54 protein-coding genes and 2 tRNA genes (1 of these 56 cut by a window edge) are annotated in these 55153 nt (G+C 69.2%); 24 read left to right on the forward strand and 32 right to left on the reverse strand.

Annotated elements, in window-relative coordinates; translation table 11 throughout:
* The 3 genes from VJ693_RS02635 to VJ693_RS02645 all read right to left on the reverse strand — a co-directional run.
* The coding region (locus VJ693_RS02635) for an ABC transporter substrate-binding protein (protein WP_324151914.1) at positions 1-210 on the reverse strand (210 nt) is incomplete at its 3' end.
* Positions 211-350: 140 nt separating this feature from the next.
* Positions 351-785 carry a DNA polymerase III subunit chi gene (locus VJ693_RS02640; protein WP_324151915.1) on the reverse strand — a complete coding sequence of 145 codons (435 nt, stop codon included), beginning with the start codon at positions 783-785 and terminating at the stop codon, positions 351-353.
* Between the two features lie 25 nt (positions 786-810).
* Positions 811-2277: a leucyl aminopeptidase gene (locus VJ693_RS02645; protein WP_324151916.1), complete on the reverse strand. Its 1467-nt coding sequence runs from the start codon at positions 2275-2277 to the stop codon at positions 811-813.
* 29 nt (positions 2278-2306) lie between these two features.
* Between VJ693_RS02645 and lptF the strand changes: the two genes are divergently transcribed.
* The 5 genes from lptF to VJ693_RS02670 are packed head-to-tail and all read left to right on the forward strand — an operon-like array spanning position 2307 to position 7025.
* Entirely contained in the window at positions 2307-3422 is a 1116-nt protein-coding gene (gene lptF, locus VJ693_RS02650) for an LPS export ABC transporter permease LptF (RefSeq protein ID WP_324151917.1), read from the forward strand.
* Positions 3419-4531, forward strand: coding sequence for an LPS export ABC transporter permease LptG (gene lptG / locus VJ693_RS02655; protein WP_324151918.1), 1113 nt, complete (start codon positions 3419-3421; stop codon positions 4529-4531). The genes lptF and lptG overlap by 4 nt, the downstream gene beginning before the upstream one ends.
* Before the next feature lie 4 nt (positions 4532-4535).
* Positions 4536-4922, forward strand: a complete 387-nt coding sequence (locus tag VJ693_RS02660; protein WP_324151919.1) for a CbiX/SirB N-terminal domain-containing protein — start codon at positions 4536-4538, stop codon at positions 4920-4922.
* A complete protein-coding gene (locus VJ693_RS02665; RefSeq protein ID WP_324151920.1) occupies positions 4919-5863 on the forward strand; it encodes a CysB family HTH-type transcriptional regulator in 945 nt (314 codons plus the stop codon). The genes VJ693_RS02660 and VJ693_RS02665 overlap by 4 nt, the downstream gene beginning before the upstream one ends.
* Positions 5853-7025 carry a pyridoxal phosphate-dependent aminotransferase gene (locus tag VJ693_RS02670; protein ID WP_324151921.1) on the forward strand — a complete coding sequence of 391 codons (1173 nt, stop codon included), beginning with the start codon at positions 5853-5855 and terminating at the stop codon, positions 7023-7025. Before VJ693_RS02665 ends, VJ693_RS02670 begins: the two co-directional genes overlap by 11 nt.
* A gap of 10 nt (positions 7026-7035) precedes the next feature.
* On the opposite strand, the gene VJ693_RS02675 is transcribed toward VJ693_RS02670, so the two are convergent.
* On the reverse strand, positions 7036-8682 hold the full coding sequence (locus VJ693_RS02675; RefSeq protein ID WP_324151922.1) for a hypothetical protein: 1647 nt from the start codon (positions 8680-8682) through the stop codon (positions 7036-7038).
* A 301-nt stretch (positions 8683-8983) separates the two neighbouring features.
* Here VJ693_RS02675 and VJ693_RS02680 point away from each other — a divergent pair, with 301 nt between their 5' ends.
* A complete protein-coding gene (locus VJ693_RS02680) occupies positions 8984-9763 on the forward strand; it encodes an oxepin-CoA hydrolase, alternative type (protein WP_324151923.1) in 780 nt (259 codons plus the stop codon).
* Between the two features lie 6 nt (positions 9764-9769).
* Here the strand turns inward: VJ693_RS02680 and VJ693_RS02685 are convergent, their stop codons facing one another.
* Complete coding sequence (locus tag VJ693_RS02685; RefSeq protein ID WP_324151924.1) at positions 9770-10534, reverse strand: class II aldolase/adducin family protein; 765 nt, start codon at positions 10532-10534, stop codon at positions 9770-9772.
* Positions 10535-10614: 80 nt separating this feature from the next.
* Between VJ693_RS02685 and VJ693_RS02690 the strand changes: the two genes are divergently transcribed.
* The 3 genes from VJ693_RS02690 to VJ693_RS02700 are packed head-to-tail and all read left to right on the forward strand — an operon-like array spanning position 10615 to position 13690.
* Positions 10615-11319, forward strand: coding sequence for a Crp/Fnr family transcriptional regulator (locus VJ693_RS02690; protein ID WP_324151925.1), 705 nt, complete (start codon positions 10615-10617; stop codon positions 11317-11319).
* A gap of 36 nt (positions 11320-11355) precedes the next feature.
* On the forward strand, positions 11356-12432 hold the full coding sequence (locus VJ693_RS02695; protein WP_324151926.1) for a phosphotransferase: 1077 nt from the start codon (positions 11356-11358) through the stop codon (positions 12430-12432).
* A gap of 34 nt (positions 12433-12466) precedes the next feature.
* Positions 12467-13690: an acyl-CoA dehydrogenase family protein gene (locus VJ693_RS02700; RefSeq protein WP_324151927.1), complete on the forward strand. Its 1224-nt coding sequence runs from the start codon at positions 12467-12469 to the stop codon at positions 13688-13690.
* A 13-nt stretch (positions 13691-13703) separates the two neighbouring features.
* Here the strand turns inward: VJ693_RS02700 and VJ693_RS02705 are convergent, their stop codons facing one another.
* Complete coding sequence (locus VJ693_RS02705; RefSeq protein WP_324151928.1) at positions 13704-14381, reverse strand: hypothetical protein; 678 nt, start codon at positions 14379-14381, stop codon at positions 13704-13706.
* Positions 14382-14431: 50 nt separating this feature from the next.
* Here VJ693_RS02705 and VJ693_RS02710 point away from each other — a divergent pair, with 50 nt between their 5' ends.
* Together VJ693_RS02710 and VJ693_RS02715 are read left to right on the forward strand one after the other, a co-directional pair.
* Entirely contained in the window at positions 14432-15124 is a 693-nt protein-coding gene (locus VJ693_RS02710) for a glutathione S-transferase C-terminal domain-containing protein (RefSeq protein ID WP_324151929.1), read from the forward strand.
* A gap of 38 nt (positions 15125-15162) precedes the next feature.
* Positions 15163-15239: transfer RNA gene (locus VJ693_RS02715), tRNA-Arg, on the forward strand.
* 12 nt (positions 15240-15251) lie between these two features.
* Here the strand turns inward: VJ693_RS02715 and VJ693_RS02720 are convergent.
* The 7 genes from VJ693_RS02720 to VJ693_RS02750 all read right to left on the reverse strand — a co-directional run bounded on the left by VJ693_RS02720 (position 15252) and on the right by VJ693_RS02750 (position 20043).
* The gene (locus VJ693_RS02720; RefSeq protein WP_324151930.1) at positions 15252-16151 is read right to left on the reverse strand and encodes a hypothetical protein; all 900 of its coding nucleotides are present in this window, start codon (positions 16149-16151) and stop codon (positions 15252-15254) included.
* Positions 16152-16357: 206 nt separating this feature from the next.
* The gene (locus tag VJ693_RS02725; protein ID WP_324151931.1) at positions 16358-17239 is read right to left on the reverse strand and encodes a cupin domain-containing protein; all 882 of its coding nucleotides are present in this window, start codon (positions 17237-17239) and stop codon (positions 16358-16360) included.
* Between the two features lie 29 nt (positions 17240-17268).
* A complete protein-coding gene (locus VJ693_RS02730; RefSeq protein ID WP_324151932.1) occupies positions 17269-17919 on the reverse strand; it encodes an RNA polymerase sigma factor in 651 nt (216 codons plus the stop codon).
* Positions 17920-18022: 103 nt separating this feature from the next.
* Positions 18023-18862 (reverse strand): alpha/beta hydrolase, encoded by an 840-nt coding sequence (locus VJ693_RS02735; protein WP_324151979.1) that lies wholly within the window; start codon positions 18860-18862, stop codon positions 18023-18025.
* 84 nt (positions 18863-18946) lie between these two features.
* Positions 18947-19023 (reverse strand) — tRNA-Pro (locus tag VJ693_RS02740).
* A gap of 27 nt (positions 19024-19050) precedes the next feature.
* On the reverse strand, positions 19051-19551 hold the full coding sequence (gene rraA, locus VJ693_RS02745; RefSeq protein ID WP_324151933.1) for a ribonuclease E activity regulator RraA: 501 nt from the start codon (positions 19549-19551) through the stop codon (positions 19051-19053).
* Between the two features lie 24 nt (positions 19552-19575).
* Positions 19576-20043: an Lrp/AsnC family transcriptional regulator gene (locus tag VJ693_RS02750; protein ID WP_324151934.1), complete on the reverse strand. Its 468-nt coding sequence runs from the start codon at positions 20041-20043 to the stop codon at positions 19576-19578.
* 105 nt (positions 20044-20148) lie between these two features.
* Between VJ693_RS02750 and yedA the strand changes: the two genes are divergently transcribed.
* Complete coding sequence (yedA, locus tag VJ693_RS02755) at positions 20149-21042, forward strand: drug/metabolite exporter YedA (RefSeq protein WP_324151935.1); 894 nt, start codon at positions 20149-20151, stop codon at positions 21040-21042.
* Between the two features lies 1 nt (position 21043).
* Here yedA and VJ693_RS02760 read toward each other — a convergent pair whose 3' ends face one another.
* Both VJ693_RS02760 and VJ693_RS02765 read right to left on the reverse strand, forming a co-directional pair.
* On the reverse strand, positions 21044-22762 hold the full coding sequence (locus VJ693_RS02760) for a thiamine pyrophosphate-binding protein (RefSeq protein WP_324151936.1): 1719 nt from the start codon (positions 22760-22762) through the stop codon (positions 21044-21046).
* Positions 22763-22787: 25 nt separating this feature from the next.
* On the reverse strand, positions 22788-24035 hold the full coding sequence (locus VJ693_RS02765; RefSeq protein ID WP_324151937.1) for an MFS transporter: 1248 nt from the start codon (positions 24033-24035) through the stop codon (positions 22788-22790).
* 64 nt (positions 24036-24099) lie between these two features.
* Here VJ693_RS02765 and VJ693_RS02770 point away from each other — a divergent pair, with 64 nt between their 5' ends.
* From VJ693_RS02770 to VJ693_RS02785, 4 genes are all read left to right on the forward strand, one after another.
* Positions 24100-24948 (forward strand): helix-turn-helix transcriptional regulator, encoded by an 849-nt coding sequence (locus VJ693_RS02770; RefSeq protein WP_324151938.1) that lies wholly within the window; start codon positions 24100-24102, stop codon positions 24946-24948.
* A gap of 44 nt (positions 24949-24992) precedes the next feature.
* A complete protein-coding gene (gene nadA / locus VJ693_RS02775; protein ID WP_324151939.1) occupies positions 24993-26105 on the forward strand; it encodes a quinolinate synthase NadA in 1113 nt (370 codons plus the stop codon).
* A 10-nt stretch (positions 26106-26115) separates the two neighbouring features.
* Positions 26116-26985, forward strand: coding sequence for a carboxylating nicotinate-nucleotide diphosphorylase (gene nadC / locus VJ693_RS02780; RefSeq protein WP_324151940.1), 870 nt, complete (start codon positions 26116-26118; stop codon positions 26983-26985).
* Positions 26986-27064: 79 nt separating this feature from the next.
* A complete protein-coding gene (locus VJ693_RS02785) occupies positions 27065-27349 on the forward strand; it encodes a late competence development ComFB family protein (protein ID WP_324151941.1) in 285 nt (94 codons plus the stop codon).
* Positions 27350-27359: 10 nt separating this feature from the next.
* Here VJ693_RS02785 and VJ693_RS02790 read toward each other — a convergent pair whose 3' ends face one another.
* The 11 genes from VJ693_RS02790 to VJ693_RS02840 all read right to left on the reverse strand — a co-directional run bounded on the left by VJ693_RS02790 (position 27360) and on the right by VJ693_RS02840 (position 41363).
* On the reverse strand, positions 27360-28526 hold the full coding sequence (locus VJ693_RS02790; RefSeq protein ID WP_324151942.1) for an HD-GYP domain-containing protein: 1167 nt from the start codon (positions 28524-28526) through the stop codon (positions 27360-27362).
* 72 nt (positions 28527-28598) lie between these two features.
* On the reverse strand, positions 28599-30257 hold the full coding sequence (gene nadB / locus VJ693_RS02795; RefSeq protein WP_324151943.1) for an L-aspartate oxidase: 1659 nt from the start codon (positions 30255-30257) through the stop codon (positions 28599-28601).
* Positions 30258-30733: 476 nt separating this feature from the next.
* On the reverse strand, positions 30734-33325 hold the full coding sequence (clpB, locus tag VJ693_RS02800) for an ATP-dependent chaperone ClpB (protein WP_324151944.1): 2592 nt from the start codon (positions 33323-33325) through the stop codon (positions 30734-30736).
* A 112-nt stretch (positions 33326-33437) separates the two neighbouring features.
* Positions 33438-34697: an acyl-CoA dehydrogenase family protein gene (locus VJ693_RS02805; RefSeq protein WP_324151945.1), complete on the reverse strand. Its 1260-nt coding sequence runs from the start codon at positions 34695-34697 to the stop codon at positions 33438-33440.
* Between the two features lie 28 nt (positions 34698-34725).
* Positions 34726-35211 carry a flavin reductase family protein gene (locus tag VJ693_RS02810; protein WP_324151946.1) on the reverse strand — a complete coding sequence of 162 codons (486 nt, stop codon included), beginning with the start codon at positions 35209-35211 and terminating at the stop codon, positions 34726-34728.
* Positions 35212-35265: 54 nt separating this feature from the next.
* The gene (locus tag VJ693_RS02815) at positions 35266-35760 is read right to left on the reverse strand and encodes a molybdenum cofactor biosynthesis protein MoaE (RefSeq protein WP_324151947.1); all 495 of its coding nucleotides are present in this window, start codon (positions 35758-35760) and stop codon (positions 35266-35268) included.
* 7 nt (positions 35761-35767) lie between these two features.
* Positions 35768-36019, reverse strand: coding sequence for a MoaD/ThiS family protein (locus tag VJ693_RS02820; protein ID WP_324151980.1), 252 nt, complete (start codon positions 36017-36019; stop codon positions 35768-35770).
* Positions 36020-36039: 20 nt separating this feature from the next.
* Positions 36040-37299 carry a gephyrin-like molybdotransferase Glp gene (gene glp / locus VJ693_RS02825; protein WP_324151981.1) on the reverse strand — a complete coding sequence of 420 codons (1260 nt, stop codon included), beginning with the start codon at positions 37297-37299 and terminating at the stop codon, positions 36040-36042.
* A gap of 36 nt (positions 37300-37335) precedes the next feature.
* On the reverse strand, positions 37336-38757 hold the full coding sequence (thrC, locus tag VJ693_RS02830) for a threonine synthase (protein WP_324151948.1): 1422 nt from the start codon (positions 38755-38757) through the stop codon (positions 37336-37338).
* A gap of 5 nt (positions 38758-38762) precedes the next feature.
* Positions 38763-40130, reverse strand: a complete 1368-nt coding sequence (locus tag VJ693_RS02835; protein WP_324151949.1) for a homoserine dehydrogenase — start codon at positions 40128-40130, stop codon at positions 38763-38765.
* 9 nt (positions 40131-40139) lie between these two features.
* Positions 40140-41363 carry a pyridoxal phosphate-dependent aminotransferase gene (locus VJ693_RS02840; protein ID WP_324151950.1) on the reverse strand — a complete coding sequence of 408 codons (1224 nt, stop codon included), beginning with the start codon at positions 41361-41363 and terminating at the stop codon, positions 40140-40142.
* A gap of 148 nt (positions 41364-41511) precedes the next feature.
* Between VJ693_RS02840 and VJ693_RS02845 the strand changes: the two genes are divergently transcribed.
* The 3 genes from VJ693_RS02845 (at position 41512) to VJ693_RS02855 (ending at position 44271) form a co-directional block, all read left to right on the forward strand.
* Positions 41512-41904, forward strand: coding sequence for an Mth938-like domain-containing protein (locus VJ693_RS02845; protein ID WP_324151951.1), 393 nt, complete (start codon positions 41512-41514; stop codon positions 41902-41904).
* A gap of 97 nt (positions 41905-42001) precedes the next feature.
* A complete protein-coding gene (locus VJ693_RS02850; RefSeq protein WP_324151952.1) occupies positions 42002-42478 on the forward strand; it encodes a peroxiredoxin in 477 nt (158 codons plus the stop codon).
* A gap of 137 nt (positions 42479-42615) precedes the next feature.
* Positions 42616-44271 (forward strand): PhoH family protein, encoded by a 1656-nt coding sequence (locus tag VJ693_RS02855; protein ID WP_324151953.1) that lies wholly within the window; start codon positions 42616-42618, stop codon positions 44269-44271.
* A gap of 23 nt (positions 44272-44294) precedes the next feature.
* On the opposite strand, the gene VJ693_RS02860 is transcribed toward VJ693_RS02855, so the two are convergent.
* Complete coding sequence (locus VJ693_RS02860; RefSeq protein ID WP_324151954.1) at positions 44295-46280, reverse strand: M3 family metallopeptidase; 1986 nt, start codon at positions 46278-46280, stop codon at positions 44295-44297.
* A 376-nt stretch (positions 46281-46656) separates the two neighbouring features.
* On the opposite strand from VJ693_RS02860, the gene VJ693_RS02865 reads away from it, so the two are divergent.
* Together VJ693_RS02865 and moaA are read left to right on the forward strand one after the other, a co-directional pair.
* Complete coding sequence (locus VJ693_RS02865; RefSeq protein ID WP_324151955.1) at positions 46657-47169, forward strand: C40 family peptidase; 513 nt, start codon at positions 46657-46659, stop codon at positions 47167-47169.
* 84 nt (positions 47170-47253) lie between these two features.
* Positions 47254-48369: a GTP 3',8-cyclase MoaA gene (gene moaA / locus VJ693_RS02870; protein ID WP_324151956.1), complete on the forward strand. Its 1116-nt coding sequence runs from the start codon at positions 47254-47256 to the stop codon at positions 48367-48369.
* A 21-nt stretch (positions 48370-48390) separates the two neighbouring features.
* Here the strand turns inward: moaA and rnhA are convergent, their stop codons facing one another.
* The gene (gene rnhA / locus VJ693_RS02875; RefSeq protein WP_414652217.1) at positions 48391-48840 is read right to left on the reverse strand and encodes a ribonuclease HI; all 450 of its coding nucleotides are present in this window, start codon (positions 48838-48840) and stop codon (positions 48391-48393) included.
* A gap of 5 nt (positions 48841-48845) precedes the next feature.
* The gene (locus VJ693_RS02880) at positions 48846-49694 is read right to left on the reverse strand and encodes a class I SAM-dependent methyltransferase (RefSeq protein WP_324151958.1); all 849 of its coding nucleotides are present in this window, start codon (positions 49692-49694) and stop codon (positions 48846-48848) included.
* Between VJ693_RS02880 and gloB the strand changes: the two genes are divergently transcribed.
* Together gloB and VJ693_RS02890 are read left to right on the forward strand one after the other, a co-directional pair.
* On the forward strand, positions 49693-50463 hold the full coding sequence (gene gloB, locus VJ693_RS02885) for a hydroxyacylglutathione hydrolase (protein ID WP_324151959.1): 771 nt from the start codon (positions 49693-49695) through the stop codon (positions 50461-50463). The two genes, VJ693_RS02880 and gloB, sit on opposite strands and share 2 nt — an antisense overlap.
* Positions 50460-52064 (forward strand): transglycosylase SLT domain-containing protein, encoded by a 1605-nt coding sequence (locus tag VJ693_RS02890; protein ID WP_324151960.1) that lies wholly within the window; start codon positions 50460-50462, stop codon positions 52062-52064. The genes gloB and VJ693_RS02890 overlap by 4 nt, the downstream gene beginning before the upstream one ends.
* 29 nt (positions 52065-52093) lie before the next feature.
* On the opposite strand, the gene recR is transcribed toward VJ693_RS02890, so the two are convergent.
* The 3 genes from recR to dnaX are packed head-to-tail and all read right to left on the reverse strand — an operon-like array spanning position 52094 to position 54970.
* A complete protein-coding gene (gene recR / locus VJ693_RS02895; RefSeq protein ID WP_324151961.1) occupies positions 52094-52681 on the reverse strand; it encodes a recombination mediator RecR in 588 nt (195 codons plus the stop codon).
* A gap of 10 nt (positions 52682-52691) precedes the next feature.
* Positions 52692-53018 carry a YbaB/EbfC family nucleoid-associated protein gene (locus tag VJ693_RS02900; RefSeq protein WP_324151962.1) on the reverse strand — a complete coding sequence of 109 codons (327 nt, stop codon included), beginning with the start codon at positions 53016-53018 and terminating at the stop codon, positions 52692-52694.
* Positions 53019-53053: 35 nt separating this feature from the next.
* Positions 53054-54970, reverse strand: coding sequence for a DNA polymerase III subunit gamma/tau (gene dnaX, locus VJ693_RS02905; protein ID WP_324151963.1), 1917 nt, complete (start codon positions 54968-54970; stop codon positions 53054-53056).
* Between the two features lie 70 nt (positions 54971-55040).
* Here dnaX and VJ693_RS02910 point away from each other — a divergent pair, with 70 nt between their 5' ends.
* On the forward strand, positions 55041-55153 hold the beginning of the coding sequence (locus VJ693_RS02910) for an AIR synthase-related protein (protein ID WP_324151964.1). The gene runs 1009 nt beyond the window's last position; the window shows 113 of its 1122 coding nt (coding positions 1-113); the start codon lies at positions 55041-55043; its stop codon lies off the right edge, out of view.

Below are 55153 nucleotides of genomic sequence, written 5' to 3' on the forward strand. Positions count from 1 at the left end.
CTTGGCCTTCTTGCCGCCGATGGTCACGCCCTTGGCGTTGAGCTCGTCGATGGCCATGCGCGCGCCGTTCTCGTTGTCCTTGCCCAGGTGCGCGATCGCGCCGCTGGTCGGGCCGACGTGGCCGATCTTGACGACCAGCTCCTGCGCATGCAGCGAGCCGGCCAACAAGGCAGCCGCAGCCGCAACGACCACATTCAGTTTGACTTGCATAGGTAAGAACCTCCGGTTGGGATATGTTGAGAAAACGTGGGTTGAAGTGCTCTCAACGGGCGAGCCACGATACTCCAAAAAAACGCGCGTCCCAATCGCCTGGAAACTCGGGAATACCCCGTCGGCGCACCGCGCTGGCGCTATGTTTGCGGCCGATGCACCAGCGTGTGGCCCTGCGCTTCGTAGCGCTTCCAGCGGGCCCGCCCGGCACTGACTTCGGCCGGGTCTTGCGACACGATTTCGGCCACGCGATCGTGGGCGCGGGCCAGCTCGAGCCCCTCGGCGCCAAGGTTGACACCCGAGTCGCAGCGCAGCGCCGGCAGGGGCTGCGGCAGCAGCCAAAGCAGCGTGCGTTCGATTACCGCGGCCGCCGGCAGCGGCGCCGCCTGCCGCAGCAGCACGTGTGGCGTGAACTCGAGCGGCTCGGCGACCCACAGCGCCTGGTCCAGCCGCTGCAGCACAGCCGGCGGCCCGTAGACCGCCACGCGTGCTGCCTCACGCTGCTTCTTGCGCAGCAGCCGGCCGGCGAAGTCGATCACGTCGACCACGCCGGTGAGGAAAACCACCTCGGCCACGGGCAGATCGGTTAGCGCCCCGACCTCAGGCCTGGCGCCCCGCCCGCGACAGCACGAAGTGCGTCAACAGGCCGACCGGTCGACCGGTCGCGCCCTTGTTGGCGCCGCCCTTGTACGCCACGCCGGCCACGTCCAGGTGGGCCCACGGGTAGGCCTTGGTGAAGCGTTGCAGGAACTTGGCCGCGGTGATCGAGCCGCCGGCACGCGAGCCCACGTTGGCCATGTCGGCGAAGTTGCTCTTCAGCGCTTCGTCGTACTCCTCATCCAGCGGCATGCGCCAGGCCGGGTCTTCGGCGCTGCGCGAGGCTTCGAGCAATTCGCCCGCCAGCGCGTCGTCAGGCGAGAACAGGCCCGCATGGTGGTGGCCCAGCGCGATCACGCAGGCGCCGGTCAACGTGGCGATGTCAACCACCGCCGCGGGCTTGAAGCGCTCGGCGTAGGTCAGCGCATCGCACAGGATCAGCCGGCCTTCGGCGTCGGTGTTGAGGATCTCGATCGTCTGGCCGGACATGCTGGTGACCACGTCGCCCGGCTTGGTCGCGATGCCGCTGGGCATGTTCTCGCAGGTCGGGATCAGGCCCACGACGTTGACCTTGGGCTTGAGCTCGCCGATGGCGCGCATCGTGCCCAGCACGCTGGCGGCGCCGCCCATGTCGAATTTCATCTCGTCCATCTCGGCGGCAGGCTTGAGCGAAATGCCACCGGTGTCGAAGGTGATGCCCTTGCCGACCAGCACGATCGGCGCGTCCTTCTTGGCCGCGCCGTGGTATTGCATGACGATGAAGCGCAGCGGCTCCTCGGAGCCCCGCGCCACTGACAGGAAGGAACCCATGCCCAGCTTCTCGACCGCCTTGCGGTCCAGCACCTGCACGTCCAGGCGGAATTCCTTGCCGATGCGCTTGGCCTCTTCGCCCAGGAAGGTGGGCGTGCAGAAGTTGGCCGGCCGGTTGGCGCACTCGCGCGCCAGCGCCACGCCGGCGCCGATCGCCTGCCCCTGCACCAACCCCTGCTTGACCTCGGCGAGCTCCGCCTTGTCGGTCACCAGGCTCACCTTGGCGGGCATCGGGATGGCCTCGGCGCTGGGCTTGGTGTGCTGGTAGACGTAGCCGGCCTGCTCGGCCACGATGGCCAGCGCTTCGGCATGCGCGGCAGTCACGCCATTGCCGGCCAGCGCCACGGCGAGGTGACGCACCGAACGCCCCTTCAGCGCCGCAATGCCCTGCGCCACAGCCGTGCGAAAGGCCTTGGCCGATGCATCGCGAGCTCCGCTCAGCAGCACGCGACCGCTCTTCACGCCCTCTGCGCTGTGCAGGTAGAGCGTGCGGCCGGCCTTGCGCTCGAAGTCGCCGGCCTTGGTGGCCGCGGCGATCGCCGCATCCAGCGCCTTGTCTCCGGTGCCCGCCTTGCCGTCGGCGGGAAGCACCACGATCAGTGCGTCCGCCGCCACGGTGCCGAGCCCGCCAGCCGGGGTCGCAAGAGCTTGAAAGTTCATAATCCGTCTCGTATGAAAGCGATCTTTTGATGTTATTCGATTCGACTGTTCGCAAGGAACTGGCGCGCAGTTTCGGGGCGACGCTGGTCGTCATCCTCACCATCGTGCTGACGATGATGTTGATTCGCACGCTGGGTCTGGCGGCCAATGGCGCGGTGGCGCCGCAGGACGTGGTGCTGCTGCTCGGCTACACCGCGCTCGGCCAGTTGCCCATGATGCTGGCGCTGTCACTGTTCGTCGCGACCGTGATCAGCCTGGGGCGCATGTACCGCGACAGCGAGATGGCGATCTGGTTCAGCAGTGGGGTCGGCCTGGCGCGCTTCGTGCGGCCCGTGCTGCGCACCGGCACGCCGGTGCTGCTGGTGGTGGGGTTGCTGGCGCTTCTGGTCTGGCCCTGGGGCAACCAGCAGACCAACGAGCTGCGGGTGCGCTACGAGCAGCGCTCCGACCTCGCCCGCGTCGCTCCGGGCAGCTTCCAATCCTCGGCCGACGGCAGCCGCGTCTTCTTCATCGAGCGCGAAGGTGACGCCGCCGGCGTCGGGCGCAACGTCTTCCTGCTCGGCCGCAGCGCAGCCCGCGAGAGCGTGACCACCGCCCGCGCCGGCCGCATCGAGGCCGAAGGCGACGACCGCGTGCTGATGCTCGATTCGGGCCACCGCAGCGAGCAGAACAACCAGACTGGCGAGCATGCGCGCCTGAGCTTCGAGCACCTGCGGGTGCTGGTCGATCCGGGTCGTGCCCGTACGGCGGACAACGTGCCGCCGAAGGCCCTGTCGACGCTGGCCTTGCTGCGCGATTCGCAGCCGAAGAACCACGCCGAGCTCACCTGGCGCCTGGGCCTGCTGTTCGGCGCCGCCAACCTCGTGCTGCTCGGCATCGGCCTGGCCGCCAGCAACCCGCGCCGCGCGAGCAACTGGAACCTGTTGTTCGCTCTGCTGGCCTTCGTCGTGTACTACAACCTGATCAACCTGAGCCAGGCCTGGGTCGCGGCCGGCCGGGTCGGCATGGGCGCGGCCCTGGTGGGCCTGCACGCGCTGGCCTTCGCCGCGGCGCTGGGCCTGATCTGGTGGCGCGATCACGCGACCGTGCTGCACCTGTGGCCTGCCGCGCGCGCTGCACGGGCAGGCGCCGGGGCGAGCGCATGAAGACCGTTCGCCGCCTCCTGTACCGCGATGTGGTCTGGTCGGTCGTCTTCGTGGCGATCGCCTTCCTGTCACTGTTCTTCTTCATCGATTTTCTCGAGGAGCTCGAGGGCGTGGGCCGCCAGGGCTACACCGTCTGGCATGCGGCGCTGGCCGCGCTGTTCGAGTTGCCGGGCCGCTTCTACGAACTGTTCCCGATCGCGGTGTTGATCGGCACGATCTACGCCATGGCGCGGCTCGCCCAATCGTCGGAGTTCACGATCCTGCGAACCGGCGGCCTCGGGCCCGGGCGGGCCCTCAGCCTGCTCTTGACCCTCGGCGTCGTGATGGGGGTACTGACCTTCGTGATGGGCGAGTACGTGGCGCCGCTGGGCGAGCAGCAGGCGGCGGCGCTGAAGACGCGCTTGCGGGGTGGCCAGGCGCTCGGCCGCACCGGGGCCTGGCTGAAGGAGCGACGAGGCAGCGGCGACGAAGAGCGCAGCATCTCGATCAACGTGCAAGGCACCAGCACCGACGGGCAGATGCGCGGCATCCGCATCTTCGAGCACGATGGCGCCGGCGAGTTGCTGCGGCGCCTGCAGGCGGCCACGGGCCGGGCCGAGCGGGCCCAGGGCCAGTCGGTGTGGCGGCTGCAGGATGTGCAGCTGACCGAATGGCCCCGAGGGGACCAGGGCCTGGTCACCAACCGCCGCCTGGATCAGCTGGATTGGCCGACGACGCTGGAAGAGAACGTGGTCGCTGCGGCCATCTCGCCGATCCGCAGCATGTCCACCATCGACCTGTGGCGCTACAGCCGGCACCTGCAGCACCAGGAGCAGGCCGCGCAGCGCTACGAGCTGCAGTTCTGGCGCCGCGCGTTCTACCCGCTGGCCTGCATCGTGATGGTGGCGCTGGCCCTGCCCTTCGCCTACCTGCATGCACGCGCCGGCGGCATCAGCCTGAAGGTCTTCGGCGGCATCATGCTGGGCATCAGCTTCGTGCTGCTGAACAACGTGGTCGGCCACCTGGGGCTTCTGCGCGACTGGACACCGTGGCTCGCCTCGGCGCTGCCCAGCCTGCTGTACCTGCTGATGTCGATGGCGGCGTTCACCTGGCTGGTGCGGTACCGTTGAGCCCATGCAAGGTCTGATCCTTTTTGCCCACGGCGCCCGCGACCCGCGCTGGGCCGAGCCCTTCCAGCAGGTCGCCGAGCGGGTGCGGGCCCTGCAGCCCGATCTGGCCGTGTCGGTCGCCTTCCTGGAGTTTCTGGAGCCCGACCTGGCCACCGCCGGGCAGGCCCTGGTGCAGGCCGGCTGCAGCGAGGTGGCGGTGCTGCCCTTGTTCCTCGGCGCCGGCGGCCATGTGCGCAAGGACCTGCCCGAGCGCCTGGAGCGGCTGCGCCGCGCCCACCCGACCGTGCAGTGGACACTGCGCCCGGCGGTGGGCGAATCGGGTCGCCTGGTCGAGGCGCTCGCGCAGATCGCTGTCGAGCCAATCGCCGCCGGCGGCCAGGAGAATGCATGAACCTGCACCAGTTCCGCTTCGTGCAGGAGGCCGTCCGCCGCAACCTCAACCTCACCGAAACCGCCAAGGCGCTGTTCACCTCGCAGCCGGGCATTTCCAAGGCCATTCTCGAGCTCGAGGAAGAGCTCGGCGTCGACATCTTCGTGCGCCACGGCAAGCGGCTGAAGCGGGTGACCGAGCCGGGGCAGCAGGTGCTGAAATCGGTCGAGTTGATCCTGCGCGAGGTCGCCAACCTCAAGCGCATCGGCGAGGAGTTCTCCAAGCAGGACAGCGGGCGCCTGTCGATCGCCACCACCCACACCCAGGCCCGCTATGTGCTGCCCGAGCCGGTGGCGATGCTGCGCAAGCGCTACCCGAAGGTGCAGGTGAGTCTGCACCAGGGCACCCCCGAGCAGGTGGCGCAGATGCTGCTGGAGGACACGGCCGACATCGGCCTGGCGACCGAATCCCTGGCCGACTACGATGATCTGGTCACCCTGCCCTGCTACGAGTGGCAGCACGTGATCGTCGTGCCGACCGACCATCCGCTGGCCGCCGTCGAACGGCCCACGCTCGAGCAACTCGCCGGGGAGGCGCTGATCTCCTACCAGCCGGCCTTCGCCGGCCGCAAGCGAATCGACCAGGCCTTTGCCCTGCGGCACCTGAAGCCGAACATCGCGCTCGAGGCGATCGACTCCGACGTGATCAAGACCTATGTGCGCAGCGGACTGGGCGTGGGCATCATTGCCGAGATGGCGATGAAGGCCGAGCCGGCCGACAGCGGGCTGGTCTGGAAGCCGGCGGGCCACCTGTTCGGCCGCAACACCGCCCGCGTTGCGTTCCGTCGCGGCGCCTACCTGCGCAGCTTCGTGTTGAACTTTGCCGAGTTGCTGTCCGACCGTTTGTCGCGCGCGTTGATCGAGCGCGCCATGGGCAGCGCCGGGGACGCTTATGAACTCTGAACTCGCCACGCCGCGCACGCCGGTGCTCGCCAGCCGCTTGCCCGAGGTGGGCACGACAATCTTCAGCGTGATGTCGGCGCTCGCCCAGAAGCACGGCGCGGTCAACCTCGGCCAGGGCTTCCCGGATTTCGATTGCGACCCCGGGCTGGTCGACGCCGTCACCGCCGCGATGCGCGCCGGCCACAACCAGTATCCACCGATGCCCGGTGTGCCGGCGCTGCGGCAGGCCCTGTCCGCCAAGATCGAGCGCCAGTACGGCCACCGCTACGACCCGGACACCGAGGTCACCATCACCGCCGGCGCCACCCAGGGCATTCTCACCGCCGTGCTCGCGTTCGTGCATCCCGGCGACGACGTGATCGTGCTCGAGCCCTGCTACGACAGCTACGGCCCTGCGATCACGCTGGCCGGTGGCCGCGTCGTGCGGGTGCCGCTGGATCCGGCGAGCTTTCGCATCGACTTCGACCGCCTCGCCGCGGCACTGTCGCCGCGCACGCGGGCGATCATCGTCAACACGCCGCACAACCCGACCGGCACCGCCTGGCCGGCCGATGACCGGCGCCGGCTCGCCGAATTGCTGCGGCCGACCGACGTGCTGGTGCTGTCGGACGAGGTCTACGAGCACATGGTCTTCGACGGTGCGCCGCACGCCAGCGTCAGCGGAGATGCCGAGCTTGCTGCGCGCAGCCTGGTGATCTCGAGCTTCGGCAAGACCTACCACGTGACCGGCTGGAAGGTCGGCCACGTGGCCGCGCCGGCGCCGCTGATGGCCGAATTCCGCAAGGTGCACCAGTTCAACGTGTTCACGGTCAACACGCCGATGCAGCACGGCCTGGCCGCCTGGCTGGCCGAGCCCGCCCGCTACCTGGAGCTGCCGGCCTTCTACCAGCGCAAGCGCGACCGCTTTCGCGCCGGCCTGGCCGCCATGCGTTTCGACTTGCTGCCCTGTGCCGGCAGCTACTTCCAGTGTGTGGACTACAGCCGCATCAGCGACCTGCCTGACCAGGCCTTCTGCGAGTGGCTGACGGCGGAAGTGGGCGTGGCAGCGATTCCGCTGTCGGCCTTCTACGCGCAAGCGCCGCAGCGCCCGCTGGTGCGCTTCTGCTTCGCGAAGACCGACGCGACGCTGGACGAAGCGCTGCGCCGCCTGGCGCGCCTGTAGCAACCGCCGATCAGGCCGCTTCTTCGCCCAGCGGCAGCAGCACATCGATGGCTGGCTGGCGGCCGCCGCCTTGCTGCCACAGGTCGCGCGCGATGGCGTACAGCAGCAGCACGTCCTTGTAGGCCGGCAGGTCGAACAGCTCGTGGGCCTCGTCCTTGCGGAACAGCATGGCCTCGAGCATCGCCATCGCATCCAGCGGCTGCGGCCACAGTGCCTGGAGGTGCTGCACGACCTGCGCATAGTCTTCGAGCGCCCGGCCGCTCAGCGGGCCGGCGTCCCAGTCGGGCGCATAGGCGTTGAAGCGCCGGTTGAAGCGCGCGCGGATCCGCTCGTAGGCCTCGCGGTCGCCCTGCCGGCGGTAGATCTCGAGCAGCTTCGTATAGGGCAAGGGGCTCAGGCCGCCGGTGCTGCGCAGGTGCGACATCAGCAGGTCGATCGCCGCATCCTCCTGGCCCAGCGCGATGAAGAAGTCGGCCTGCTGCTCCAGATCCAGCAGCTCTTCGACCGAGACCTCGCGCGACATCGCCAGTTCGGCGGCGCCCGTATCCATCACCGCGAATGGTGCCGGGCCGGCCAGCGCCGTGGTGCGCTCATACGGCGGCTCGGGCGAGCGTGGCGCGGGCAGCAGATCGCGCTCGAGGGACAGCGTCACCGGCATCGGCGCGGTGGGGGTCGCCTCGGTCAGGGGGGGCATCTCGCGCGGCAGCGGCAGATCGAGCGGTCCGAGTTCGGCCGGTTCGGCCATTCCGGCGGCGGGTTCCGGCTCGGCGGCTTCGGGCGTCCACCAATGCGGCGCGCCGACGGCGGCCGCGTCCTGCTGCCGCCGCAGGCGCAACGTGAGCCATGCCGCCACGCCGAGCGCCAGCAACAGCAGGCTGGCCAACCAGGGCACCGCGCGGCTGCGGTATTCGGCCTCGGCCAGGCGCACCTGGAGTGCGCCGGTCGTCTCTCGCTCAGCTTGCGATTCGCGGCGCAGGTCGGCCACTGCCTTCTCGAGCACGCGCACGCGCTCGGCCCCGGACGCTGGCTCCGCCACGGCCGCTGCGCTCGCTGCCGGTTCACCTGAAGCGGACGCGGACGCGGACAGCAGCGGGTCCTCCATGTCCAGTTTCAGGCGCGGGCCGGCCGCGTCGAGCAGCAGGCGAGCACCACCCGCGGGGGCAGGTGCTCGCGCGGCCGCCGTGGCCGCGTTGCGGCGCCCTGCCGCGCGCACCCTGGACGGCGCAGACGCGGTGTCGGCGGCGGGCGCGGTGGCGCGGGCATGGCGCCGGTCGGCCGCAGGCGCCGGCACGCGCGCCGCCGGTGCAGACGGGGCCGATCTGTCTGTGTCGGCAGCCGCGAGCGGCGTCACGCCGGTGGCGGCCGGCGCGGGTAGGTTCAGGGGCGTCTGCGCCGTCATTGACGGTGGATCGGCAAGCGCGACGAAGCGGCGCGAGAAGCGGCGGTCGCAGCCCACGGTCAATACGATCTCGATCACCGGCTCGTCGACCACATGGCTGGTGATCACGCGGGCCACCCAGTCGGCATCCGCGGCGCCGCCGCCGGCTGCCGGCTCGAGCCGCACGCGGACCTTGTCGCGCGCGAGATGGGTCTCGCCGAAGCTCACTTCGGCCGACACGCATTCGGGGCCGATGTGTTCGCCCGGTTCCAGGTGCACGGGCACTGGCAGATTGAGCGCCTGCCCGAGAACCGCAGCGGTCGTGACATGCCCGAATCCGATGGCCTGGGCTTCGAGGGCCACTGCTGATGCAGCACAGGCAAGGATCAGCGCGGTCGCTCGTGGGGGCATGCCTAGGGGCATTGTTGGTTCGGATTGAAAATTCACTCTATCACGAATGCTTACGCATTCAGCCTCCGACACGCGAGGTCGTTGTCCTCTGTGCAGCCTCCACATCGGGGTGCAAGAATCGCCCCCGGCCTCACTGTGCGGGCCGCCCCGCGATCAACGCCGCCCCCCCATGCCTTCCGAGCTGCTCACTGCCCAAGAAGACCGCACGCTGATCCTGACCCTGTCGGACCCGGCCACGCGCAACTCGCTGTCGCCGCAGGCCGTCACCGCGGCGATCGAGGCATTGAACCAGGCCGACCAGAACCCCGAGGTACGCGCTGTCATCGTGCGGGGCGATGGGGCGCACTTCTGCGCGGGCGGCGACCTGAACCGCATCGGCGGCGCACGCGAGCGGCCACCCGAAGCGCAAGCCGCCTCGATCGACAACTTCCACACGCTGGTCGATGCGATGCGCAGTTTCCCGAAGCCGATCATCGCTGCGGTCGAAGGCTTCGCGGCCGGCGGTGGCATGTCGCTCGCACTGGCCTGCGACCTGATCGTCGCGGCCACCGATGCACGCTTCGTCATGTCGTATGCGAAGGTCGGCTTGTCGCCCGACGGCGGCTCGACCTGGCACCTCGCCCGCGCCCTGCCCCGCGCGCTGGCGCTGGAACTGGTGTGGCTGGCCGAACCGCAAGGCGCCGAACGGCTGCACACCCTCGGCGTGGTGAACCGCCTGGCCGAGCCTGGGCAGGCGCTGGCCCAGGCGCTGGCCCTGGCGCGCCAGCTCTCGGCCATGGCGCCCAACGCCGTGGCCAGCGCGAAAGAGTTGGTCCAGGCCGGGCCCGAGCGCCCGCTGCAGCAGCAGCTGGACGCCGAGCGCGATGCCTTCGTCGCCAACCTCTTCCACGACAACGGCGGCGAGGGGCTGGCCGCCTTCTTCGCGAAGCGGCGACCGGATTTCAGGTGACGGCCCTCAGCGGTCGTAGCCGGGCAGTTGCCGGTCGAGCCGGCGCTTGAGCCCCGGCCACGCCAGGTTGCCGCCCTGCCCCTTCGTGACCTGCGCCGCCTGCGCCTGCGCGGTGGCGATGATCTCGGGTTGAATCGTCGTCAGCACGCCGCCCGCCTGTGCGCGCACCTGGATGGCGCAGCTGGCCTCGAAGAAGTACATCGCCTGAAACGCATCGGCGATCGTCGTGCCCACGGTCAACAGGCCGTGATTGCGCAGCATCAGGTAGTTGGCACGGCCGAGGTCGCGCACCAGGCGCGGCTTCTCGTCGTCGCGCAGTGCGACGCCTTCGTAGTCGTGGTAGGCCAGGCTCGCGAGCACGAAGATCGAGTGCTGCGAGATCGGCAGCAGGCCATCGCGCTGCGCCGAGACGGCCACGCCGTTGAGCGTGTGGGTGTGCAGCACGCACTGCGCATCGTCGCGCGCGGCATGCACGGCACTGTGGATCGTGAAGCCCGCCGGGTTCACCGGATACGGCGAGTCGTCGAGCTTGCGGCCATCGACATCGACCTTGACCAGGCTCGATGCGGTGATCTCCTCGAACATCATGCCGTAGGGGTTGATCAGGAAGGCGTGGCCCTGCCCCGGCACGCGGGCGCTGATGTGGGTGTAGATCAGGTCGTCCCAGCGGAACAGGGCCACCAGACGGTATGCGGCGGCGAGGTCCACGCGGGTTTGCCATTCCTCGGGCGTGCAGCCGGCCGGCGGCGCATGGTGGGTTTCGTTGCTCATGGTGATGTCTCCTCGGTGACGAAACACTGTGGACAATACCGAGAGCGATGATGCGCTTGCTGTCGCATCAGGGACAAATGATGAATACCCCGATTCTTACAATCGACGAGAGACACAACATCGAAGCCGGCGCATGGTTTTCATCGCTCTCCCCGACGCTGCGAGCGGCCATCCTGGCACGCGCTACGGTGCGCCGTCTCGCCGATGGCGCGCCGCTGGCAGCGCGCGGCACGCCGGCCGAAGACTGGGTGGGCGTGGCCAAGGGCGCGGTGCGCGTGAGCTCCGTGTCGCTGTCGGGCAAGCAGGTCTCGCTGACGTATGTGGAGCCGGGCACCTGGTTCGGCGACATTGCACTGTTCGATGGGCTGCCGCGCACGCACGACGCGAGCGCACATGGTGCGACCACGCTGCTGGTGGTGCGAAAGGGCGACTTCAAGGAACTGCTGGCGCAGCATGTGGAGCTCTACGACGCGCTGCTGCGGCTGAACTGCCGGCGACTGCGACTGATGTTCAACCTCATCGAAGACCTGAACACCAAGCCGCTTGCCGCACGCCTGGCCAAGCAACTGCTGCTGCTGGCCAAGAGCTACGGCATCGCGCAGGGCGAGGAGATCCGCATCGGCCTGCAACTGGCGCAGGAAGACCTGGCCCAGTTGCTGGGTGCCTCGCGCCAGCGCGTGAACCAGGAATTGAAGGAACTCGAGCGCGACGGTGTGCTGCGCGTCGAGCCCACGCGGCTCGTCGTGTTGTCGCGCGAGAAGCTCATGGCGGTCACCGACCGCTGAACCCGGGTCGGCTCATCCGGCCCCGAGGATGAACCGATGGAACAGTACACCGGGACCAAGCCGGTTGCCGCCAGCCACGCCTTCGACGTGGCGGCGCTCGAAGCCTTTCTCGCCCAGAAGCTGCCGGCCTTCGCCGGCCCCTTGAGCGTCGAGCAGTTCAAGGGCGGCCAGTCGAACCCCACCTACAAGCTGGTGACGCCGGGCGCGGCCTACGTGATGCGCACCAAACCCGGCCCGGCGGCCAAGCTGCTGCCCTCGGCGCATGCGATCGACCGCGAGTACCGCGTGATGGCAGCGCTGCACGCCACCGACGTACCGGTCGCACGCATGCAGCTGCTGTGCGAGGACGAGGCCATCATCGGCCGCGCCTTCTACGTGATGGAGTTCGTCGCCGGTCGCGTGCTGTGGGATCAGTCCTTGCCCGGCCTGACACCCGCCGAGCGCGGCCCGATCTACGACGAGATGAACCGCGTGATCGCCGCGCTGCACAACGTCGATGTGGCCGCCGTCGGCCTGGCCGACTACGGCAAGCCCGGCAACTACTTTGAGCGCCAGATCGGCCGCTGGAGCAAGCAGTACCTCGCCTCGGTGACCGGCCCGAACCCGGCCATGGACAGATTGCTCGACTGGCTGCCGGCGAACATCCCGGCGAGCGCGCGCGACCAGTCGCAGGTCAGCATCGTCCATGGCGACTACCGTCTCGACAACCTGATCTTCCACCCCACCGAGCCGCGCATCACCGCGGTGCTCGACTGGGAGCTGTCGACCATCGGCCACCCGCTGGCCGATTTCAGCTACCACTGCATGAGCTGGCACATCCCGGCCGGCGTGTTCCGCGGCATCGCCGGGCTGGACCACGTGGCGCTCGGCATCCCGAGCGAGCGCGATTACGTGCGCCGCTACTGCGAGCGCACCGGCCGCAGCGACGTCGACGCGGTGATGGCCGACTGGAACTTCTACCTCGCCTACAACCTGTTCCGCCTGTCGGCCATCGCGCAGGGCATTGCCAAGCGGCTGCTCGACGGCACCGCCGCCAGCAGCCAGGCACGCGCCACCGGTGATGCCGCGCCCGAGCTGGCGCGCCTGGCCTGGCAGTTCGCCCAGCAGGCCTGACCTTCTTTCACGCTCACACGCACGAGGAACCCTCATGGACTTCGGCTACTCCCCCCGCACCCAAGAGTTGCGCGCCGCCGTCTCGGCCTTCATGGCCGAGCACATCTACCCCAACGAGGGCCGCTACTGGGCCGAACTCGAGGCCAACACCCGGGCCGGCAAGCGCTGGACACCCCTGCAGGTGATCGAGGAGCTCAAGCCCAAGGCACGGGCGGCGGGGCTGTGGAACCTGTTCCTGCCCGAGAGCGACCATGGCGCGGGCCTCAGCAACCAGGAGTACGCCCCGCTGGCCGAGCTGATGGGCCGCGTGTTGTGGTCCAGCGAGGTGTTCAACTGCTCCGCGCCGGACACCGGCAACATGGAAGTGCTGGTGCGTTATGGCAGCGAGGAGCAGAAGCAGCGCTGGCTGCTGCCGCTGCTGGCCGGCGAGATCCGCTCCGGCTTCGCGATGACCGAGCCGGCGGTCGCTTCGAGCGACGCAACCAACATCGAAGCCCGCATCGAGCGCCAGGGTGAGGAATACGTCATCAACGGCCGCAAGTGGTGGACCAGCGGCGCCGGCGACCCGCGCTGCAAGATCCTGATCTTCATGGGCAAGAGCGATCCGTCGGCGCCGAAGTACTCGCAGCAGTCGATGATCCTGGTGCCGATGGATACGCCGGGGGTGAAGCCCATTCGCCCGCTGACGGTGATGGGCTACGACGACGCCCCGCACGGCCACATGGAGATCCAGTTCGACAACGTGCGCGTGCCGGCCGGCAACATCCTGCTCGGCGAAGGCCGTGGCTTCGAGATCGCACAAGGGCGCCTCGGCCCCGGCCGCATTCACCACTGCATGCGACTGATCGGCCTGGCCGAGCGCGCGCTCGACCTGATGTGCGACCGCGCGCTCAAGCGCGTCGCCTTCGGCCGCCCGATCGCGCAGCACGGCGTGACGCAGGAGCGCATCGCCGAGGCGCGCTGCATGATCGAGCAGGCCCGTCTGCTGACGCTCAAGGCCGCCTGGATGATGGACGTGGCCGGCAACAAGGCCGCGAAGGCCGAGATCGCGATGATCAAGGTCGTGGCCCCGCAAATGGCCTGCCAGGTCATCGACTGGGCCATCCAGGCGCACGGTGGGGCCGGCATGTGCCAGGATTTCCCGCTGGCCTTCTACTACGCCCAGGCCCGCACGCTTCGCTTTGCCGATGGCCCGGACGAAGTGCATCGCAACGCCATTGCCAAGCTCGAGCTCGGCAAGCGCCCGGCCGCAGCCTGAGCGCAACGCGAGCCTATTCGCCGGGGCTGTCGCCGGCCGCCTGGACGGCCAGGCGCGCCTGGCCGAGCGCGAGCTCGAACAGGCCCATGGCCGCCTGCACCGAGGCCACGTCGGGATCCGGCTGGGCCACGCGCAAGGTCAGGCGCCCCCGGTGGGCGATGAGCGCGAACGGCGGCGCCAGCTCGGCCGGGCCGGTCGCGCGCTGCAACAGCGCATCGCCCAGCGGGCCGCGCAGCCAATGCGCCAACCAGGGCACGTGGCTGCTGACCCCGGCATAGTGGCCCTTCAGCTCGCCCAGCAGGCCGGCGCTGAGCTTGGGTGACATCGCCAGCCAGCGCATCTCTTCGGGAGTCTCTTCGTCCAGGCGCGTCTGCACACCGCCGACGAACTGGCTGAACAGCTCGCTCTCGACCGTCTCCATCAGCGCGCGCGGCATCACCAGCGCATGCATCTCGGGCCCGAGTGCCAGCTCGCCTCGCAGGCGCAACTCGTGCGAACCGAGGTAGCGGCGTTGCGATGGGCCCCACTCGATGCGGCCCTCGAGCTCACCCGAGCGCGTGTCGATCACGAAGCCTTCCTGCTCGCGAATGCCGCGCATCGCCCAGCCGGACGACTCGCACCAGGCCTGCAGCGATTCGCGGCCTTCGAAGCTGCTCGCGCGAAACAACCGTTGCCTGATGAACTTCAGCATGGTTGGATTAGAGTCCGAGCAACGCCGAACCAGCCCGAGGAGACGAGGACATGATCGAAGTGTATTCGTGGGCCACGCCCAATGGACACAAGGTCCACATCATGCTGGAAGAGTGCGGCCTGGCGTACCGTACGATCCCGGTGGACATCGGCAATGGCGACCAGTTCCGGCCCGAGTTCCTCGCGATCAGCCCGAACAACAAGATCCCGGCCATCATCGACCCCGATGGGCCCGATGGGCAGCCGATCTCGCTGTTCGAATCCGGCGCGATCCTGCTCTACCTTGCCAGCAAGACCGGCCGCTTCCTGCCGGACAGCACGCGGGGCAAGTTCGAGATGATGCAGTGGCTGATGTTCCAGGTCGGCCACGTGGGCCCCATGCTCGGCCAGGCCCACCACTTCCGCGTCTACGCGCCCGAGAAGATCGCCTACGCGATCGACCGCTATACCAACGAGGCACGGCGGCTGTACGCTGTGATGAACAGCCGCCTCGCGCATTCGCCCTACTTCGGCGGCAAGGACTACAGCATCGCCGACATCGCGATCTTTCCGTGGCTGCGCTCGTGGAAGAACCAGGGCATCGACTGGAACGACTATCCGCACCTGAAGGGCTGGTTCGACGAGATCTCCAAGCGCCCGGCGGTGCTGCGCGGCGTCGAGGTGCTGGCCGACCGGCGCCGGCCGATCACCGACGACAAGGCGCGCGAAGTGCTGTTCGGCCCGCGCCAGTACGCGCGCCACTGAGGACCGGTCGCCGCCCGGCCTAGAATTCGCCCCCCAAGCTGCCCGTAGCTCAACTGGATAGAGCAGCTGCCTTCTAAGCAGCAGGTCGGGGGTTCGAGTCCCTCCGGGCAGGCCAAGTCCCAGCCAGTCAGCCGAAGCGTTCGATCTGCAGGAAGGTCGTCCGCGTGGCCTGCACATAGTCGCCCTTGGTCTTGGTCCGCACGACGGCGTAGATGTACTCGCCGGCCGTCAGGTCTTCGGTGGCGGTGTGCAGCATCTGCCAGGCGTCGTTCGACCGGCCGCTGCGCTCGACCGCGTTCATGCCGAGCACATTCAGGGTGCCGCTCGGGATGTCGACGCCCGCCGGGATCATCGGGTTGTACACGCTGATGCGGATCTTGTCGGCAGCCACGACCCGGGCCTGCGTGATCAGCGCGCCCACCGCCGTGGCGCCGAGGATCGAATCCGTGATCGACGTGTGCGAGGCCAGGGCCAGATCGCCAGGCTTCACGATGCCGGCGGGCGATACCGTGATGTCGGTGGTGACGATGTTTCCCATCGCCACGAACCCCGGCGTCCATTCGCCCTGGTAGCGCGCCATGGTCGGCGGATCCGATGCCGGGATGTCCACGGAAGCGAGTCGATCGTCCTGGCTCGGCAGGTGTCCCGGCGCCCGACGGATGCCGATCATGCGGCGGTCGATGTCGGTGTAGGCCTGGGCGACCCAGTCACAGCCGAGGATGAGGCGGTATTGCCCGGTGGTCCTGACCAGCACTCGCCCGTCCGTCTGCAGCGCCACGTCGGCACTCTCCTGCATCAGGGTCGTGCTCAGCGGCAGCGTCGTGACCACGTTGGCTCCGGGCAGCGAGAAGTCGCCCGAGATCGTGTAGCGCGCCCGCAGGGGGCTGCCCACCAGGGTGGAGGTGCGTGGTCGTGCCGCGGTGGCCAGGCTGCTCATCGCTGTCAGCGCGGCCGCAGCGCCAGCGCCCCCAAGGAAATGGCGCCGACTGCCGATGTCGCTTTGCGAGACGCTGTCCGAGTCATCCATGTGCCTGCTCCCTGCGCCAGTTGGTGTGTGGCCTCACGGCGAGGCAACGCGATGGGCATCCCTGACTTCGACGATGCACGCCATGACCTTCGCCGAACCAGTCTGGATGGGGGACATAGGGCATGGATTGACTCGGCGCAACGCGGAGGCTGCGCGATGTCAAACGATCGGAGGCGGGCCGCACCGGGCCGGTGCGGCTGTGCCCTTCAGTCGCCGATGGTCTGCAGCTCCAGATCACCGTGGGCGTAGATCAACGCCCCGGTGTCGGTGTCGACCGACTGGTGCAGGCTGCCGCTGGGCGCCAGTTGATAGTCGCCTTCGCGCAGCAGGTAATCGTCCTGGAACAGGTCACCCCGCAGCATCAGGCATTCCTCGTCATGGCCATGGCGGTGCTGCGGCACGCTGGCACCGGGCTCGGCCAGCCAGAGCATCGCGGCCATCGGCCCGTGCCGCCAGAGCACGCGGCGCTTGATCCGCGGGGCGTAGTCTTCCCATTGATCGGGCATGTCGCGCGAGGTGCACGACGCCGCGGGCCCTGCCCCCGGCGCGCCCAGCGCGCGCTCGCGCAACAGCAGCGTGGCCCCTTGGCCATCGGCGAAAGCGCAGGCTGGAGCGCGGCTGGCCGCTGCGCTCTGCACGTGGTAGTCCAGCGGGCCCAGCACCAAGGCCGCCTCGCCTTCGATCTGCAACTCGGCGCCGCCGCGAATCAGCAGCCAGTCGCGCCCGACGCCGGCTTCACCGGCCGGCAGCCGCCAGGCGCCCTGTGGGGCCAGCTCGATGAGGCGCACCCGCACCGGCTCGCCGGGGCGCTGTGCGCCCGCCGCATCGGCACGGCGGTACAACTGCTGCACGGTGCGCTGCGCGCTGTGCTCGAGCAGCATGCGTTCACGCTGGCGCACGTTCACCATCGCAGCGTTCGCGCGCGCCATGCGCGCGGCGCGGGCGGCCAGGCGCGCGCGCAGGCCGGGCGCGGCCGGGGCCTCAGGCCAGGCATCCACCAGCGCCCCTTGCAGCAGTGAGGCCGGCTCGTCGGCCAGCGGGTCCGGCGCGGGGCGGATGGGATCATGAAGTCGGGTCGGGGAGTTCACGGCGGGGCCTTCCTTCTTCGAATGCGTCGTCACAGCGGCAGGTCCGGGCAGCCGGCATCGGCGAGCCACTGTTTCAGCGTCTGCAGCGAGCGGCGGATCTGCGACTTGACCGTGCCGAGCGGCAGGCCCATGCAGGCCGCAATTTCCTCGTGCGTCAGGCCGCGGAAGAAGGCCAGCGCGATCAACTGTCGGGGCTGTGCATCGAGCGCGGCCAGCGCGCGGTGCAGCAGGTGCTGGTGATGGGTGGCCGCCAGCAGGTCCGGCGGGCCGGCGCTGTCTTCGTCGCACAGCGCGGCCAGCTCATCGTCGTCCAGCAGCACGTGGGCCTTGCGCTCCCGGCGCCGAAGGGCGTCGATCGCGCGCGAGCGGGCCATCGCCAGCACCCAGGTCAACGGCCGACCGCGGGCCGCGTCGTAGCGCTCGGACTGGCGCCAGAGCTGCCAGTAGGTGTCTTCGACCACCTCCTCGGCCGTGGCGGCGTCCGTCACGATCCGGCTCACGAGGCCGAACACGCGCGCCGCCGTCGCGTCGTACAGCTGCGTCAGCGCCTGGTCATCGCGCTGGCCGATGCGGCCGATCAGCTCGCACAAGCCGGCGTCGTCGAAGTGAACGGCGACGCTTGTTCCGGCCGCGTCGAGCGGCGTGTCCGGCTCAAGGGCTTCGGCATTCGCCTCGTCCATGCTGGCTCCTGGCATTCGCGCCGGCCCATTGCGCCACGTCGCTGCGAGCGGCAGAAGCGGGTTTACGCTAGTCGGCACGGGTCGACCGCAACTCGTCCGGCCATCACAGGCGGTCCAGTTCGGCGCGCAGCCCGTCCAGGTAGTTGGGCGACTCGTGCACGTCGTTGTGGCCGGCATCGGGCACACGCAGCAGGCGGGCGCGCGCGCCGGCGGCCTCGCGCAGCGCCTCGCTGTGGGTGGGTGGGATCAGCGTGTCGCGCTCGCCGTGCACGAGCCACAGCGGCCCGCTGATGCGGGCCACCACGGCGTCGGTTCGCAGGGGGTAGCGCAGCAGCGCGGTGGGCACCCAGGGAAACTGCTCGTCGGCCAGCGCTGCCATGCTTCGATAGGGCGAGACGAGCACGGTCAGCGCCGGGCTGACCTCGGCCGCCAGCTGGGCGGCGAGCCCCGTGCCGAGCGAGCGGCCATACACAACGACCGGCCGCCCGGCATACAGCGGCGCGACCTGCCGCCAGGCGGCGCGCACATCGGCCATCAGCTGCGCCTCGCTGCCGATCTGGCCGCTGCTGCGGCCGTAGCCGCGGTAGTCGAGCATGAACAGGTCGAAGCCGGCACGGCGGTAGAACTCGGCGTTGACGAACCAACTGGCGAGGTTGCCGGCGTTGCCGTGCAGAAAGAAGACCAGTCCACGCGCCGCCGGCTGCCGAAGGTGCAGCGCATGCAGCCGGGCGCCCGCCACGTCGACCCAGACGCTGTGAACGTCCGGCTCCGACAGCACCGGCGGGTCCTGGCGCGGCCAAGGGTCCGGGTGGAACAGCAGCCGCTCCTGGCGCCACCACAGCCAGGCGAGTGCCAACGAGTACAAGAGCAGCGGGATGATGGCCAGCGCGGCCAGCCAGCGCAGCGCGCGGCGGGCAAGGGGCGAGCGAATGGAGATCGGCATCGACGGCAAGATCACAGCCCTTCGATACGCACCGACGGCGCAGTTGGATGCAGCAGGTGCGGCGGCCGACCGCCGTCAGACGGATGGTCGGGGTGAGACGATTCGAACGTCCGACCCACTGCTCCCAAAGCAGTTGCGCTACCAGGCTGCGCTACACCCCGACGAAGGGGCGCATTGTAGCCGGCGCGTCAGAGCCGACGGTCGCTGACGACCACGCCATCCTCGTCGGCATAGAGCCAGTCGCCGGGGCGCACCCACTCGCCCTGCACGCGGACAGGCTCATCGTGCGCACCTTCGTTGCGCTTGGCCGTGGGCATGGGGCAGTGGCCCAGTGCGAAGATGCCGACCTCGGCGGCGCGCAGTTCGGCCAGGTCGCGCACGGCGCCGTTGACGAGCACGCCGGCCCAGCCGTTCCTCGCTGCGAAGTTGGCAAGGTTGCCGCCCAGCAGCGCGCGACGCAGCGAGGCGCCGCCGTCGACCACGATCACCGCGCCGTCACCCGGCTTCTGCACCAGTTCTCGCAGCACCGAGTTGTCTTCGAAGCAGCGCACCGTGCGCACCGGGCCCTGGAAGGCCGCCCGACCGCCGAACGAGCGGAATACGCCGGGCAGCACGCGAAAGCCCGGGTCGGCCGCATCGCGGAAGCGGTCGCACAGATCGCAGGTGGTTGGCGTGGGCGTGCTGGTCATTCGGAAGCTCCGGTCGTTCAGGTCTCAGGCAGGCGTTGAAGGGCCGCGCGCCGGGCCCATGGGCTGGTGCTCGCGCGTCACCTTCAGGATGATCGAGGTGCTGGTTTCGGACAGCTCGCAAAAGCGGGAGACGACGGCATCGAGGTGGGCCACGTCGATCACGGCGATGTCGAGCACCCAGCTGTCTTCGCCGGTCACGTTGTAGGCATTGACGACCTCGGGCGTGTCCTGGATCAGCTTGACGATGCGCCCGTACTCGGCGCGCCCGACGCGGATCACCGCGCGGATGCCGTAGCCCAGCGCCTTCAGGTTCACGGTGGCACGGTAGCCGGTGATCACGCCGGCCGATTCGAGCTTGCGCACGCGCTCGGTCACCGCAGGCTGGGACAGGTGCACGCGACGGCCCAATTCGGTCATCGACAGCCTTGCATCGGCCTGCAGTTCGGCGAGGATCCGGGCATCGTAGCTGTCGAAGTCGAGGCTTTGAGTCATGCACAAAGCGTAGCACGGTGCTTGCCTTCAAATCAAAGGCGGAATCAACGCATCACCTTGCGAAAACCATGGAAAGAGAACAAGCAGCACCCTAACATCTCGGCCATGTCGACCACCCTAGCCACCCGTGCCCCGCTCTTCGGGCTGTCGCCGCTGCTGATCGCCTGCCTCGCCGCCACCTGGCTGGTCTGGGGCTCGACCTACCTGGCGATCAAGTTCGCCCTGCTGAGCTTTCCGCCCTTCTTCCAGATGGGCACGCGCTTCATCACCGCCGGCGCCCTGCTGCTGGCCTGGATGCGCTGGCGCGGCACCCCGCTGCCCACGCGTGCGCAGTGGCGCAACGCGCTGATCTGCGGCACCTTGATGCTGGGCGGCGGCATGGGTGGCACGGCGGTCGCCGAGACCTCGGTCGGCTCGGGGATGGTCGTGGCGTTCATCGCGGTGCTGCCGCTGATGATCGCGCTGGTGAATCTCTGCTATGGCGTGAAGCCGGGGCGGCTGGAGGCTGCGGGCATCGCCGTGGGTCTCGTCGGCGTGCTGATGCTGACGCAAGGCGCGAGCTTTCAGGCCAGCACGCACGGGCTGATCGCCGTCGCGGTGGCCTGTCTGACCTGGTCGATCGGCAGCGTGCTGAGCCAGCGCAGCCTGCCGCTCGCACCGGGCCCGATGGGCTTCGCGAGCGAGATGCTGTGCGGCGGCGTGGTCCTGATGGGGCTGTCGGCCCTGACGGGCGAGGCGCCGAGCTGGCCGCCGCAAGCCGAGGCCGTCGCGGCGTGGTTCTTCCTCGTCGTGTTCGGCTCGCTGATCGCCTTCAACGCCTACATGGTGCTGCTGGCCCGGGCTTCGGCGGGGCTGGCCTCGAGCTACGCCTTCGTCAACCCGGTGATCGCGATGCTGCTGGGCGTGGCGATCGCCGGTGAGACGGTGACCGGCTACGAGTGGTCGGCCGTCGCCGTCGTGCTGGCCGGGGTGGTGCTGCTCGTCGGCAGCCGCAAGTAGCTCAGGCCTGCCGCTTTGCCAGGGCCGCGGCGCGGATCGCGCTCAGGCTGCCGCGGGTGTGGCTCACGTCCGGATCCAGCCGCAGGTGCAGCAGCGTCGGGCTGTTCGCCTGAAGCGCGGCCTGGAATGCCGGCTCGAATCGCGCGGTGTGCTCGACGGTGTCCGCCCGCCAGCCGTAGGCCCGGGCCAGTGCAGCGAAATCGGGGTTCGCAAGCGCCGTGCCGCTGACGCGCCCGGGGTACTCGCGCTCCTGGTGCATCCGGATCGTGCCGTAGCCGCCGTTGTCGACGACGATGCTGACGAGCCGCCGGGCGCCGTGGGCCACCGCGGTGGCGAGCTCCTGGCCGTTCATCAGGAAGTCGCCGTCGCCCGTCAGGTTGATCGCCCAGCGTTCCGGTTGCGTCAGGCAGGCCGCCACGGCGGCCGGCAAGCCGTAGCCCATCGATCCCGCCGTCGGCGCAAGCTGGGTCTTGCCGGCCGCCGCCAGGCTGCGATAGCGCAGGTAGCGGTGCAGCCAGCCGGCGTAGTTGCCGGCGCCGTTGGTGTAGATCGCGTCGGGTGGAGCGAGCCGCTCGATCGTCTTGACGACCTCGGCCATGTCGAGCGGTTCCACCGGTGGGTGGACGCGGTTCGCTTCGTAGTCGGCGTGCGCGGCGGCGCTCCAATCGGCCCAGGGCAGGGTCGGCGGCGCCGCGAGCGTCTCGAGTGCCTTGCCGGCGCAGGCGAGCGAGGCCTGCAACGCCACGTCCGGCGCGTAGACGCGGCCCAGTTCCTCCGCGCCCGGGTGCAGGTGCACCAGCACTTGGCGCGGCCGGGGTGCCTGCAGCAGCGTGTAGCCGCCGGTCGTCATCTCGCCCAAGCGCACACCGATCGCGAGCACGAGGTCGGCCTCGTCGCGAATCCGGCGGACCAGGGCCGGGTTGATGGCGATGCCCACGTCGCCGGCGTACAGCGCATGGTGGTTATCGAACACGTCCTGGTAGCGAAACGCGCAGCCGACCGGAAGCTGCCAGTTCTCGGCGAATCGCTGCAAGGCCAGCGCGCTGTCGCACGTCCAGCCGTGGCCTCCGGCGATCAGGAACGGGCGCCGGGCTGCCAGCAGCCGGGCTCGCAGTTCGCGCAGCGCGCCCGGCGCGGGCCAGGCCTCGGCCGGCTCGACGCGCGGCAGCACCGGCGCGGCGGTCGGGGTGCCCAGAAGATCCTCCGGCAGCGCGAGGACCACGGGCCCGGGCCGCCCTTGCAGCGCAACGTGGAAGGCCCGGGCGAGGTACTCGGGCAACCGATCGGCGCTCTGCACCTCGGCCGCCCATTTCGCCATGCCCAGCGTGCCCGGGCCGAACAGCTGCCGGTAGTCGAGCTCCTGGAAGGCCTCGCGGTCACGCTGATCCGACGCGACCTGGCCGACCAGCACCACCAGCGGCACGCTGTCCTGGAAGGCGGTGTGCACGCCGATCGCGGCGTTGCTCGCGCCGGGGCCGCGGGTGACGCAGCAGATGCCCGGCCGCCCGGTCAGCCGCGCGTGGGCATCGGCCATGAAGGCTGCGCCACCCTCGTGCCGGCAGGCGATGAAGCGGATGCGCTCGCGGTGTTCGTGAAAGCCGTCGAGCACCGCGAGGTAGCTCTCGCCGGGCACGCCGAACACGGTGTCGACGCCCTGAGCCACCAGCGCCTCGACCAGCGCATGGCCGGCCGGGCGCGCGGCAGGATCTTGGTCAGGCATGGGGCACTGTAGCGCCGCGTCTGGCTCAGGCCGGCGCGAGCGCCCGCCGCCGCGCCAGCCCGACGAGACTCGCCGCCACGATGCCCAGCACCAGCGCGAGCGCCGAGCCGAGGAACACGCCGTGTGGCGAGCCACGGTCCATCAGCGCGCCGAACACCGGCGCCGCCATCGCGAAGCCGACATCCAGGCCCGAATACACCGTGCCATAGACGCGGCCGGTGGCGCCCGGCGGTGCGGCGCGCTTGATCAGCATGTCGCGCGACGGGCCGGCGATGCCGGTGCCAAAGCCGGCGAGCGCCGCCACGCCCGCTGTCAACAGGCCCGGCAGCCAGCCGCTGCCGGCCAGCGCCAGCAGCGCGGCCGAGGCCGCCATCGCGAAGCCGATGTTGCGCTCGAGCGATTCAGTGCGCCCGACGAGAAAGCCGCCAATCACCATGCCGACCGCGCCACACAGCATGTAGCCGGTGACGACGAAGGCCGTGATCGCCGTCGGCAGGCCGTACATGGCCTGCAGCGCCGGGCTGGCGAAACTCTGGATCGCGGCCAGCGCCGCGGTGGTGAAGAAGAAGAACGAGAAGCACAGCCACACGGAGGGCAGGCGCAGGAACGCCATCGGGTGTTCGCTCGGCGCCGCCGCATGGGCCGAGCGCTCATGCGCCCACGCGCCCTGCCGGTCGTCGATGGCCTTGCGGTTCAGGGCCAGCAGCACCAGCACCGTCAGCGCCACCAGCGCGCAGCCCACATAGGCCATGCGCCAGTTGCCGGTGAGTTCGCTGATGCCGATCGAGAACACCGGGGCCAGCGCCCAGCCCAGATTGCCCGAGATGCCGTGCACCGAGAACGCGTGGCCCAGGCGCGGCTGCGACACCCGCTTGTTGAGGATCGTGAAGTCCACCGGGTGGAACGGCGAGTTGCCCAGGCCGGCCAGCCCCGCGGCCAGCATCAGCCCGCCGAAGCCGTTGGCGCCGGCCGCCGCCAGGGCCGCCAGCACGAAACAGCCGAGCGCGGTGAACAGCACCGGCCGCGCGCCGGTGCGGTCGACGAGAAAGCCGGCCAGCGCCTGGCCGACGCCCGAGATCACGAAGAAGGTGGTCACCAGCAAGCCCAACTCCGAGTAGCTCAGGCCGAAGTCGCGGATGAAGGCCGGGAACAGCGGCGGCAGCAGCATGTGGAAGAAGTGCGAACAGCCATGGGCCAGGCCGATGAGGCCGATGGTGGCGAAGTCGCGCCGGGCCGAGGCCGCGGCGGTCACGGGCACGCTGACGGAGTTCATGTCGGCACTGTAGGCAGGGCTTCCCCGTCATGGTTACGATAGCCTGCCAAGAAGTATCGAATTCATGCCAAGACCGCCCTCCCCCCGCCGGCGTGCCAGCCTGCCGCCGCTGGATCCGCAGCGCTTCGCACCGAGCATCGAGCGCCCGCTGCGAGGCAAGGTGCGCCAGATGGCGCATCAGATGGACATCCAGCCCCACCGGCACGATTGGGCGCAGCTCGTGTTCTCGATCAACGGCGCGGTGCGCGTCTCCACCCAGGGCGACGGCGCCGGCAGCACCTACCTCGTGCCGCCGTCGCGGGCGGTGTGGATCCCACCGGGCGTGGTGCACGCGGTCACCGCCGTCGAGCGGGCCAACCTTCGCACGCTGTACCTGCACGAATCGGCCGTGGTGCAGCTGGGTGCCGACGGTGCGTGGGGCCACTGCCGCGTGCTGGAGGTCTCGCCGCTGATGCGCGAGCTGGTGCTGCAGCTCGTCGTCGATCCCGATGCCGTCCCGGGCCTTCCGGCCGACGTGGCCCGCGAGCGCACGATCTGCGCGCTCATCCTGGACGAAATGCGCCGCGCGCGCAGCCTGCAGCTCGGCCTGCCGCTGCCGCGCGAAGGGCGACTGCGCCGCCTGTGCGAAGCGATGCTGGATCAGCCGCTGCGCCACGCCGATATCGAGGGTTGGGCCGCGCATGCGGCAACCAGCGCCCGCACGCTGTCGCGCTGGTTCCGTGAGGAGCTGGGCACCAGCTACGGCCAGTGGCGGCAGCAGCTGCTGCTGGCCCAGGCCCTGTTGATGGCGGCGCGCAAGCAGCCGATGCGGCTGATCGCCGCCGAGCTGGGCTACGCGAGCCCGAGCGCCTTCAGCGCGATGGTCACCCGCGCGGTCGGCGTGCCGCCCAGCCGCTTCTTTGCGGAGGCCTGACCCTGCTTGACGTCGGCCGATCGGGCCCCACCTAGAATTTCGCCATGACAGAAGCCGTCTACGACTACACCCGCCAGGACGCCAGCGGCGCCACCTGCATCGCCCACGCCTGGGCCAAGGTACCGCCGGCGCTGACGCGCGCCCAGCGCGACGATCTGAAGGTCAAGGCCGCCGCGCTGCTGAAGGCCAGGAACGCCGTGCTGGTCGCCCACTACTACGTCGAAGACGACCTGCAGGACCTGGCCCTCGAAACCGGCGGCTGCGTCGCCGATTCGCTCGAGATGGCCCGCTTCGGCCGCGACCACGCCAGCCAGACCCTCGTCGTCGCCGGCGTGCGCTTCATGGGCGAGACGGCGAAGATCCTGTCGCCCGGCAAGCGCGTGCTGATGCCCGATCTGGATGCGACCTGCTCGCTCGACCTGGGCTGCCCGCCGGACGATTTCACCCGCTTCTGCGATGCCCACCCCGACCGGCAAGTCGTCGTCTACGCCAACACCAGCGCGGCGGTGAAGGCGCGGGCCGACTGGATGGTGACCAGCTCCTGCGCGCTGGCGATCGTGCGGCACCTGAAAGACCAGGGCCAGAAGGTGCTCTGGGCACCCGACAAGCACCTGGGACGCTACATCCAGCAGGAGACCGGCGCCGACATGCTGCTGTGGAACGGCGCCTGCATCGTGCACGACGAGTTCCGCGCCACCGAGCTCGAGCTGCTGAAGGCCGAGCACCCGGGCGCGATGGTGCTCGTGCACCCCGAGTCTCCCGAGGGCGTGGTCAAGCTCGCCGACGTCGTGGGCTCGACCTCGCAGATGCTCAAGGCCGTGATCGACGGCAAGGCGAAGGAATACATCGTCGCCACCGACAACCAGATCATGCACCGCATGCGCCAGCTGGCCCCCGGCAAGACGCTGATCGAGGCGCCGACCGCCGGCAGCTCGGCCACCTGCAAGAGCTGCGCACACTGCCCGTGGATGGCGATGAACGGCCTGCAAGGCGTGATCGACTGCCTCGAGCACGGCAGCGGCGAGATCGAGGTCGACCCGGCCGTCGGCCAGAAGGCGGTGCACTGCATCGACCGCATGCTGGCCTTCGTCGCCGCGAACCCGTCTGCGCTGGCGCCGAAGGTGCAAGGCATGGTGCGCGGCATCGGCGCGGCATGAGGGCGGCCTGATGTTCGACCACGACGAAACCCTCGCCGAGGCACGGGCGCGCAACGTGCGCGACGCGCTGTTCGAAGACATCGGCCGCGCCGACTGGACCAGCCTGTTGGTGCCCGCCGGTCAACGCGTGCCCGCGCGCGTCAGCGTGCGTGAAGACGCCGTGCTGTGCGGGCGCGATTGGTTCGAGGCCTGCCTGCACACGCTGGACCCACAGGCCCGCGTGCAGTGGCACTACGCCGAAGGCGCCAAGATGGCGGCCGACACGCCGGTGTGCGAGATCGAGGCCGAGGCACGCGCGCTGCTGTCGGCCGAACGCCCGGCGCTGAATTTCCTGCAGTTGCTGTCGGCCACCGCCACGGTCACGCGCCGGCACGTCGACGCGATCGTCGGCGCCTCGCCGAACCCGCGCGGCTGCGCGGTGCTCGACACACGCAAGACCATCCCCGGCCTGCGGCAGGCGCAGAAGTATGCGGTGCGCATCGGCGGCGGGCAGAACCAGCGGCTGGCCTTGTGGCACGGCATCCTGATCAAGGAAAACCACATCGCTGCGGCCGGCGGCATTGCCGCGGTACTGCGCAACGCGCGAGAGCTGAACGCCGGCGTCGACATCCAGATCGAGGTCGAGACGCTGACCCAGCTGCAGCAGGCGCTGGATGCCGGCGCCACCAGTGTGCTGCTCGACAACTTCAGCCTCGGCCTGATGCGCGAGGCGGTTGCGCTGACTGCGGGCCGCGCACTGCTCGAGGCGTCGGGCGGCATCACGCTGGCGGGCCTGCGCGACATCGCCGCCACCGGCGTCGACCGCATCTCGATCGGCAAGCTCACCAAGGATGTGATCGCGGTCGACTATTCGATGCGGGTGCTGGGCAGGCCGGCCTGAAAAGTCACGCATTTCGCGCGTTCGGCGCCGGGCCGGCGGGTGACACTGTCGGCCGAACCCACCTCCCGAGGCCGCAGGCATGGATACCGCGTCGATCCACAACTTCTACGAAAAGGCCGTGTTCACCGCCGTGCGGGAGCAGGCCCACCACCACCCGCACCTGCAGGAAAACGGCGACACGCTGGCCGACATCGCCTGCGTGGCGCTGAACCGGCTGCCGCCGCGCTACATCCGCCACGACGTGGATTTCGCGTTCTTCCAGACCGAACACGAGCGTGCCGAGTCCGAGCGCGCGGTGCAGGAGGCGGTCGAATTCGCCTTCGGCTTCGTGCAGGCGCGCAACGCGATGCGCGCGCGGCGCTGACCGGCCCGCGTCAGTCCATCAAGCCGTAGACCCGCTCGGGCAGCACGCGGGACAGGCCCTTGCGCTCGACGGCCGGGCCGGCAATGGCGAACTCCGGCTGCGCGGTGTCGCGGTGGGCCGTGGCGGCGATGGGCTGCCCGGCGGTGTTGGTCAGGCTCGCCACCAGCGGCGTCGTCGCACTCGCGCCGCGGCGTGCAACCACCGCGATCTCGCCATTCTTCAGCTGGACCAGGTCGCCCGGCGGATACAGGCCCAGCGCCTTGATCATGCCGGCCGCCAGCTGACCGCCCTGCTCTTCCTGGAACAGCTGGCGCGCGGCCGCCTGCACCGGCAGCGCCGGCCGGAAGGCGCGGGGGCTGATCTTGGCGGTGAACACATCGACGGTACGCAACGCGTGGGCCATGTCGCTCAAGCCCTTCAACCCTTGCGGATAGCCGGTGCCGTCGGCCCGCTCGTGATGCTCTTTCACCATGGTCAGCCACTCGGCATCGGCCACGCCCGCCGCTTGCAGGAGCGCCGCCGATGCCTCGGGATGGGCGCGGATGATCTGCTTCTGGCGGCCGGTGGGCGGATCCTGCTGGGCAGCCATCTGCGCCTGCAGTTCCAGGATCGACACGTTCATCGTCAGTGCGCCCAGCACCAGGCGCAGCTGCTGCTCGGGCCCCCAGCCCAGCTGGCGCGCCAGCACCACCGCCACCGTGGCCGCGTGCAGGGCGTGGCTCAGCGCATAGAGGGCGAAGCGCTGGTCGGACGGGCGGATCGTGACGAACAGAGCCACGTCCACGTCGCGTTCGACCTGGGTGATCAGCTGGCGCCCCAGCACTTCCAGCTCCGGCGCACAAGGCAGGCCCGCGATGACCTTGCGCAGCAGCGCATCCAGCTCCCAGATGAGTTTTTCCCAGCGGTCGAACAACGTCGGCTCGCGGTAGGTCGACACCAGCGGCGCGCCACCGCCGGCCTGTGCCGCGCGGCGGTCACGCCGCACGACGGCGGCTTCTTCCTGGTCGACCCAGGCGCCGCGCTCGAGCAGCATGTCGAGCTGGGTGTCGCCCGTGAGCACCTGGCCGGCTGCCAGCAAGCGGCGGCCATAGGCGTCATGCACGTGGAAAGGCAGCGGCTGCCCGACGACGATGAGGTCGCGGACGGTGACCAGCGGCGCGCGCTGCGCTGCACCCATGTATTCCCTCCAGCCCGGTCAGCCCGGGACTTAGCGCGCCAGATGTACCCCAAGCACCAGCCGGGTGCAAGCTCAGCGTGGCCGGCTGCGCGCCGGTCGCGTCAATACCGTGGGAAAACTCACGGGCAGTGTCTGCGGGAAATCCCGGCTGAAGTGCAGGCCACGGCTTTCGTGGCGCATCAGCGCCGAGCGCACGATCAGCTCGGCGCATTCGACCAGGTTGCGCAGCTCGAGCAGATCGCGCGTGACCCGGAAGTTCGCGTAGTAGTCGTCGATCTCGCTTCGAAGGAACTCGATGCGGTGCAGCGCCCGCTCGAGCCGCTTGGTGGTGCGCACGATGCCGACGTAGTTCCACATCAGCAGGCGCAGCTCGTCCCAGTTGTGGGAGATCACCACCTGCTCGTCGGCGCTTTCGACCAGGCTTTCGTCCCAGGCCGGCAGTGGCGGCACCTGAGGCGTCGGCCCGGCGATGATCGACTGGGCGCAGGTGCGCCCGATCACCGCGCACTCGAGCAGCGAGTTGCTGGCCAGCCGGTTGGCGCCGTGCAGGCCGGTGTAGGTGGCTTCGCCCACCGCATACAGGCCGGGCAGATCACAGCGGCCGTTGAGATCGGTCACCACGCCGCCGCAGGTGTAGTGCGCCGCCGGCACCACCGGAATCGGCTGGCGCGCGATGTCGATGCCCAGCGTCAGGCAACGCGCATGGATGGTCGGGAAGTGCTCCTTGAGGAAGGCCTCGCCGAGGTGGGTGGCATCGAGCCACACGTGATCGACGCCATGCTTCTTCATCTCGAAGTCGATCGCCCGGGCGACGATATCGCGCGGCGCCAGCTCGGCGCGCTCGTCGTGCGCCGGCATGAAGCGGGGGCCCCAGGGCTCTTCAGGGGTCGCGTAGCCGTTGGCCGGCAGCCGCAGCACGGCGCCCTCGCCGCGCAAGGCCTCGGTGATCAGGAAGCTGCGCTCCTGCGGGTGATAGAGGCACGTCGGGTGAAACTGGATGAACTCCATGTTGGCCACCCGGCAGCCGGCACGCCAGGCCATCGCGATGCCATCGCCCGTGGCCGTGTCGGGGTTGGTCGTGTAGCGGTAGGTCTTGCCGACGCCCCCGGTGGCCAGCACGACCGCGCGCGCCGGCAGCGTCTCGACGCGCTGGCGATCGATGTCGAGCGCATAGACACCGTGGCAGTGCGGCGGCGCGTCTTCGCGCTTGAGGTGACGCTCGGTGATCAGATCCACCGCCATCCAGCGTTCCTTCAGCGTGACCAGCGGATGCGCCTTGGCACGTGCCAGAAGCGCCTCGTGGATGGCGCGGCCGGTTGCATCGGCGGCATGGGCGATGCGCCGCACCGCGTGGCCGCCTTCGCGCGTGAGGTGCAGGCCAAGCGGTCCGGCAGGGTCGGGCGAGAACGGCACGCCCTGCGCCACCAGCCACTCGATGGCCGCGGGGCTGTGCTCGGCAATGAAGCGCGCGGTCTGCTCGTCGACCAGGCCGGCGCCGGCGTCCTGCGTGTCGCGCACGTGGGACTCGACGCTGTCGTCCGAGCCCAGCACGCCGACGATGCCCCCCTGGGCCCAGGCGGTGGCGCCCTCGCCGAGATTGCGCTTGGCCAGCACGATCACGCGCTGGCCCTGGGCGGCCACGTGCAACGCGACCGTCAATCCGGCCAGGCCGGCGCCCACCACCACGACCGGGGCCGTGCCGGACTCCGCGGCCTGTTTCTTGTCTTGCATGACGTCGAACGGGCCGCAGGGGCCCTTGTCAGGGAGCGGCCATTCTAGGCAACGTCACCATTCGGTCATCGGAGTAGGCCATCCGCGAAGCTGCCAAACGCGGGCCCTCCCTGTCCCGGGCTTGCGCCAGCGCAACGGCCGATCGCCCACTACTACGACGTCGTCGCCGGTCGCCTCGCCCATCCGGCTCGATTACCAGGCCTCGACCGAGACGCTCTGGCTGACCGACTACGGTCGGCCGACAGTCTTCGAGGTTCGCCTGGACGGCCGCGTGCGCAAGCGCATCGCCATCAGCGGCTACGGGCCGAACGTGTCGCCGGCCATGGGCATTGGAATTGCGAGGACGGCGGCCTGGTCGTGCAGCCGGGTGACCCGGTGCGCGTTCAGATCACCGGCACCGCGCGCTGAAGACCCCGTCGAGGCGATGAAGGGCACGGCAGCCACTGGCGGCCGTGCCCTTCCGGCGAAAGAGCCGATCAGTGCACCACGCGCCCGAACGCGAACTCGCCGTTCTCGAAGCGCACCGGGATCACGTCCTTCGCACCGAACTTTCCTTCGAGGATCAGCCGCGCGACCGGGTTTTCGATCTGCTGCTGGATCGCCCGCTTCAGAGGCCGCGCGCCGAACACCGGGTCGAAGCCCACCTTGGCGATTTCGGCCAGGGCCTCGGGCGCCACGTCGAGCTTCATCTCCATCTTGGCCAGTCGCGCTTCCAGGCCCTTGAGCTGGATCTTCGCGATCGCCTCGATGTTCGCCTTGTCCAGTGCGTGGAACACCACCGTCTCGTCGATGCGGTTCAGGAACTCGGGGCGGAAATGCTGCTTGACCTCGACCCAGACGGCGTCGCGAATCGCCTCGCTCGGCTGCCCGACCATCTGCATGATCTGGTGCGAGCCCAGGTTGCTGGTCATGACGATCACGGTGTTCTTGAAATCCACCGTGCGGCCCTGGCCGTCGGTCAGGCGCCCGTCGTCGAGCACCTGCAGCAGGACGTTGAAGACGTCCGGGTGAGCCTTCTCGACCTCGTCGAGCAGCAGCACGCTGTAGGGCCTGCGCCGCACCGCCTCGGTCAGGTAGCCGCCCTCGTCGTAGCCCACGTAGCCCGGGGGCGCGCCGATCAGGCGGCTCACCGAGTGCTTCTCCATGAACTCGCTCATGTCGATGCGGACCATGTGGTCTTCGCTGTCGAACAGGAAGCCGGCCAGCGCCTTGCACAGCTCGGTCTTGCCCACGCCGGTGGGGCCCAGGAACAGGAACGAGCCGAGCGGGCGATTCGGGTCGGACAGCCCGGCACGGGAACGGCGGATGGCATCGGCCACGGCGGTGATGGCCTCGTCCTGGCCGACCACACGCTCATGCAGCTTCGCCTCCATCTGCAGCAGCTTGTCGCGCTCACCCTGCATCAGCTTGCTGACCGGGATGCCGGTCGCGCGCGACACCACTTCGGCGATCTCTTCCGCGCCGACCATCGTGCGCAACAACTGCGGCGCGCCGGGCGAGCCCTTCTTGCCGGCCTCCTTGGCCTGGGCTTCCTTGAGGCGCTTCTCCAGCTCGGGAAGCTTGCCGTACTGCAACTCGGCGACTTTGTTGAAGTCACCCTTGCGCTTGAGCTCTTCGACCTGGAACTTGATCTTCTCGATCTCTTCCTTGACCTGCGCCGAGCCCTGGGCCGTGGCTTTCTCGGATTTCCAGATCTCCTCGAGATCCTTGTACTCACGCTGCAGCTTGAGCAGTTCGTCTTCGATCAGCCCGAGCCGGCGCTGCGACGCTTCGTCGTGCTCCTTCTTCATCGCCTCGCGCTCGATCTTCAACTGGATCATGCGGCGGTCCAGCCGATCCATCACCTCGGGCTTTGAGTCGATCTCGATCTTGATCTTGGCCGCGGCCTCGTCGATCAGGTCGATCGCCTTGTCCGGCAGGAAGCGGTCGGTGATGTAGCGGTGCGAGAGCTCGGCTGCGGCGACGATGGCCGGGTCGGTGATCTCGACGCCGTGGTGGACTTCGTACTTCTCCTGCAGACCTCGCAGGATGGCGATCGTCGCCTCCACGCTCGGCTCGTCAACGAGCACTTTCTGGAAGCGGCGCTCGAGCGCGGCGTCCTTCTCGACGTACTTGCGGTACTCGTTCAGCGTGGTCGCGCCGATGCAGTGCAACTCGCCGCGCGCCAGCGCCGGCTTGAGCATGTTGCCAGCGTCAATGGCGCCCTCGGCCTTGCCGGCACCGACCATCGTGTGCAACTCGTCGATGAACAGGATGATCCGGCCCTCGTCGGCGGCCACTTCCTTCAGCACGGCCTTGAGCCGCTCCTCGAACTCGCCGCGGTACTTGGCGCCGGCCAGCAGGCCCGCCATGTCGAGCACCAGTACGCGCTTGTTGCGCAGGGTGTCGGGCACCTCGCCGTTGACGATGCGCTGGGCCAGGCCCTCGACGATGGCCGTCTTGCCGACGCCCGGCTCGCCGATCAGCACCGGGTTGTTCTTCGAGCGGCGCTGCAGCACCTGGATGGCGCGGCGGATCTCGTCGTCGCGGCCGATCACCGGATCGAGCTTGCCCTGGCGGGCGCGCTCGGTCAGGTCGAGCGTGTATTTCTTCAGCGCCTCGCGCTGGCCCTCGGCATCGGCCGAATCGACCTTCTGCCCGCCGCGCACCGCCTCGATTGCGGCCTCGAGCGACTTGCGGGTCAGGCCATGGCCGCGCACGATGCCGCCCATGTCGCTCTTGGCGTCGGCCAGCGCGAGCAGGAACATCTCGCTGGCGATGAACTGATCGCCGCGCTTGCTGGCCTCCTTGTCGGCCGACTGCAGCAACTGGACGAGATCGCGCCCCGCCTGCACCGGGCCGCCCCCCTGCACGCTGGGCAAGCCGTTGATTGCCGTGTCCATGGCCGTCTTCAGCGCCGCGGTGTTCGCGCCGGCGCGGTCCAGCAAGGCCTTCGGGCCGTCTGGCTGCGTGAGCATCGCGGCCAGCAGGTGGGCCGGCTCGACATAGGGGTTGTCTCGAGCAACCGCCAAGCTCTGGGCATCAGCCAATGCCTGCTGGAAAGCGGTGGTGAGTTTGTCCTGACGCATGGGTGGAATCCTCCGTTGCCATGCCACTTGGGGCATCGCCGAGGCAATTTCAAGGCCTGACGCAGTTTGGCGCCTTGCGCTCGCGCAAGCGCCCCAAGTCGTCTGGACCCCGCTACTCGATGACTTCGTCGCCCTCGCCGGGGTCGTAGAGGCCGTCCCGGCCAAGTTGGTCCAGGCACAGTTCGGCCGTCCACGGCAGCATCAGCGAGCCGCAGCGCGAGTCGCGGTACAGGCGCTCCAGCGGCAGCGATTTCAGCATCGAGGCGCCGCCGCAGGTGCGGATGGCCAGTGCGCACAGGGCGTTGGCGCTCTCCATGACCGTGTAGTGGCCAGCCAGCAGGCGCAGCCGCGCCTCGGCATCCGGGTCAGGCTGCGCGTTCTGCGCCGTTTGGAGGAACAGCGCCCTCGCCTGCTCGAGCATGATGCGCATCTGCGCCACCGCGAGCTGCTTGGTCGGGTACATACGGCGCTGCACCGGCGGCATGCCGGGCAGTTCGGCGCGCAGATACTGCACCGTGAAGTCGTAGGCCGCCTGGGCAATGCCCATGTAGGTGGCGGCGAGCGTCGCGAACATGTACGGGCAGCGCTGTGTGGCTTCGAAGTAGCGGCCCTCGGGCAGCAGGCGCGCGTTGTCGCGCACGAAGACGTCCTTCAGCAGCAGGTCGCGCGACACGGTGGCGCGCATGCCCAGCGGATCCCACTCGCCGCCGACGCTGACGCCCGGCGAATCCGCCGGCACCGCGAGGTACAGCGCATCGCGTTGCGAGGCGCCGGGCGTGTCCAGCGTGCACAACACGCCGTAGTAGTCGGCCACGCCGGCCAGCGTGGCGAAAAGCTTGCGCCCGTTGACGAGGTAGCCCCCCTCGACCTTCTTCGCAAGCGTGCCCCACGGTGCCTTGCCGGCCGACGCAGCGCCCCCTTCGGAGAAGGGCTGCGCGTACAGCTTGCCGTGACGAACGATGCGTTCGAAGTGGATGGCCCGGTGGGCCTCCTGGTCGGCGCGCTCGGCCGGCGTCAGATCCAGTGCGTCGGCCACCGGGCCGGCCCACAGCGTGGCGCTGGCGTGCATGTTGAACGACAGCGCGGTGGCGCCGCAATGCCGCCCGATCTCGGCCACCACGAGCATCGCGGCGGTGAAATCGGCTCCCAAGCCGCCCCGCTGCGCTGGAACGCACAGCGCCAGCAGGCCACTGTCGCGCAGGTCGCGCAAGTTCTCGACCGGGAAGGTGGCGTCCCGGTCGTGCACGGCGGCGCGCGGCGCGAAGCGCGTGCGGCCGAGCTCGGCGGCCAAAGCGACCAGCTCGCGCTGGCGCGGCGACAACAGCGCCGGATCGCCGGCAATGTGCGGGGTGGCACGGGTCGAGGCGGTCACGGGGGCCTCCTGAGCTGGAAGTGTTGGGTCAGAGAATCTCGCCGAGCAGGCGATAGTGCCCGGCCTGGAACAGCAGCGGCGGCAGTGCGGCCTCGTGCATCCGCTCGACCAGCCCGATGAACAGCACGTGGTCGCCGGCCTCCTGCTGGCTGTGCAGGGCGCACTCGAACACCGCGGTGCACCCCGCCAGGACCGGTGCCCCGCCCGCGCCGTCGGCCCACTGACCATCGGCGAAGCGGTCGGGCACGGCGCTCGCGAAGCGCCGCGACAGCCCGACCTGGGCCTCGGACAGCACATTGATCGCGAAGTGGCTGGCGGTGCGGAAGGCCGACAGCGCCGGGCTGGCCGAGCGCAGCGACCACAGCACCAGCGGCGGATCGAGCGAGAGCGAATTGAAGGAGTTGGCGGTCAGGCCGACGGCGCGGCCATCGGCATCGCGGCAGGTGGCGATCGTGACCCCGGTGGTGAAGCGGCCCAGTGTGCTGCGCAGGGCCTTGGCGTCGAACGGCGGCATGCCGCCGATGGTAGGGCCAAACTCCCGGCGCGCGCCCCGGGGTTCAGCCCGGGGTCAGCGCCCGGCGTTCGGCGCGAAGTGGCCCCAGCGAGCCAGGGCCTGGTCGTCGCTGACCCGCGCATCGACCCAGTGCGCCCCCTCGGGGGTGGTCTCCTTCTTCCAGAAAGGCGCCTGTGTCTTCAGGTAGTCCATCAGGAATTCGCAGGCCTGGAAGGCTTCGCCGCGGTGCACGGAGGTCACCACCACCAGCACGATCTGGTCGCCCGGCAGCAGCGGACCGACGCGGTGGACGACCCGCGCCGCGCGGATCGCGAAGCGCGCCATCGCCGCATCGATCATCGACTCGATCGCGCGCTCCGTCATGCCCGGGTAATGCTCGAGCTCCATCGCCTGGATGCTGCCGGCGGCGCCTTGCAGCCCCTCGCGGTCGCGCACCGTGCCGACGAAGCAGGCCACCGCGCCAACGCCATGGTCGGCCGCGCGCAGCGAGGCCATTTCGGCGCCGGCGTCGAAGTCGGCCGTCTGGATCGTGACGCGCGCAGCGGCCATGCTCGCCTCAGCCTCCAGTGACCGGCGGGAAGAAGGCGAGCTCGTCGCCTTCGGCCAGGGCGGCCGACTCGTCGCACAGCGTCTGGTTCAGCGCCGCGCGCAGCGCGCGGTGGCGGGCGAGACTGGCGTCGAACGGCGCGCCGCGCGAGATCAAGGCATCGCGGGCGTCGGCCACCCGGCTGCCTTCGGGCAGCTCGAGCTCACCCTGGCCCCCGAGCGCCTCGCGCAGCGAGGCGAAGAAACGCAGCTTGACCTTCATCGATTTCGTCATCGTCGAATTCAGCGCCCGACCAGGCTGGCCAGCGGCAGGAACCGCACCGTATCGCCCCGGGCGATGGCCCGTCCCGGCGGGTTGTCGACCAGGCCGTCGGCCCAGACGGCGGACGTCAGCACGCCCGAACTCTGGTTCGAATAGAGCTCCAACTCGCCCTCGGCGTTCAACTGGGCACGCAGGAACTCGCGCCGCTTGTCGGGCTTGGGCCATTCGAAGCCAGCACGCAGGGGCAGCGCCGGCGGCAAGGCTGCCACCATGCCCTGCAGCGCCCGCAGCACTGGCGCCACCACCAGCACGAAGGTGACGAAGCTCGACACCGGGTTGCCCGGCAGGCCCATGAACAGCGCCTCGCCGCCCGCGGCACGCCGCACGGCACCGAAGGCCAGCGGCTTGCCAGGCTTGATGGCCATCTGCCAGAGGTCCAACCGGCCCTCGGCCTGCACGGCCGGCTTCAGGTGGTCTTCTTCACCGACCGAGACGCCGCCCGAGGTGAGGATGAGGTCGTTGCCCTCTGCCGCACGGCGCAGCGCTTCGCGCGTGGCGGCCAGCCGATCGGGCACGATGCCGAGGTCGTCGACCACGCAGCCGGCCGCCTCGAGCAGCGCGCGCAGCGTGAAGCGGTTGGAGTTGTAGATCGCGCCGGGCGGCAGCGGATCGCCCGGCATCACCAGCTCGTCGCCGGTCGAGAACAGGGCCACCCGAGGCCGGCGCAGCACCTGCAGCGAAGCCGCGCCGACCGACGCGGCCAGGCCCAGGGCCTGCGGCGTCAGGCGCGTGCCGGCGGCCAGCACCGTGCTGCCATGGCGCACGTCCTCGCCCTGGCGGCGGATCCACTGGCCGGCCTCGACGGTGCCATTCACTTCCACCTCGGAGGGTTCGCCCGGAATCAGCTCGCACTGCTCCTGCATCACGACGGCGTCGGCCCCGGCGGGAATGGGCGCACCGGTGAAGATGCGGGCCGCCGTGCCGGGCTCGAGCGGCGCGCCCACCGAACCGGCGGCGATGCGCTGGCTGACCGGCAATGGCCGGCCCGCAGCCAGATCGGCCACGCGCAAGGCATAGCCATCCATCGAGCTGTTGTCGGCCGGCGGCACGTCCAGCGCTGACACCACGGGCGCGGCCAATACGCGGCCAAGCGCCGCGGCGGTCGGCAGCTCCTCCGCCTGGGTGATGCGGTGGCCCGACGCCACGTCGGCCAGGCGCGAAAGCGCCTCGTCGAGCGGCATCAACGGGGGGCGGGCAGCGGGTGTCTTCGCGTCAGCCATCATGGGTCACAGCGTAAGGCCAAACGGCAACCGGCGTCAGGCGGGCAGGCCGGTGTGTTCCGCAATGTAGGCCTTGACCCGGGCGGCATCCGGCGGCATCACGACGAAACGCTTGGGCAGCGCCTCGATGCCCTCCAGGCCAGCCGGGCGCTCGGGCTCGCGCCCCAGCGCCTCGCGGATGGTCTCGGCGAACTTGGCCGGAAGCGCGGTCTCCAGCACGACCATGGACACGCCGGCCTCGGCCCGCTCGGCCGCCACCTTCACGCCATCGGCCGTGTGGGTGTCGATCATCGTGCCGTGGCGTTGCCAGGTCGAGCGGATCGTTTCCAGCCGGTCCGCATGGGTGCTCTTGCCGGACTGGAAGCCAAAGGCCGCGATGCGCGCGAATTCGTCGGCCGACAGCGTGAAGCCGCCTTGGCGCTCGATCTGGGTGCCGAACAGCTCGCGCGTGCGGGCCGCGTCGCGGCCCAGCAGGTCGAACACGAAGCGCTCGAAGTTCGAGGCCTTGGAGATGTCCATCGACGGGCTGGAGGTCTCGTGCGTCTCGGCGCCCTTGCGCACGCGGTAGGTGCCGGTGCGGAAGAACTCGTCGAGCACGTCGTTCTCGTTGGTCGCGACGACGAGATGCTTGATCGGCAGCCCCATCATGCGGGCCACGTGGCCCGCGCAGACGTTGCCGAAGTTGCCCGAGGGCACGGCGAAGCTGACCTGCTCGGCATCGCTCTTCGCGACCTGGAAATAGCCGGCGAAGTAGTAGACGACCTGGGCCAGCAGGCGCGCCCAGTTGATCGAGTTGACCGTGCCGATCTTCTGACTGCGCTTGAAGGCCAGGTCGTTGGAAACCGCCTTGACGATGTCCTGCGCGTCGTCGAACACGCCCTCGACGGCGATGTTGTGGATGTTCTCGTCCTGCAGGCTGAACATCTGTGCCTGCTGGAACGGGCTCATGCGGCCGTGCGGGCTGAGCATGAACACACGCACGCCGCGCTTGCCGCGCATCGCGTATTCGGCGGCGCTGCCGGTGTCGCCCGAGGTCGCCCCGAGGATGTTGAGCTGCTCGCCGCGCCGTGCCAGCTCGTACTCGAACAGGTTGCCGAGCAGTTGCATCGCCATGTCCTTGAAGGCCAGCGTCGGGCCGTTGGACAGGGCTTCGATGTACAGCCCCGAGTCGCCGAGTCGGCGCACCGGAACGACGGCTTCGGTGCCGAAGGTCGCCTGCGTGTAGGTCTTCGCGACCAGCGCCTTCAGGTCGGCGCTGGGGATGTCGTCGATGTACAGCGACAGGATCTCGAAAGCCAGGTCGGCATACGACAGGCCGCGCCAACGGGCCAGCGTGGCCTCGTCGACCTTCGGGTAGGCAGCCGGCAGGTACAGGCCGCCGTCCGGCGCGAGGCCTTCGAGCAGGATCTCGCAGAAGCGCTTGGGCGCGGGATCGCCGCGGGTGCTGAGGTACTGCATGTCGTTCAGGCCAGCTCTTCTTTGCGGATCGAGACGATCGGCGCCAGCACGCTGGACAGCGCCTGCATCTTGGCCAGCGCGTCGCGCATGCGGCCCTCGACGGTGTCGTGGGTCAGGATGATCAGGTCGGTCGACTTCTCGCCCTCGGCGGATTCACGCTGCAGCACGGCGTCGATCGAGATGTCGTGCTCGGCCAGGATGGTGGTGATCTTCGACAGCACACCGGCTTCGTCCGCCACGCGCAGCCGCAGGTAGAAGGCGGTCACGACCTGCTCGATCGGCAGGATCGCGGTGTCGGCCATCGCGTCGGGCTGGAAGGCCAGGTGCGGCACGCGGTGGTCCGGGTCGGCCGTGTGCAGGCGGCAGATGTCGACCAGGTCGGCCACCACCGCCGAGGCCGTCGGCTCGGAGCCGGCGCCCTTGCCGTAGTACAGCGTCGTGCCGACGGCATCGCCCTGCACCACCACCGCGTTCATCGCCCCTTCCACGTTGGCGATCAGCCGCTTGGCCGGCACCAGCGTCGGGTGCACCCGCAGTTCGATGCCATGCTCCCGCCGCTTGGTGATGCCCAGCAGCTTGATGCGGTAGCCGAGCTGCTCGGCGTACCGGATGTCGGTGGCCTGCAGCCTGGTGATGCCTTCGATATACGCCTTGTCGAACTGGACTGGCACGCCGAAGGCGATGGCGCTCATGATCGTCGCCTTGTGCGCGGCGTCGATGCCTTCGATGTCGAAGGTCGGGTCGGATTCGGCATAGCCCAGGCGCTGGGCCTCCTTCAGCACCGTGGCGAAATCCAGCCCCTTGTCGCGCATCTCGCTGAGGATGAAGTTCGTCGTGCCGTTGATGATGCCGGCGATCCATTCGATGCGGTTGGCCGTCAGGCCCTCGCGCAAGGCCTTGATGATCGGGATGCCGCCGGCCACGGCGGCCTCGAAGGCGACCATCACGCCTTTGGCGTGCGCGGCGGCAAAGATCTCGGTGCCGTGCACCGCAAGCAGCGCCTTGTTTGCCGTGACCACGTGCTTGCCGGCCGCGATGGCCTCGAGCACCAGCGCCTTGGCGATGCCATACCCGCCGATCAGCTCGACGACGATGTCGATCGCCGGGTTGGCGATCACCGCGCGCGCGTCGGCGACGACTTCCACGCCTTCGCCGACGATGGACTTCGCGCGGGCCACGTCGAGGTCGGCCACCATCGTGATCTCGATGCCCCGGCCGGCGCGGCGCTGGATTTCATGCTGGTTGCGCTGCAGCACCTTGAAGGTGCCCGAGCCGACGGTGCCGATGCCCAGAAGGCCGACCTGGATAGGTTTGGTTTCGACTTCACGCCGCTCTGCGACATGAGCCTGCACCGCAACACTGGGTGTTGTCATAGGAATCTTCTAGGAGTGACGCTTGCGATAGTGATCGAGGAAGCGGGCAATGCGGCCCACGGCCTCGGTGAGGTCGTCGGTGTTCGGCAGGAACACCAGACGGAAGTGATCGGGCGTCGGCCAGTTGAAGCCGGTTCCCTGCACGATCAGCACCTTTTCCTCGGCCAGCAGTTCGTAGGCGAACTGCTGGTCGTCCTCGATCGGGTAGACCTTCGGGTCCAGGCGGGGGAACATGTACAGCGCCGCGGTCGGCTTGACGACCGAGACACCGGGAATCTGGGTGAGCAGCGAGTATGCGAGGTCGCGCTGGCGCGCCAGCCGCCCACCAGGCGCGACCAGGTCCTTGATGCTCTGGTAGCCCCCCAAGGCGGTCTGGATGGCCAACTGGCCCGGCGTGTTGGCGCACAGGCGCATCGAGGCGAGCATGTTCAGGCCCTCGATGTAGTCGCGGGCGTGGCGCTTGTCGCCCGAAACCACCATCCAGCCGGCGCGGTAGCCACACGAGCGGTAGTTCTTCGACAGGCCATTGAACGTCAGGAACAGCACGTCGTCGGCCAGCGAGGCGATGCTGGTGTGCTCGACGCCGTCGTACAGCGTCTTGTCGTAGATTTCGTCGGCAAAGACGATCAGCTGGTGCTGGCGCGCGATCTCGACGATGCCTTCGAGCACCTCGACCGGATAGAGCGCGCCCGTCGGGTTGTTCGGGTTGATGAGGACGATCGCCTTGGTGTTCGGCGATACCTTGGCCTTCATGTCGGCCAGGTCGGGCAGCCATCCCGAGCCCTCGTCGCAGCGGTAGTGCACCGGCGTGCCGCCGGACAGCGCGACCACCGCGGTGTACAGCGGGTAATCCGGCGACGGGATCAGCACCTCGTCACCCGCGTCGAGCAGCGCGTTCATGCTCATCGCGATCAGCTCGGAGGCGCCGTTGCCCAGGTAGACGTCGTCCACCGTGACGCCGGAGATCTTCTTTTCCTGGCAGTAGTGCACGACCGCCTTGCGCGGCGCGAACAATCCCTTGGAATCGGTGTAGCCGGCCGCATGTGGGAGATTGCGGATCATGTCCTGCACGATCTCGTCGGGCGGCTCCAGGCCGAACGCGGCGACGTTGCCGATGTTCAGCTTGATGATCTTGTGGCCCTCTTCCTCCATCTCCCGCGCCTTGTCGAGCACCGGGCCGCGGATGTCGTAGCCGACGTTGGCGAGCTTGCTGGACTTGGCGATGGGTTTCAAACCGGGGGCTCCTCGACAGCGCGGCAGGACGGGTGGCTCGGGGCGACCCTCGCAGGTGCGTTGTTGCGCTGCAAAACGTACAATTTAACCATAGGCGTTTCACCAAGGATTGGCGTCGGCCAGCCGGTGGAGATGCCCAGGGAGCACGATGAAATTTCAACCGGATCACCTCGATGGCGTGAACGCCATTTCGAAGCTGGAAACCGGCCGGGTCTGGGTGCACGCGACTTCGTTCGCGTCCAGCGTCCTGGTGCCGTGGCGCGGTGAGGTGAAGGCCTGGCCCGTGGCAAGCGCCAGTGCGTTGCAGGCCGATCACTTTGCGGCGATCGTCGAGTTCGACCCGGAACTGGTGGTCTTCGGCAGCGGTGCCACCCATCGGTTCGTCTCGCCTGCCCTGTACCGCTCGTTGATCGAGCGCCGCATCGGGGTCGAAACCATGGACACCGCCGCGGCCTGCCGCACGTTCAACGTGCTGGTCCACGAGGGGCGCAGGGTGCTCGGCGCCTTCGTGATCGAAGGCGCGGTGGCGCATGGCCCTTGACCGGCCGGTTCAAGCCGCCACGCGAGGAATACCTCACACTTCAATTTATAATGACGGGCTATGCCTCACAGGGGCGCCCGCATAAGACACAAACCTCATGACGCCAGCCCTCAACAAACCCCTGCCGGAAATTGAAGCGCAAGCCACCGGGGGCGTGAAGTTCACGCCGCAGGCCTTCAAGGGCCAGGCGATCGTGCTGTATTTCTACCCGAAGGACAACACCCCCGGCTGCACCACCGAGGCGATGCAGTTCCGCGACCAGCACAAGGATTTCCTGAAGGCCGGCGCCGTCGTGTTCGGGGTGTCGCGCGACAACATGGCTTCGCACGAGAAGTTCAAGCAGAACCTCGAGTTGCCGTTCGAACTGATCGCCGACACGGAGGAGAAACTCTGCCACATGTTCGGCGTGGTCAAGAACAAGATCATGTATGGCAAGAAGGTCAAGGGCATCGAGCGCTCGACCTTCCTGATCGATGGCCAGGGCATGCTGCGCGCCGAGTGGCGCGGCATCAAGGTTGCCGGGCACGTGGACGAGGTGCTGAAGGCGGTGAAGGACCTGAAGAAGGCGGCGTGACGTTCCGCTGCGGATGTGCATAATGGGTTCATGCCCGAGACGCCGATGCCGAGCATCAACCCACCAAGCCGCACAGCCGTCTGTGCGGCTTTTTTGTCTCTGGCACCCGCGCACCCTTGTCATTGAGCCTGCCCTCCATGCCCTTGCCAAAGCCACCCACCACCCGCGCCGCCATCCTCCCGCCCTCCGCCTACGAAACCCAAGCCGCGCCGAAATCGGCGCGCCACAGCCCCCAGGCCGGCGCCGCAAGCGCCGATGACGACACCCCCGCCCTCGCGCTGCGCAAGGACAGTGACAGTGCCGGCACCCTGGCCGCGCCGCCCCTGCCGGCGAAAAGCCGCGCCGCGGCGCCCGCCCGCAAGACGGCCGCTGCCGAGCCCAAGGCGCGCAAGCCGCGCAGCGCCGGCCCGGCCAAGCTCTTCGTGCTCGACACCAACGTCCTGATGCACGACCCGATGTCGCTCTTCCGCTTCGAGGAGCACGACATCTACCTGCCGATGATCACGCTCGAGGAGCTCGACGGCCACAAGAAGGGCATGAGCGAGGTCTCGCGCAACGTTCGCCAGGTCAGTCGCGAGCTCGACGCACTGGCCGCCGACAGCAAGCTCGACCCCACTGCCGGCATCGCGCTGGCGAAAACCGGCCACCGCGAGGCTGGCGGCAAGCTGTTCTTCCAGACCACGCTGCGTGAAATCAAGCTGCCGGCCGGGCTGCCACAAGGCAAGGCGGACAACCAGATCCTCGGCGTCGTCCAGTCGCTGCGCGAGGAGCTCAAGGGCCGCGAAGTCGTGCTGGTGTCCAAGGACATCAACATGCGCGTCAAGGCGCGCGCGCTCGGGCTGGACGCCGAGGACTATTACAACGACAAGACCCTCGAAGACGGCGACCTCCTTTACACCGGCGTGCTGCCGCTGCCCAGCGACTTCTGGGATCGCCACGGCAAGACGATGGAGAGCTGGAGCCAGGGTGGCCACACCTTCTACCGCATCAGCGGGCCGCTGGTGCCGGCGCTGATGGTCAACCAGTTTGTCTACCTCGAGTCGCCCGGCGAGGCGCCGCTGTACGCCCGGGTGACCGAGATCACCGGCAAGACGGCGGTCTTGAAGACGCTGCGCGACTACACGCACGGCAAGAACGCGATCTGGGGCGTCACCGCGCGCAACCGCGAACAGAACTTCGCGCTGAACCTGCTGATGGACCCGGACTGCGACTTCATCACGCTGACCGGCACCGCCGGCACCGGCAAGACGCTCATGACGCTGGCCGCCGGCCTGTCCCAGGTGATGGAGGACCGCCGCTACACCGAGATCATCGTGACCCGCGTCACCGTGCCCGTCGGCGAGGACATCGGCTTCCTGCCCGGCAACGAGGAAGAGAAGATGGGCCCGTGGATGGGCGCGCTGGACGACAACCTCGAGGTGCTGGCCAAGAGCGACAACTCGGCCGGCGAATGGGGCCGCGCCGCGACCAACGACCTGGTGCGTTCGAAGATCAAGATCAAGAGCCTGAACTTCATGCGCGGCCGCACGTTCCTGAACAAATTCGTGCTGATCGACGAGGCGCAGAACCTGACGCCCAAGCAGATGAAGACGCTGGTGACCCGCGCGGGCCCCGGCACCAAGATCGTCTGCCTGGGCAACCTGGCGCAGATCGACACACCCTACCTGACCGAAGGAAGCTCGGGCCTGACCTACGCAGTCGACCGCTTCAAGGGCTGGCCGCACTCCGGCCACGTGACGCTCGCCCGGGGCGAGCGTTCACGGTTGGCGGACTATGCTTCGGACGTGCTCTGACTCTCCGGCAAGGGGCGGGCGCCCTATTTCGCCAGGTAGTCGAAGAAGGCTTTCGGGCTGACGTCGCGGCCGAGGAAGTCGCGCACGAGCTGCTCGGGCGGCCGCTGGCCGCCCTGGCTCAGCACCGTGTCGCGGTAGCGTTTGCCGACCGCCGGGTCGAGCCGGTCGGCGGCGAAAGCCGTGCGCAGGTCCATCGCCACCACCAGGCTCCACAGGTAACCGTAGTAGCCCGAGCCGTAGCCGCCGGCCACATGGCTGAAGCCTGACGGAAAGGTGGTGCCGGCCACGTAGCCCAGCGGCGTTCCACCCTCCATGCGGCGCCACAGGCCCATCGGCTCGGGCGCCTCGGGGCCGTGCAGCGCCAGGTCGAAGCTCGCGTACAGGTGCTGGCGCGCCGTCTGGCTACCCTTGGTGAACTCGCGCGCTGCGCGGGCCTTTTCGATCAGCTCGTCGGGCACCGGGGTGCAACTCGGGCACACCTCGGCGAACAGCTTGAGCACCTTGCGGTCGAAGATCCAGTCCTCGAGCATCTGGGACGGCGCCTCGACGAAGTCCAGCTCGGTGCTGGTGCCGGCATTGAGCGCGTAGCGGGTCTTCGACAGCGTCGCGTGCAATGAGTGGCCGAACTCGTGCAGCAGCGTATCGAGCTCCTCGATCGTGAGCCCCTTGCGGTCGAAGTTGACCACCAGCGCGGCCTGGGGAATGCGGTCGCTCAGCGTCGAGCCACTGCGATACGACCACACCGCCGCGTGGCCATACTTGCCGTCGCGCGGGTACAGGTCGACGATCAGGCTCGCGATCGGCTTGCCGGTCGCGGCGTCGCTGATCGCAAAAGCCTGCGCCTCGGGGTGCCACAGCCGGGCCGGCACCGGCGTGTAGCGGATGCCGAACATCGTCTCGGCAATGCGCATCACGAAGCGAACGCTTTCCTGCGGCGGGAAGTAGGGCCGGAAGGACTCCTCGTCGACGGTGAAGCGCTCCTTGCGCAGGCGCTCGGTGTAGAAGGCCACGTCCCAGCGCTGCAGCGTCACCTTGTCTGTGGGCTGGCCGAGATGGCGCGCCTTGGCGTCGCGCAATTCGGCGAGGTCGCGCTGTTCGCCTTCATTGACCGCATGCTTGACCTCGCCGAGGAACCGTTCGGCATTCGCGATGCTCTTGGCCATGCGCCGGCGCAGCACGAAGTCGGCGTAGCTTTCGAAGCCGAAGAGCTTCGCGTAGTCACGCCGCAGGCGGGCGATCTCGGCCAGCAGCTTCAGATTGGCCGGGCCACCCTCGTTCATCTTGGCGCGCCACATCTTTTCTCGGGTGGCCGGGTTCTCGGCGCGCTCCATCACCGGGAAGTAGGTCGGGTAGTCCAGCCCCAGCAGCAGGCTGCCCTTCGCGCCCGGCCTGGCCGATTTCAGCACCTGCTCCGGCACGCCGCGCAGTTCATCGGGCGTGAAGGACAGGCGCAACTTGCCGTCGCGCACGTTCATGTCGAACTTCTGCCCCAGTTCGCCGATCCGGTTGACGAGTTGCTTGGCGCGCGCACGCTGGGCCGGGCCTAAGCCGACACCCGAATCCTCGAAGCCCTCCACCGTGACGCGAAGCGATTCGCGGTCGATCTCGTCGGCAGGCACCGAATCCTTGGCCGCCTGGTACAGCTTGGGGTTCTGGCCGACGCTGGTCAGGAAGTCCTGCCAGCGCAACTCGCAGGCTTCTGCCGCATCGCGCACCTTCTGATCCGGATGCACATTGCGGATGAATTCGATCGGGCCATGGATGTCCTCGACCCAGCCGTAGAAGGCGTCGTACTCGGCGATCCATTGGGCCGAGGCCGGTTGCCTGGCCAACGACTTCAGTTGCGATGCCGCACCGCGCAGGCCGGTGTCGCAGGCCTGCCGCACCTGGGCGGCCGTCCTGAACTCCGGGAATGCCGGCCCCGGCAACTGCGCGGGATCGCTCGCCCGGGCCGCCGGCGCCATCGTCAAGGCTGCGCTGCAGGTGGCCAGCACCATCCAAGCTTTCATCATCGGGATTCCTGTTCTGCGCCGGCACGCGTGGCGAGCCACTGTCGCCTGCCGCACCGCCGAAAAGCCGGCATTGTGGCGTGGGAGCCGGGCAGGATGCTCAAGCCTGTTCATCGTCGGGCACTCCGTCACGCTCCCCCCGAGCGCCGCAACCCAGACGAAGAGTGAATTGCAAGTAGTTGAAAACACTGGTTTTTCGGCTTGACAACAAGTTAGGGGGGCCCGTATCCTGCCGCCCGTGCCGAGGTCTTCCCACTCCCTGCCGGGCCGGCTCGCGCCTGGCAAGTCCGTTCGCCGCCTGCTGCTGGCCGGCGCTCTGGCTTCGGCCATCGGGCTGGCCCACGCAGCGCCCCAACCTGCGGCGCATGACCCCGTCATGCAATTGCTGCAGGAGCGCGGGCTGATCCAGGCCAATGGCGGCGTCGCGGCATCTCCCCCAGCCGCCGAGCCCGGCCTGCTGGGGCAGGTGCGCGAAACGACGACCGACCTCGTGATGGCCGCGATGAACTTCATCGGCGTGCGTTATCGCCGTGGCGGCACCACGGTCGAGAGTGGCTTCGACTGCTCCGGCTTCACGCGCTACGTGTTCGAGAACAGCATCGGCCTGGTGCTCCCGCGCCGCGCCGACGAGCAGGCCCATGCACCGGGCCTGTTCACGATCGCCAAGGACGAGTTGAAACCCGGCGACCTCGTGTTCTTCAACACCCTGCGGCGCACGTTCTCGCACGTCGGCATCTACGTGGGGGACGGCAAGTTCATCCACGCGCCGCGCAGCGGCAGCGAAGTCCGCGTCGAGGACATGCGGGTCGCCTACTGGGCCAAGCGCTTCAATGGCGCCCGGCGCGTGCCGCAGGCGAGCCTCGCCGAGCCCGCCCGGCCAGCCCCCTGAGCCACGGCACACGAGCGGGCGCAAGCCCGTGCTGGCGCCGACCCCATCGCCCACCGGGTGCCTCGGGCACGGCACAATGCGGCCATGGGTGAACGAGTCATAGCACTGGCCGATTGGCGCCGCGCCCCGGTGATCCGACCGGCTTCGCCGATCGCTGCCACCGGCCTGCTTGCCGACGCACTCGGCCGCCCCTTGCGCGACCTGCGCATCTCGGTGACCGACCGGTGCAACTTCCGCTGCAGCTACTGCATGCCGAAGGAAGTCTTCGACACCCGCTATGCGTTCCTGCCGCACGCCCAGTTGCTGAGCTTCGAGGAGATCACCCGTCTGGCCGGGCTGTTCGCGGCCCACGGCGTGCGCAAGCTGCGGCTGACCGGCGGCGAGCCGCTGCTGCGCAAGCACCTCGAGGGCCTGATCGAGATGCTGGCCGAACTGCGCACGCCCGACGGCGAGCCGCTGGACCTGACGTTGACCACCAACGGCTCGCTGCTCACCCGCAAGGCCGCGGCGCTGAAGGCCGCCGGGCTGAAGCGGCTGACGGTCAGCCTGGATGCGCTGGACGATGCGATCTTCCAGCGCATGAACGACGTGGGCTTCCCGGTCGCCGAGGTGCTGGCCGGGATCGACGCGGCGCTCGACGTCGGCCTGGGGCCCGTCAAGGTCAACATGGTGGTCAAGCGTGGGGTCAACGACCACGAAGTGCTGCCGATGGCGCGCTACTTCCGCGATCGGTATGGCCCGGCGGCGACGCTGCGCTTCATCGAGTTCATGGATGTCGGGGCCACCAACGGCTGGCGCCTCGACGACGTGGTTCCCTCTGCCGAACTGCTGCAGCGCCTGCAACGCGAGTGGCCGATCCAGGCGCTCGAAGCCAGCGCGCCCGGCGAAACCGCCGAGCGCTGGGCCTACGCGGATGGTCGCGGCGAAATCGGCCTCATCTCCAGCGTCACGCAGGCCTTCTGCCGCGACTGCAACCGCGCTCGTCTGTCGACCGAAGGGCAGCTCTTCCTGTGCCTGTTCGGCAGCCGCGGTCACGATCTGCGCGCAATGCTGCGTGGCGGCGCCAGCGACGCCGAGATCACCTCGGCCATCGCCCACATCTGGGCCGGCCGCGACGATCGCTACTCGGAGTTGCGCGGCTCGGCCACGGCGCCGCACGCTGGCGAGCGCAAGGTCGAAATGCACTACATCGGAGGCTGAGGCCGCGCGGCCTCGGCGAGGTCAGCGCTTCACCGAAGCGACGCCCTTGTTGGCCAGCTCGTCAGCCTTTTCGTTGCCCGGGTCGCCGGTGTGGCCGCGCACCCAATGCCACGCCACTTGGTGCTGCTGCACCAGCGCGTCGAGGCGCTGCCAGAGCTCCATGTTCTTGACCGGCTTGTTGTCGGCCGTGCGCCAGCCACGCCGCTTCCAGTTGTGGATCCAGGTCGTGATGCCGTTCTTCACATACTCGCTGTCGGTGTAGATCGCCACCCTGCAATGGCGCTTCAGCGTCGACAGCGCCTCGATCACCGCGGTCAGTTCCATGCGGTTGTTGGTCGTCGCGGCCTCGCCACCGAACAACTCCTTCTCGTGGCCGCCAGCGCGCATCCAGGCGCCCCAGCCCCCGGGGCCCGGATTGCCCTTGCAGGCCCCGTCGGTATAGATCGTCACCTCGCTCGTCGAGGCCCTCACTTCAGTCACGTCGTTCCTTCTTCTTCGAATTGAATGCTGCGGTTCAGCACCGGGGTGCCCTGCGGCTTGACGCGCTCGCTGCGGGCCAGCCCGATCAGCCGCAAGCCACGCACCCGCTTGACCGCGACCAGGCAATACACCGCGCCGAACACCGGCCACCAATGCGAACCCACACGGTCCATCCAGGCAAATCGATCGAGCCAGCGCTGGGCGCCCATCGGCGGCCGCCAGCAACCGAAGCTGCCCGCCTCGATCTCGAAGCCGAGCAGGCGCAACCAATCGCGGGCGCGCCAATAGCCGATGAATTCTCCGGCACGCGGCAGAAACAGGCTGCGCTGGCCGCCATGCTCGCGTGCCAGCCGCAGCCGCGCATGCCCAAGGCGCTGGCGCACGCCCCACAGGCTCACCGGGTTCAGCCCGACGATGACCACCTTGCCCTCGGGGCGCAGCACGCGCGCCACCTCGGCCAACGTGCGGTGCGGGTCGGCGGCCTGCTCCAGCGTGTGCGGCAACACCACGAGATCCAGCGCCTGGTCGGCAAACGGCAGCGCGTCGTGTTCGCAGTGGAGCGCCACCGGCACGGGGCCCAGCGAGGCAGGGCTGCCCGCGTCGCCGGCCAACGGCGGCAATTCGATGGGCGACGGCAGGGTCAGGCTGTCGCTCGCCACCCAGCGGTGCGGCATGCGGTTACTGCGCAGGGTGTCGATCTCGGGCAGACCGATCTGCAGCGCATGAAAGCCGAAGATGTCGGCCACGGCCCGGTCCAGACGCGCCTGCTCCCACTCCAGCAGATAGCGGCCAGGCGGGGTCCCCAACCAGAGGCCCAACTCTATAATCGCGTCGTTTTGCGTCATGAATCTGATCGCCCTGCCCGCCTTTGCCGACAACTACATCTGGATGCTGCACGACGGCCGCGAGGCCCTCGTGGTCGATCCGGGTGACGCGGCGCCGGTGATCGACGCACTCGACCGTTGCGGGCTGGCGCTGACGGGCATTCTAGTGACGCATCACCACGGTGATCACGTCGGTGGCCTGGAAGCACTGCAGCCCCACTTGCAGGGCCCCGTGCATGGGCCCGCGCACGAGCCGATGCCGGTGCCGGTCGTGCCTCACGAAGCCGGCGACGAACTGCGATGGCAGGGCATCTCCTTCGAGGTGCTCGATGTGCCGGGGCACACGGCCGGCCACATCGCCTACCACGCTGAAGCGGCCCCCGGAGGGCCGCTGCTGTTTTGCGGCGACACGCTGTTCTCGGGCGGCTGCGGTCGCCTGTTCGAAGGCACGCCGGCCCAGATGCACGCGTCGCTCACCCAACTCGCCGCGCTGGCGCCGGACACGCGCGTGTGCTGTGCCCACGAGTACACGCTGGCCAACCTGCGCTTCGCGCTTGCGGCCGAGCCCGGCAACCCCGATATCGCCCGGCACCAGGCCCGGTGCGAGGCGTTGCGCGCTCGCGGCGAGCCGACGCTGCCCTCCAGCATCGGGCTGGAGCGGCGCATCAACCCCTTCATGCGGTGCGCCGAGCCTGCCCTGGCTGAATCGGCGCATCACCACGGCGCGCGCAGCGACGACCCGACGGAGGTCTTCGCGGCGCTGCGCCAATGGAAGAACAACTACCGATGAAGCACCCATCTGCCCGACGCCCGGCACTGTCCTCGCTGTGGATCGCCGTCGCCATCGTCCCCTGGTTCGTTGGCTGTGCCACGCCGATCGAGCCGGCCGCGGTGCCAATCGTCGAGGCAGCGCCAGCACCGGCGCCGGCGGACGAACCGGCCGAATCGGTTGCCGCTGCCCCAGCCTCCCCAGCCACCCCGGCGGCGTCGGCCCCCGAAGATGCCGAGAACTTCGTCGCCACGCCGATCGACCCTGTCCAACCCGAGCGCCCGGTCGACCTCTATGACGACAAGGCCAAGGTGGACCTGTGGGCGCGCGTGCGCCAGGGCTTTGGCATGCCCGACATCGACAACGATCTCGTGCATGGGCGCGAGCAGTGGTATGCGCAGCGGCCCGACTACGTGCAGCGCATGACCGAGCGCGGCAGCCGCTACCTCTTTCACGTCGTCGAGGAGCTCGACAAGCGCGGCATGCCCACCGAGCTCGCATTGCTGCCCTTCATCGAGAGCGCGTTCAACCCGCAGGCCCAGTCGGTGGCGCGCGCGTCGGGCATGTGGCAGTTCATCCCGTCGACGGGCAAGGATTACGACCTCAAACAGAACATCTTCCGCGACGACCGGCGCGATGTGCTCGCGTCGACCCGCGCCGCGCTCGACTACCTCGGCCGGCTGTACGCGATGTTCGGCGACTGGCATCTCGCCTTGGCCGCTTACAACTGGGGCGAGGGCAACGTGAAGCGGGCCATCGCGCGCAATGAGAAGGCCGGCCTGCCCACCGATTACCTGAGCCTGCGCATGCCGAACGAAACCCGTCTGTACGTGCCCAAGCTGCAGGCCGTGAAGAACATCGTGAGCCACCCCGACCAGTTCGGCCTCGAACTGCCCGAGCTGCGCAATCACCCGTATTTCCTCAGCGTACCGATCGAGCGCGACATCGACGTCAGCCTGGCCGTTCGCCTGGCCGGGGTGCCGCTCGAGGAGTTTCGCTACCTGAACCCGCAGATGAACAAGCCGGTGATCCTGGCGGCCGGCACCGAGCAGATCCTGCTGCCGTACGACAACGCGAACCAGTTCACCCAGGCGCTGGCCGCGCACCGGGGGCCGCTGTCCACCTGGACGGCGTGGGTGGCGCCGAAGACGCTGCGCCCGGCCGACGCTGCCAAGCAGGTCGGAATGAGCGAAGCGGCGTTGCGCGACGTGAACCGCATCCCGCCGCGCATGCTGGTCAAGGCCGGTTCGACGCTGCTGGTGCCGCGCACCGCGCGGCGTGACAACGATGTGTCGGAGCACCTGGCCGACAACGCGATGATCGCCCTGGCACCTGACGTGCCGCCGCTGAAACGGCTGACGCTGCGCGCCGGCAAGCGCGGTGAATCGGTCGCTTCGGTCGCGAAACGCTACAACGTCGCGGCCAGCCAGGTCGCTCAGTGGAACAAGGTGAGCGCCTCGTCTCAGTTCAAGGCCGGCGCGGCGATCGTCGTCTACGTGCCCAACCGCCCCGCGACCCGCGTGGCGGCGGTCAGCAAGTCGGGCACGCGCCCCGCCGCCCGGCCGGTCATGCGCTCATCGGCCACGCCGAAGGCGAGCCCGGTGCGCATGTCGCGCAAGTAAGAGGAACAGCGCCGGGGCGAGGCCGGCCTTCAGCGCCGGTCGACCAGCGCATGCGCGATGGTCGACAGGTCGACGTACTCGAGTTCGCTGCCCGCCGGCACGCCACGCGCGAGCCGAGTGACCTTCAGGCCGCGCGCCTTCAGGCCCTCGGCCAGCACATGCGCCGTCGCCTCACCCTCGGCAGTGAAGCTGGTGGCGAGGATGACCTCTTCGACCTGGCCATCGCTGGCTCGCACCAGCAGGCCCGAAGCGCCCAGCGCGCTCGCACCCACGCCATCGAGCGGGCTGATGCGCCCCATCAGCACGTAGTAGTAGCCGCGATAGCTGCCGGTTCGCTCAAGCGCCGCCTGGTCGGCCGGCGTCTCGACGACGCACAGCTGCCGCGCATCTCGAGTCGTGTCACGGCAGATCGCGCAGACCTCGTCGTCGGTGAAGGTGTGGCAGCGGCTGCAGTGGCGCACCGACTGCACGGCCTGCTCGAGTGCCCGCGCGATCTGCTGCGCCCCGCCACGGTCGTGCTGCAGCAGGTGGAAGGCCATGCGCTGCGCGGACTTCACCCCCACGCCCGGCAGCTTGCGCAGCGCGTCGATCAGTGCGTCGAGGTGCGAGGTGGACACGCCGCCCCGGTCAGAACGGCATCTTCATGCCGGGCGGCAGCGGCATGCCGGCGGTGAGCTTGCCGAGCTTCTCCTGGCTGGTCGCCTCGGCGCGGCGCACCGCATCATTGAAGGCGGCGGCGACCAGGTCTTCCAGCATGTCCTTGTCGTCCGCCAGCAGGCTGGGGTCGATCGTGACGCGCTTAACGTCGTTCTTGCAGGTCATCACGACCTTGACCAGGCCGGCACCCGATTGGCCTTCGACCTCGATCGTCGCGAGTTCCTCCTGCGCCTTGCGCAGGTTGTCCTGCATGGCCTGGGCCTGCTTCATCAGGCCGGCGAGTTGACCCTTCATCATGGTGCGTCCTTCGGTGGGTTCGGTGGAAAGAGGTGTCAGGCGGGGCGGATCGAGCCCGGTACGATGCGCGCCGTCGAGAACTGCGCGAGCATCGCCTGGACCAGCGGGTCGTCGTGAATGATCGCCTCGGCCTCGCGCTGGCGCTGCGCGGCCGCCTCGGCCTCGCGCCGCGCCGGTGAATCGCCCGGCGTGCCGGCCGCGACTTCGATCCGGATGCTCAGCCCCGTGTGGGCGCGCAGCGCGGCCTGCAGCTTCTCGGCCAGCGTTGGCGCGCGCAGTGTCTCGCGCTCGACGCGCAGGCACCAGCGCTCGGCGCCGCCGTCGGCGGGCTCGACGAGCGTCAACTCGGCTTGCATGGCCAGTTCCCGCGCGAGCGCGGCGATCGCGTTGGCGGCGACCAGTGCCGCCACCAGGTCGGCCCAGCGGTCACCGAGCGCGGTGCGACGCACCTCCGGCACCGGCGTGCTCGGCGCCACCGCCGTGGCCGCTTGCGGGATCACCGCGGTCGCCGGCGGTGTGGGTGTGGGTGTGGGCGTGGGCGTTGCCGCGTGCACCGCCGGTGCACGGGCCGACACGAGCGCAGCCGCCTCGCCTTCGAACGGCGCCTCGTCCATCCACGGCGGGGGTTCGTCGGCGGCCGCGGGCACTGCCTTGGGCGCCGAGGCTGGCGTGGGCGCGGCAGCGGGTCGCGCCGCGGCGGCCACCGTCGGCCGAGCAGGCGATGCCGGCGCCACGCTCGGCACCGGCGGCGGCACGACGGCCCGTGCCCGCTCGGCCTGACGCGCCTGCAAGGCGGCCGACGCCGGTGCCGGGGCATTCGCCGGGCGCTCAGGCGAGCGCGCCGCGCCGCCGCCCTGGGCTGGAAACGCGAGGAAACGCAGCAACACCATCACCAGGCCGGCGTACTCGTCGGGCGCCAGGCTCAACTCGGCGCGGCCCTGCAGCACCATGCTGTAGAGCAGTTGGGTCTCGTCAGGTGCCAGGCTGGATGCGAGCTGGCGGCTCGCGTCGGTATCGGGGTCGGTCGGGTCGAGGGCACCGGGCACGGCCTGCTCGACGGCCATCTGCTGCAGCAGGCGGGCCATCTCTTCCAGCGTGCCCGCGGCCGACAGGCCCTGGCTGCGCAGACCCTCGGCCTCGGCCAGCAGCGCCGGGCCGTCGCGCCCGGCCAGCGCCTCGATCAAACGCTGCGCGTGGCGGCGGTCGACCGTGCCGAGCATCGCCCGCACGGCCGTTTCCTCCAGTTGCCCGCCGCCGTAGGCGATGGCCTGGTCGGTCAGCGACAGCGCGTCGCGCATCGAGCCGCGCGCAGCACGCGACAGCAGGCGCAGCGCACCCGGCTCGACCGGCACGTTCTCCTTGGCCAGCACGTTCTGCAAATGCTCGGCCACCGTCTGCGGCGCCATCGGCCGCAGGTTGAACTGCAGGCAGCGGCTCAGCACCGTCGGCAGCATCTTCTCGGGGTCGGTCGTCGCGAGCACGAACTTCAGGTACTCGGGCGGCTCTTCCAGCGTCTTCAGCAACGCGTTGAACGCGTCCTTGGTCAGCTGGTGCGCCTCGTCGATCATGAAGACCTTGAAGCGGCCGACGCTGGGCTTGTACGAGGCGCGCTCGATCAGGTCACGCGCTTCGTCGATGCCGCGGTTGCTGGCGGCGTCGAGCTCCGTGTAGTCGATGTAGCGGTCGGCGTCGATCTCTCGGCAGGCGGAGCACACGCCGCAGGGCTTGGCGGTGATGCCACCCGTGCCGTCGGGCCCGGTGCAGTTCAGGCACTTCGCGAGGATGCGCGAGACCGTCGTCTTGCCGATGCCGCGCGTGCCGGTGAACAGGTAGGCGTGGTGCAGGCGGCCCTGCTCGAGCGCATGGGTCAGCGCCCGCACGACATGGTCCTGGCCGACCATCTCCTCGAAGTTGCGCGAACGGTACTTGCGCGCCAGGACCACATAGCTCATGACGGGCATTCTACGAGGGGCACCGTGCCATCCCGGGCCGCGCCGAACCGCTGGCGGATAATCCGCGGCCATGAGTTCCACGCCTTCCACCCCCGGCACGCTGAGCTACGAGCAGGCCGGTGTCAACTACGACCTGATCGACCCGCTGAAGGTGGCCGCGCAGCGCGCTGCCGCCGCCACCGC

This window comes from Ideonella sp. (genome assembly GCF_035254525.1).
Taxonomy (GTDB): domain Bacteria; phylum Pseudomonadota; class Gammaproteobacteria; order Burkholderiales; family Burkholderiaceae_C; genus Ideonella.

Bases quoted from the DNA above. Each gene is read 5' to 3' on its own strand.
- VJ693_RS02645 (WP_324151916.1), bottom strand. From the start codon at position 2,277: ATGAACTTTCAAGCTCTTGCGACCCCGGCTGGCGGGCTCGGCACCGTG.
- lptF (WP_324151917.1), top strand. From the start codon at position 2,307: ATGTTATTCGATTCGACTGTTCGCAAGGAACTGGCGCGCAGTTTCGGG.
- lptG (WP_324151918.1), top strand. From the start codon at position 3,419: ATGAAGACCGTTCGCCGCCTCCTGTACCGCGATGTGGTCTGGTCGGTC.
- VJ693_RS02660 (WP_324151919.1), top strand. From the start codon at position 4,536: ATGCAAGGTCTGATCCTTTTTGCCCACGGCGCCCGCGACCCGCGCTGG.
- VJ693_RS02665 (WP_324151920.1), top strand. From the start codon at position 4,919: ATGAACCTGCACCAGTTCCGCTTCGTGCAGGAGGCCGTCCGCCGCAAC.
- VJ693_RS02670 (WP_324151921.1), top strand. From the start codon at position 5,853: ATGAACTCTGAACTCGCCACGCCGCGCACGCCGGTGCTCGCCAGCCGC.
- VJ693_RS02680 (WP_324151923.1), top strand. From the start codon at position 8,984: ATGCCTTCCGAGCTGCTCACTGCCCAAGAAGACCGCACGCTGATCCTG.
- VJ693_RS02685 (WP_324151924.1), bottom strand. From the start codon at position 10,534: ATGAGCAACGAAACCCACCATGCGCCGCCGGCCGGCTGCACGCCCGAG.
- VJ693_RS02690 (WP_324151925.1), top strand. From the start codon at position 10,615: ATGAATACCCCGATTCTTACAATCGACGAGAGACACAACATCGAAGCC.
- VJ693_RS02695 (WP_324151926.1), top strand. From the start codon at position 11,356: ATGGAACAGTACACCGGGACCAAGCCGGTTGCCGCCAGCCACGCCTTC.
- VJ693_RS02700 (WP_324151927.1), top strand. From the start codon at position 12,467: ATGGACTTCGGCTACTCCCCCCGCACCCAAGAGTTGCGCGCCGCCGTC.
- VJ693_RS02705 (WP_324151928.1), bottom strand. From the start codon at position 14,381: ATGCTGAAGTTCATCAGGCAACGGTTGTTTCGCGCGAGCAGCTTCGAA.
- VJ693_RS02710 (WP_324151929.1), top strand. From the start codon at position 14,432: ATGATCGAAGTGTATTCGTGGGCCACGCCCAATGGACACAAGGTCCAC.
- VJ693_RS02720 (WP_324151930.1), bottom strand. From the start codon at position 16,151: ATGGATGACTCGGACAGCGTCTCGCAAAGCGACATCGGCAGTCGGCGC.
- VJ693_RS02730 (WP_324151932.1), bottom strand. From the start codon at position 17,919: ATGGACGAGGCGAATGCCGAAGCCCTTGAGCCGGACACGCCGCTCGAC.
- VJ693_RS02735 (WP_324151979.1), bottom strand. From the start codon at position 18,862: ATGCCGATCTCCATTCGCTCGCCCCTTGCCCGCCGCGCGCTGCGCTGG.
- rraA (WP_324151933.1), bottom strand. From the start codon at position 19,551: ATGACCAGCACGCCCACGCCAACCACCTGCGATCTGTGCGACCGCTTC.
- VJ693_RS02750 (WP_324151934.1), bottom strand. From the start codon at position 20,043: ATGACTCAAAGCCTCGACTTCGACAGCTACGATGCCCGGATCCTCGCC.
- yedA (WP_324151935.1), top strand. From the start codon at position 20,149: ATGTCGACCACCCTAGCCACCCGTGCCCCGCTCTTCGGGCTGTCGCCG.
- VJ693_RS02760 (WP_324151936.1), bottom strand. From the start codon at position 22,762: ATGCCTGACCAAGATCCTGCCGCGCGCCCGGCCGGCCATGCGCTGGTC.
- VJ693_RS02765 (WP_324151937.1), bottom strand. From the start codon at position 24,035: ATGAACTCCGTCAGCGTGCCCGTGACCGCCGCGGCCTCGGCCCGGCGC.
- VJ693_RS02770 (WP_324151938.1), top strand. From the start codon at position 24,100: ATGCCAAGACCGCCCTCCCCCCGCCGGCGTGCCAGCCTGCCGCCGCTG.
- nadA (WP_324151939.1), top strand. From the start codon at position 24,993: ATGACAGAAGCCGTCTACGACTACACCCGCCAGGACGCCAGCGGCGCC.
- nadC (WP_324151940.1), top strand. From the start codon at position 26,116: ATGTTCGACCACGACGAAACCCTCGCCGAGGCACGGGCGCGCAACGTG.
- VJ693_RS02785 (WP_324151941.1), top strand. From the start codon at position 27,065: ATGGATACCGCGTCGATCCACAACTTCTACGAAAAGGCCGTGTTCACC.
- VJ693_RS02790 (WP_324151942.1), bottom strand. From the start codon at position 28,526: ATGGGTGCAGCGCAGCGCGCGCCGCTGGTCACCGTCCGCGACCTCATC.
- nadB (WP_324151943.1), bottom strand. From the start codon at position 30,257: ATGCAAGACAAGAAACAGGCCGCGGAGTCCGGCACGGCCCCGGTCGTG.
- clpB (WP_324151944.1), bottom strand. From the start codon at position 33,325: ATGCGTCAGGACAAACTCACCACCGCTTTCCAGCAGGCATTGGCTGAT.
- VJ693_RS02810 (WP_324151946.1), bottom strand. From the start codon at position 35,211: ATGCCGCCGTTCGACGCCAAGGCCCTGCGCAGCACACTGGGCCGCTTC.
- VJ693_RS02815 (WP_324151947.1), bottom strand. From the start codon at position 35,760: ATGGCCGCTGCGCGCGTCACGATCCAGACGGCCGACTTCGACGCCGGC.
- VJ693_RS02820 (WP_324151980.1), bottom strand. From the start codon at position 36,019: ATGAAGGTCAAGCTGCGTTTCTTCGCCTCGCTGCGCGAGGCGCTCGGG.
- glp (WP_324151981.1), bottom strand. From the start codon at position 37,299: ATGGCTGACGCGAAGACACCCGCTGCCCGCCCCCCGTTGATGCCGCTC.
- thrC (WP_324151948.1), bottom strand. From the start codon at position 38,757: ATGCAGTACCTCAGCACCCGCGGCGATCCCGCGCCCAAGCGCTTCTGC.
- VJ693_RS02835 (WP_324151949.1), bottom strand. From the start codon at position 40,130: ATGACAACACCCAGTGTTGCGGTGCAGGCTCATGTCGCAGAGCGGCGT.
- VJ693_RS02845 (WP_324151951.1), top strand. From the start codon at position 41,512: ATGAAATTTCAACCGGATCACCTCGATGGCGTGAACGCCATTTCGAAG.
- VJ693_RS02850 (WP_324151952.1), top strand. From the start codon at position 42,002: ATGACGCCAGCCCTCAACAAACCCCTGCCGGAAATTGAAGCGCAAGCC.
- VJ693_RS02855 (WP_324151953.1), top strand. From the start codon at position 42,616: ATGCCCTTGCCAAAGCCACCCACCACCCGCGCCGCCATCCTCCCGCCC.
- VJ693_RS02860 (WP_324151954.1), bottom strand. From the start codon at position 46,280: ATGAAAGCTTGGATGGTGCTGGCCACCTGCAGCGCAGCCTTGACGATG.
- VJ693_RS02865 (WP_324151955.1), top strand. From the start codon at position 46,657: ATGCAATTGCTGCAGGAGCGCGGGCTGATCCAGGCCAATGGCGGCGTC.
- moaA (WP_324151956.1), top strand. From the start codon at position 47,254: ATGGGTGAACGAGTCATAGCACTGGCCGATTGGCGCCGCGCCCCGGTG.
- gloB (WP_324151959.1), top strand. From the start codon at position 49,693: ATGAATCTGATCGCCCTGCCCGCCTTTGCCGACAACTACATCTGGATG.
- VJ693_RS02880 (WP_324151958.1), bottom strand. From the start codon at position 49,694: ATGACGCAAAACGACGCGATTATAGAGTTGGGCCTCTGGTTGGGGACC.
- VJ693_RS02890 (WP_324151960.1), top strand. From the start codon at position 50,460: ATGAAGCACCCATCTGCCCGACGCCCGGCACTGTCCTCGCTGTGGATC.
- VJ693_RS02900 (WP_324151962.1), bottom strand. From the start codon at position 53,018: ATGATGAAGGGTCAACTCGCCGGCCTGATGAAGCAGGCCCAGGCCATG.
- dnaX (WP_324151963.1), bottom strand. From the start codon at position 54,970: ATGAGCTATGTGGTCCTGGCGCGCAAGTACCGTTCGCGCAACTTCGAG.